Genomic DNA, 57671 nt, shown 5'->3' on the forward strand with positions numbered 1-57671 from the left:
CTGATCAGTAAGTTTGTCACGATTGCTCGCGACTGTATTATTGACGTTTTGCTGTTCAGTTTTCAAGGTTCAAGTTGTGTGCCTCTCTTGGCGACTTGACTAATATAGCACGCCAGAAAAATCGCGTCAAGCTTTTCTCGAGAAACTTTTACACCCCTTTATTATAACGTAATATTCTTAATATTCAACCATTAAATTATTACAAATTTGAAAGGAGGTCTTTCCTTTTCATCCAAAGACTTTCCTAAGATGCCAATCCTTATTAACAATGGATGCAAATTGAAATAAAAGAGAGATTAAGTACTCCTCCTCTTCTCTAAAAAATTGCTTTCCTTCTATATAATATAAAGAATTTACAAAACCCACAGAAAAAACCGCCAACATATTGTTGGCGGCCCCCTGCTAAGTTAAGAAAATAAAATATAAAATGAAAATCAAGAACAGCCCGTACATGATCGGGTGAATCTCTTTTCTTCTGCCCGCAACGAGCATGGTGATTGGATAGAAAATGAATCCGATCGCAATCCCGGTTGCGATGCTATAGCCGAGCGGCATCGCAATCATTGTCAGAAATGCCGGAACTGCGATTTCAAACTTGTTCCATTCGATTTGTCCGAGCGCTGAGACCATCAGGACGCCGACGATGATCAATGCCGGTGCCGTCACCGCACTTGTGATGACAGAGAGAAGTGGATAGAACAGGATTGCCACCAGGAAGAGTATGCCAGTGACCACGGAAGCAAAGCCGGAACGCGCTCCGGCAGCAACTCCAGATGTTGATTCAATGTAGGAAGTCGTTGTCGATGTTCCGAAGATCGCCCCGCCTACTGTTGCAATCGAATCAGAGAGCAATGCTTTTCCTGCTCGCGGCAATTTATTGTCTTTCATTAGGCCAGCTTGGTTCGCAACGGCAACCAATGTGCCCGCAGTGTCAAAGAAATCAACGAACAAGAATGTTAAGACGATGACCAGGAACTGGATCGTCATTAATGAACCTGGGTCATTGAAGATAGGTTCAAGAGCGACACCGAATGTCGGCGCAAGACTCGGAACACTCAAGTCAATGATGGCAGTCGGCAAGCTGACGACTTGGAAAATCATTCCGACGACTGCAGCGATCAAAATACCGAAGAAAATGCCGCCTTTAATTCCCCGGACCATCATGATGACTGTGATGAACAATCCAAAGATCGCGAGCAATGCGGAACCGGTCGTCAAATCTCCGAGCCCGACAAGTGTATCGGGATTTCCTACAACAATTCCAGCGTTTTGCAAACCGATAAAAGTAATATACAAGCCGATGCCAGCACCCACTGCATATTTCAGTTGCGCAGGAATGGCATTGATGATCGTTTCACGGATACCCGTCAAGGTCAACACGATGAAAATGAGCCCCGAAACTAGAACACCTGTCAAAGCCGTTTGCCACGGCACGCCATACGTAAGAATAACGGTATAAGAGAAAAATGCATTGAGCCCCATACCTGGTGCCAAAGCGATCGGATACCTGGCGACGATACCCATCATTAAACTGCCGAGCGCTGCAGCAAGTGCAGTTGCCATAAAGACTGCCCCGTAATCCATGCGCAGTGCCGGATCCAAATCTGGAATCGAATCCATCGTCAGCGTCAGCGGATTGACGACCAAAATATAAGCCATCGCAAGAAAGGTCGTTAAGCCGCCGATAAATTCCTGGCGGTAATTTGTACCCAGCTCTTCAAATTGAAAATACTTCTTCATACATGATTCCTCCGTATGCTCTTGTATAAGTCTACATAAAAAACGCATACAGCGATTGCCGTATGCGTCCGATTATCCCCGTCCAAAAACAGAGAGTCCGCCTATTTGTTTGGGCGGACAAAAAATCGTAGTCGGATCATTTACGGTGAACCGGTAGAGACTCTCAGGCCATATTCCTGAATTTATACGACAAGCTTATTTAATTTCATCAATAGAATACCACGTGAGGTATGAAAAAACAAGACTAAACACGAACAATGTCACTTGATTTTAACAGAAAGTTCGTAAATTAAAAAAACGGCTGCTAACTGCAGCCGTTTGATGTTATTCCCACTCGATTGTTGCTGGTGGCTTGCTCGTAATATCGTACAAGACGCGGTTAATGTGATCGACTTCGTTGACGATGCGAACACTGATTTTTTCAAGTACATCCCATGGGATGCGCGCCCAATCCGATGTCATGCCGTCTATTGACGTGACGGCACGGATACCGATTGCGTAATCATACGTACGGGCATCGCCCATGACACCTACGCTGCGAATATCCGGAAGAACGGTGAAATATTGCCAAACATCTCGGTCGAGACCGGCTTTTTTAATTTCATCGCGCAAAATCCAATCCGACTCGCGGACGATTTCAAGTTTTTCTTCCGTAACAGCTCCCATGATGCGAATTCCGAGACCTGGGCCTGGGAACGGCTGGCGCCAAACAATTTCATCCGGCATGCCAAGTTCTGAGCCTAGTACCCGCACTTCGTCTTTAAACAAAGTGTTGAGGGGTTCGATCAATTCAAATTGCATATCGTCAGGTAGTCCGCCCACATTGTGGTGGGATTTGATCGTTTGGGCTGTTGTCGTGCCACTTTCGATAATGTCGGTATAAAGCGTTCCTTGTGCGAGGAAGTCCATGCCTTCCAGTTTTACAGCTTCATCATCGAAGACATAGATAAACTCATTGCCGATGATTTTGCGCTTCTGCTCTGGATCACTGACGCCTTCGAGTTTTGCCATAAAGCGTTCTTGGGCATCTATTTTAATGACATTCATATGGAAACCGTCGGCGAAAGTCTTCATGACGCTTTCGGCTTCCCCTTTGCGCAGCAGGCCGTGGTCGACGAACATGCACGTCAATTGATCGCCGATCGCTCTGTGGATCAGCACCGCTACGACCGAAGAATCGACGCCGCCGCTAAGTGCGCAAAGGACTTTTTTGTCGCCCACTTGCTCGCGGATTTTTTCGATTTCCAGTTCGATGAAGTTTTCCATCGACCATTCGTCTTTCATGCCACATACGTCATATACAAACTGGCGTAGCATTTCGTTGCCATAGACGGAATGGCGGACTTCCGGATGAAATTGGACGCCATAGAATTTACGTTCTTCGTTTGCCATCGCCGCAATCGGGCAACCCGGGCTAGTGCCGATAACATCAAATCCCGGAGGTGCTGCAGTGACCAGGTCACCGTGGCTCATCCAAACGATTTGCTCTTCCGGAACATCTTTGAAAATGGAGCTTTCTTTCGTCAGCGTCAATTCCGCCTTGCCATACTCACGACTGGAAGATTTTTCCACTTTGCCATCTAAACGCAAAGCCATCAGCTGCATACCGTAGCAAATTCCAAGGATTGGAAGACCCATTTCGAAAATTTCAGGATCGATAGAGAAAGCGTTCTGGTCATAAACGGAATTCGGGCCGCCTGAGAAGATGATGCCCGTAGCGTTCATTTCCTTGATTTCGTCAGCAGTGATCGTATGTGGGTGGAGTTCGCTATAGACACCGATTTCCCGGATGCGGCGCGTAATCAATTGATTGTACTGGCTGCCGAAATCCAGGACGACGATTTTCTTCTGTTCTTTCAACATTGGACTAACTGGCAAATCCTTCACCTCTTCTATTCGATTCAGACCTCAACATAACAAAAGAACGCGAAAAATCACTCCTCGCGTTCTTGTCCTCTACTGCACAAAGACGAATGCGCATGCAAATGCACATGCGTCATCCGCCTTCATAGTCAAGTCATTTCCGGTAACTTGGTAGAGACATCCGAACCGTATCATCGGACATATATGAGAGCACTGTATTCTATAATTTTCTCAATTGTACAGTCTAGACTTTTCAAAATCAACCGCTTGTCCTATTGATTAAATTTTCCCAACTTTCCTGCATTTCAGCCCAATCAACCGACTGTGAATCGCCGCCGTAAACGGATTTTTCATAAACAGCAGTCAATTTGGTCATTTCCTCTGTGCCATAGAACGAATCGACGTATTCGGCGTAAGAGCGTAGCGTTTGCCCCGGTGCTCGCCGGATGCCGTACAACTCTAACTGCTTCAGGAGCCGCAGATAGGCTTTTTCAAACGTTTCCGATCCCCCACCTTTTCGCCGGTAATATGGAATGAGCACTTTCGGCATCCACCTTTTGCGCACTTTGAACACCATCAGCGCGAGCAACAGCAGGCCGAGCGTGGCGACAATCAGTTTTCCGATATTGTCGGAGACAAATTGGATAAACCGTTCACCGATGGTCGGGCCAACTGCCGCATCCGCAGCATCTTCCGACTCGTCAACCGGCGATTCTGGTTCAGGCTCCGGCCGTTCCGGCATTTCATCGGATTCCGGTTCTGAAGTTTCGATTTCAAGATCAAAATCAATGTCCGAGGCTCCGGTAAAACCGATCGTCGGCTCGAACATCATCCAACCAACACCTGGCATATAGGCTTCTACCCAAGAATGTGCATTGTTGTTGGTTACTTCGTAAACATCGTAGCCATCGACAGTATCGATGACTTCACCTTCGTTAAAGCCTTTGACCCAGCGCGCCGGAATATCGAGTGACCTCAGCATGACGACCATCGACGTGGAAAAGTTATCACAATAGCCGCGCATCGTTTCAAACAAAAACTGATCGACATAATCCTCGTCTTCTGCTGGAACCGGGATATCACTTTGGCTGTATTCAAAACCACCTGTACCGAAATAGCTTTCGATTGCACGCGCTTGGTCGTAGACGGTCGTCGATCCCGCGGCAATTTCTTCAGCGAGCTCTTCCACCCGCTCCGGCAGCGCATCCGGCAGTTGCAGATAGCGGTCAAATTCGGCCGGAAGTTCTGCAAGGGCTTCTAGTTCCGTTTCCTGTAGTGCGGCCAAACTATAGGTAGGCTCATTGTAAAACACTTCATAAACATCCGGCTCGAACGTTTCACCTTCCTGTAAGGTATCAAAACGCTGCTGCACCGGATCATAACGGTATTCCAATGTGTCTTCCATTAGAAAAGAAGCCGTCCCGTATGGATACAGGACAAATGGGAATGGCTGCTGTATATCCACCAATGCCGAAGTTTGTTCTCCATCTTCCGCAGGCGGAAAATCGGTCGAGACGACTTCTCCATTGCGATAAAACTGCTCGTCTGCTTTTTCGTCGGATAGCTCCCAGCCTTTCGTCGTGTAAACATCTTTCACTTCAACTTTCCAATATTGCCCGTCTTCGATTTCCGTTCTAAAGACCGTCGTATCATCGGAAACGAATGAACCGCCGAGCTGTGTATCATCGACGCCATAACCGATGCGCCCGACGCTCCCTTGCCCGCTGCCGCCTTGGCCGGAATATGACGTAATATACGGAACCGGATCAGGCCATATCGGATCAGCTTTCGGCAAATAAAAAGCGACCGTGGTTGATGCGATCAATAACAGCAACAAAGGAACCGAATAAACAAGAAGTTTTTCTGTCTTGTCGACCGCACGATGCCGCTCCATCCACCTGGCGAGATGCAATAAGCCTGCCAGAAGCAGCCCAATGACCATGATGCGGACAATCGCTGCATCCCCTGAATAGGGGCTGAATGTATCGAGTACCGCGACAAAAATGACCGTCAGCAAATAAAACAAGAAAATGCTGAGGCGGAAGCTGACCCAGTAATGGATCAGGTAAATGGCCATCCATAATAATGCAAAAAACAGAACGGTGCGGAATAGATCAGTCGTCGCTTGCCAGTTTTGGCTCAGCAATGCCGACAAGCTGGTGCTTGCCTGTTGTGCAATAAAGCCCAAGCTTTCCAGTGTAAAAAACAAATTGCCTGTGTAGACATAAACGATAAACCAAAGAATATACACCAGCTTCAACGGCCCCGTAATCCACCATGGAATTTCGAAAAACGCCATGATTAACCCGAGCGCGACAAAAGCCAGAAATAATTGGTGATGCCCAGTCTCAGTCAAATCGATGACAGGGCGCAGCCACTCAGATAGAAGGAAAAACACCAAAACGTAAAGTAGCCCCATAAATACTTTGTTTTTTTGGATAGAAGTCATGAGCGGCTCCCTTCCATAAACGCCGAAGCGAAATTCTCGGGACCGATCGATTTCACGTGGAAGCCTTTCGACCTTGCATACTGATGAACTTTTTCATCATCCGGGGTGATCGTTTGCCCTTTTTCTGTAACGACCAAACAAAGGCAATGGCTTAAGCCCGTGATGTTTCGGCGGATCTCGTCGACCATTTTGCGCGACAGCGATCCTGTCACATAAACAAGGCTCGACACACGGACCTGCTTCAGATCCTGACCAACGACTGTTTCGATCGGCCGGTCCAGGTCATCCTGAACTTTCGCCAAATGATATAGCGCACGCTGTAATTGCTCATCATTTTGGATCAGCGGGAAAAAAGCTCGCGGTGTGCCTGCGGATAAATACGCGACACTGGCATGTGCCGAGACGACCGAGGTGAGAATGGAGGCGACGAGCTCGACTTGAATTTCGAATACGTCCGATGGAGACCGGTCATCCAACAAGAACAGATCTTGGGATTGACGGTCTTCGAATTCTTTCGTCCGCATTGTCTGAGTGCGCGCAAACGATTTCCAATGAATCCACGATACCCGGTCGCCTGGCTGGTAATCGCGGATTCCGCTTACCATCGTCGTGTCTTTCACTAAAGTGAAAGGCGCGGCAATTGAGCCTTGGTTAAAGCTAGAGCCGATCGGGCGATACATCAGTTCGACCGTATTCGGAAAGACGAGGATAGATTGGCGGACCGGCAGCAGCTGCTGTTTTTTCACCCAGCCGAAAAAGTCAGCCGTTTCGATCGTGACACCTTCTAGCACATGTTCACCTCTTGGCATTTGCTCAATTTCATAAGTCCACGAAAAATCGCGCCGGAAACCCGGCAGCAACATCTGCTGGGCCGATTCCGCCAATCGGGCTTTCAGCCTGGGAGATTGGGCTTGTTCGTAAAGAACGGTATAAAGGAGCGGAAACGGCAAAGTTCGATGGATGGTGACAGTAGCGGAAAACCGATGGCCACTTTTAACGCGGGCAGTATGGACCTTCCGCTCTGCGCGCAAATTCCCGAGTGGATAAAACGACAACAGCACTGAATAGGCGATGAACGGCAAAGATACGTAAAATATGAACCAGCTGACAAAGCCGCCTTGGAACATGGCGAATGAAAAAGTTAAAAAAAACAGGATGAGCACAAAAATCATCCTGCCCGATGAATCCATTATTTGTTTGATTCTCTTCATTGATTCACAAGCCTTTGGACAGGTACGTGCGTCTTCGCAATGATGCGCTCCGTCAATTCTTCAGCTGTGATGCCGTCATAACGGGCTTCTGAACGAAGCATGATCCGGTGGCCGAAAACAAATTTCGCCAAATATTGGACATCATCCGGCGTGACAAAATCGCGCCCTTTCAACATGGCATAGGCTTGCCCTGCTTTCATCAGCGCGATCGAACCGCGCGGGCTGACCCCCAAATACACATATGGGTCACGGCGCGTCTGGCTGGCCAGATCAACGATATACTTGCGGATCGTATCGTCTACGCGGATGGTCCGCACTTCCTCTTGCAGCTTGAGCAATTCTTCCAGCGTCAGAACCGCTTCGAGCTCTTGAATCGGCGGAATGGACTGGGCACGTGTCAACACTTCGATTTCTTCTGCGTGTGTCGGATAGCCCATTTTCACTCTCAGCAAAAATCGGTCGAGTTGAGCTTCCGGTAAAGGGTATGTCCCTTCATATTCAATCGGGTTTTGGGTCGCCATAACGAAAAATGGTTTTGGAATGCGCATGGTTACGCCATCCGTCGTGACTGTGGCTTCCTCCATCGCCTCTAGCAGCGCGGACTGGGTTTTCGGGGATGTCCGGTTGATCTCATCCGCCAGGACAATATTGCCCATGATCGGGCCCGGGCGGAAATGGAATTGCATGTCTTTCGGGTTGTAAATCGACACCCCGACGACATCGGACGGCAGAAGATCCGGCGTAAACTGGATGCGCTTAAAATCCGCTCCGACCGATTTTGCCAGCGCCCGCACGAGCATCGTTTTGCCGACACCCGGGACATCTTCAAGCAAAACATGGCCGTGGGACAATAAAGCGACCAAGCTAAGTTCAACGATTTCCCGCTTCCCGATGATCACTTTTTCAATATTATCTATAACTTTTCCTAGACGCTCTGTCGCTTTCATATTAGTTCCTCCCATACAAATCGAAAAGGTTTTGAATTATCACAATCTTACTGTCATCATATCGGATTACTGCGGATAACTCAACTGAGCCATAAGACAGACCAGGCGAGAAGTACGTTTATACTTCACATTGCACATCAAGGGAAACTTCAATCAGTTGGGGTTCATCCTCCACTGATTGCCAGTCAACCCACTGGCCGTATAAGCGGGATAAAAAAGACGGAGAAAAATGAGGATTTTTCTCCGTCTCGGCTCTTCATTTAGGTTCATGATTTCCAGAAATCATCGAAAATCGTAATCGGCAAATGGCGTTTGTGTTGTGTTTTCAAGTAATAGCCTTCCAGCTTTTCCCGCGCTTCCTGAGGAATTTCCTTGCCCTCCAAATAATCATCGATTTGATCATAGGTCAAACCGAGCGCCACTTCGTCGGGAATGGCCGGTTTGTCATCTTCTAAATCGGCAGTCGGAATTTTGGTATACAAATGCTCAGGCGAGCCGAGCGCCTTGAGCATTTCACGGCCTTGGCGTTTATTCAAACGGAATAATGGCACCAAATCAGCCGCACCGTCGCCGTGCTTCGTGTAAAAGCCTGTGATCGCTTCCGCTGCATGGTCTGTACCGAGGACGATCGCATCATGCGCCGCGGCGACCGAGTATTGTACTTTCATGCGTTCGCGTGCTTTTTCGTTGCCTTTTGCAAAATCCGTCAGCTCGATACCTTGCGCTTCTAACGCACGGTCGCTCGCATCGACCGCTTCTTTAATATTGATCCTATAAACTTTCGTCGGATTGATAAAATTCAACGCATCTTGCGCATCATGTTCATCAGCTTGCTCGCTATAAGGCAGACGCACTGCATAGAAACCATATGTCGCTTCGCCGCTTTCCTCATTCAATTCATCAATGGCCATCTGTGTCAATTTTCCACCAAGCGTCGAATCCTGGCCTCCGGAAATTCCAAGAACAAAACCTTTTAAGAATGAATGATGCTTCAAATAGTCTTTTAAGAATTGGACGGTGCGCTTGATTTCCTGTTGCGGATCAATCGTAGGCTGCACTTTCAGTTCATCGATGATTTGCTGCTGTAAAGTCGACATGTGGATCCTCCTTATTTATTGGTGAATTGCTGCACGGATTCCCGCACTTCCTGGATATTGCGCATCTTGTTATTCCAGCACTTCTCACTCAAGTCCACCGGATATTCTTCGGGGTTGAGCGAACGCTTGTATTCATCCCATAATAGATCAAGCGCTCTGTTCGCATACTTTTGTATTTCTTCAAGCGGCGGGTTTTCGTAAATGACTTGACCCGCTTTGACGACTTGTTGATGGATATTGACAGCTTCAAAATTGGTGACGAATTTCGAAACGTAAGTATGGACCGGATGGAACATTTTCAAACGCTCTTCAGAAGCTGGATCTTCATCGTGCATCACAATATAATCACCTTCTGATTTCCCATTTTCCCTATCTATAATCCGGTAAACTTTTTTTAAGCCCGGCGTCGTCACTTTTTCAGCGTTTCCTGAAATCTTGATCGTGTCGACCATATCACCGCCGCTGTTTTCGATCGATACGAGCTTGTACACTGCGCCGAGTGCCGGCTGGTCGTATGCCGTAATCAGTTTCGTTCCAATTCCCCACGAGTCGACGCGCGCCCCTTGCGCTTTCAAGTTCAAGATGGTGTATTCATCCAAATCATTGGAAACGACCACTTCAGCTTCCGAAAACCCTGCTTCATCGAGCATCTTGCGCGCTTCCTTCGATAAAAAGGCGATATCGCCGCTATCGAGGCGAATGCCGCGGAAGTTGATTTTGTCGCCCAGCTCTTGTGCTACTTGGATAGCGATCGGTACACCCGACTTTAACGTATCGTACGTATCGACGAGAAAGACGCAATCACGGTGGCGCTGAGCATAAGCGTGAAAAGCTTCGTACTCGTCTTTATATGCCTGGATCATTGAATGGGCGTGCGTACCGGCTGTAGGTATGCCGAACAATTTGCCGGCGCGCGTGTTGCTCGTCGCCTCCAAACCGCCGATATAAGCTGCGCGCGCGCCCCAAATGGCTGCATCCATTTCCTGTGCGCGCCGCGTACCGAACTCCATGACCCGCTCCATGCCGACGACTTGCTTGATACGGCTCGCTTTTGTCGCGATCAAGGTTTGGTAATTAATGATATTGAGCATTGCAGTTTCGATCAATTGCGCTTCAATCAAAGGCGCCTCAACACGGATCAAGGGTTCGTTTTGGAACACAAGCTCTCCTTCAACGACCGAATAAACATCTCCTGTGAAACGCACCGTTTTCAAATAATCAAGAAAGTCATCTTTATATCCAAGTTCTTCCCGCAAATAGGCAATATCGCTTTCTGTAAAACGAAAGTTCTTCAGATAGTCGAGCACCCGTTCGAGTCCAGCAAATGTGGCATATCCATTGCCGAATGGCAATTTCCGAAAAAACAATTCGAAAACCGCTTGCCTTTCGTGCATTCCGTCCGCCCAATAGGTTTCCGCCATATTAATTTGGTACAGATCGGTATGTAATGCCAAGCTATCATCTGCATAACGCGTTTCCACAAAAATCCCCTTCTTCCACAGTAATGACTCTCATTATACATCAATTTCTTTTTTTCAAAAACAACATGGGATACTATAAAGCCCTATCATTGACTTATACCCGACATTATGAGATAGTATTCTGAGTTAACTATAAGGTAACCTATAAATTTGATGAAATGGCATTCTACACAATGTTTTTGAAGATACTTATTCACACTGGCGCGATTACAGGATTGCAAGGACGTAAAAGAAGGTAGGGTTTACGTTGCTTAAGTTAGAGAGCACCCAGTGGAACTATTACCGCGGCACTGAAAGCAAACACTTTCAATGGAAATGATTCCCCGTTCGTTACGGGTTAATATTTAAATCAAAATGCATGAAGTTACCTTGCAAAACAAAGGGCTGTCCTCACTTGAGGACAGCCCTTTTCCAATGGATCAATATTTCAACGCGACATTTTTCAACACAGTATAATTGCGCAAAGCTTCAAGCCCTTTTTCCCGGCCAAAGCCGCTTTTTTTATAACCGCCGAACGGCATCTGCACACCGCCGCCCGCGCCGTAATTATTAATGAACACTTGGCCCGCACGGATTTTCGCGGCAACCCTGTGAGCCCGTGCGCCGTCTTTTGTCCAAACGCCGGCAACTAATCCGTATTCAGTTCCGTTTGCCAGGCGTATGGCTTCCTCTTCCGTTTCAAACGCGAAAGCGGCGACGACGGGTGCGAAAATTTCTTCCTGTGCAACATAGCTATCCGGCGATAAGCCATCGATGATGGTTGGCTGGAAAAAATAGCCACCCGCCAGATCCGCCCGCTCCTCGCGCTTGCCACCAGCAAGAAACTTGGCGCCTTCTTTGCGCGCCGTTTCCATAAAGGTCTCGATCCGTTCGTATTGCTTATCGTTTAAAATCGGGCCAAGCTCGGCATCGTCTTCGCCTTTTCCGATTTTGATGGCTGTCATTTTCTCCGCCAGTTTTCTCAAGAAGTCCTCTTTGATCGACTGATGGATCAACAAACGCGAGCCCGCTGAACAAGTCTGCCCAGCGTTTTGGATGATCGAGCGCGTCACCCAATCAAGTGCTTCTTCTTGGTCGCAATCCTCAAACAGGATATTCGGTGATTTGCCGCCGAGTTCGAGCGTGACCGGCTTGACGTTTTTCGCAGCCGCCGCCATGACGCCGGAACCGGTTTGTACCGAACCGGTGAACGTAATGTGGTCGATATCGGGATGTTCACACAGCGCGGCTCCTGCTTCAAAACCAAAGCCTGTCACTACATTAAAGACGCCTTTCGGCAGCGCGGTTTGGCCGATGATTTCCGCAAGCTTCAATGCTGTCAGCGGCGTATCTTCCGCCGGTTTTGCAACGACCGTATTACCAGTGGCAATCGCCGCTGCAGCTGAGCGCGCAATGATCTGCAGCGGGTAATTCCACGGCACGATATGAGCAGTCACACCAATCGGCTCGCGCAATGTGTAATCGAGAATGCCGGGCTGTACAGGAATCGTTTCGCCGAAAATCTTATCGGCCATTCCTGCGTAGTACTCGAAATACTGCGCCGCCGCTTCGACGTCTTTTCTCCCTTGGGTCAAAGGCTTGCCGGTGTCCTGTGTTTCGAGTAGCGCGATCTCCTCCAGATCCTCCCGGAGTGCTGCTGCAATTTTATGCAGTATACGCCCCCGCTCTGCCGGGATGAACTGCTGCCACGCTTGTGATTCGAAACACGTTCTTGCAGCTTTTACCGCCCGGTCAATATCTTCCGCTTTTCCTCGCGGCACTTGTGCAAGAGTTTCGCCGGTTGACGGATTTTTCGTCTCAAGCCACGTCGCGTCCTCACTTTCCTGCCAGTTTCCTGCGATATACATCGGTTTTTTCTTCATTCAATCGCCTCTCCCCTTTAAATTCCACGCCCGCCGTCGACATTGACGACGCTGCCGGTCATCATTTTCGCCAAATCCGAACTCATATATAGAAGTGTGTTGGCAATATCCTGCGGCTGGATTAGTTCGCCAAGCGGCACGCTTTTTCGGAATGTGTTTTCTTTCATATCTTCCACATCGGCTCCAGCTGCTGTGAATTCACCGAGCATCTCGGTGTCAGAAGGCCCTGGATTGATGCAATTGACCCTGATCTTATAAGGAGCGAGTTCGATCGCCAATGCTTTTGTCAGAGAAACCGTCGCGCCTTTAGAGGCGATGTATGCGTTTAGCCCCGGGCGTGGCCGTTCAACCGAAATCGACGCCACATTGATGATGGACCCTGCTTGTTGCTGTTTCATATAAGGAACAGCTGCACGTGAAGTGAGGAAGACCGCGGTCGTATTGATGGCGAATATGCGCTGCCACATGTCTAAAGAAACGTCTTCAATATCGGTAGCCGATTGTGCAATTCCAGCGACATTCGCCAGTACGTCAATGCGTCCATACGTATCGTGGATTTTTTGAAAAGCCGCTTCGACGCTTGCCTGTTCGGTTAAATTGCTGTCGATGACGAGCAATTGGTCGTTAAACTGCTGTTTCAGTTTCTGTAAGGAATCCGTACGGATATCAAGCGCGGCGACATTCGCCCCGCTTTGGAGGAATGTTTCAACCGCTGCTTTTCCCATACCTCCTCCAGCACCTGTGATGACTGCTGTTTTTCCGTTCAATTGGATATCCATTTAACGTTCTCCTTTCACAGCAAGCTGTTCTTTCACGGCTTGTGCGATGGCTGTGCCGAGCTGTTCGGTCGTGGAATTGCCTCCGAGGTCCGGCGTCCGCACACGCCCTTCTCTTAATACTGTTTCAATTGCCGAAACGATCGCTTGGGATAGGTCCGGCCTGCCGAGGTGGTCGATCATCAGCGCAGCCGACCAAATTTGTGCAATCGGATTCGCGATGCCTTTGCCCGCGATGTCCGGGGCTGATCCGTGGATCGCTTCGAACATCGACGGGAATTCCCGCTCCGGGTTGATATTGCCGGACGGCGAAACGCCGAGTCCTCCGACAATCGCGGCGCCTAAGTCAGTCAGAATATCACCGAACAAGTTGGACGCAACCACAACATCAAACGATTCCGGACGCTGGACAAAATACGCGGCAAGCGCATCGATGAAATAGCTTTCGAGTTCGATGCCTTCATAGTCGTTTGCGACTCTTGCTACCGCTTCGTCCCATAATTTCATCGAATGGATGATGGCGTTCGATTTTGTCGCACTCGTCACTTTTTTCCTACCGGCCGTTTGTGCATAGTCAAATGCATAGCGGGCGATGCGTTCGACGCCGGTTTTGGTGATGACCGTATTCTGGATCGCCATTTCCTGCGGTTGGCCTTGGTACAGGCGTCCGCCGATATTGGAATACTCGCCTTCCGCATTCTCACGGAACACGACAAAATCGACAGGTGATTCATTTTTCAATGGCGAGTCGATGCCTGATAAACGTTTGATCGGACGCATATTGACGTACTGGCGGAAGTTTTTTCGGATCGGCATGATCAATTGCCAGATGCTGATTTCATCCGCAACGCGCGTATCCCCGATCGCTCCGAATAAAATGGCGTCAAATGCTGTTAATTGCTCGAGCCCGTCATCAGGCATCATCGAACCATGCTCCAAATAGTATTCACTATTCCAGTTGAATTCCGTAAAGTGGATATCAAAATCAGGATCCAATTCCCGGATCACTTCGAGCACCCGAATCGCTTGTTTCGTTACGTCCGGACCAATGCCGTCACCCGGCAAGACCGCTATAGTGTAGATTGTCATGAACTTCCTCCTATTCTTAATCACCTAATAAGAACAAACTGATTTCTGGGATGAACGACAATATGATGACGTCGATAACCATGACGATGATAAACGGAATGATTGCGCGCAATAAACTTTCGAATTTGGTGCCGGCAATGTTCGCGGCGACAAATAAGTTGATTCCGACCGGCGGCGTGATAAAGCCGATACCCAAGTTGACGATCATGATGATGCCGAAATGCACGAGGTCAATTCCGAGTGCACTCGCAATCGGCGCCAAGATAGGCGTCAAAATAATGATGGCAGCGGAAGTCTCCAAGAAAATCCCACACAGCAATAACACCAGGTTGATGATTAACAATGCGATGATCCAATTATCCGTCAGGCTCAACATCAATTGCGTCAACTCAGCCGGTATGCGCTGGCGCGTCAAATAATAACCGAATACGGACGCGCCTGCGATGATGAACATGATGACCGCGGTCGTCACGACAGCAGAAGAGAAAATCGCCGCAAGATCGGTGAACTTGATTTCGCGGTAAACGAATAGACCGATCACCAGGCCATAGACGACAGCCACGACTGCTGCTTCAGTCGGCGTGAAGATGCCGCCGTAAATGCCGCCGAGAATTATGACTGGCATCAATAATGCTAAAAATGCATCCAGGAATGCCTTGAAGAAATCTTTCGGCCCGAATTTTTCGCCTCCGCCATAGCCTTTTTTCAGGGAGATGAAATAGACAAGCAAAACCAAAGACAACATGACCATCAGCCCCGGCACGATGCCGGCGATGAACAAATCGCCGACTGACACACCAGCCGCGACACCGTACAAAACCAGTGGAACACTCGGCGGGATCATGACCCCGATGGTGCCGCCCGCTGCTTGAATTGCGGTGGAAAAGCTTTTGTCGTAGCCTTTATTGACCATCGCCGGAATCATAAGCGCACCGACAGCAGCGGTCGTCGCAGCTGCAGAGCCGGAAATCGCCGCAAAAAACGCACAAGCGACGATGGAAACGATACCTAGCCCACCTCTGACACGCCCAAAAATTACGCTCGCCAAATGAATCAAACGGTTTGAAATCCCACCGCTTTCCATTAATTTTCCAGCTAATATAAAGAACGGAATGGCCATTAACGGAAAAGAATCGACCGAGTTGAACATGCGCTGGATAATGACGATGATCGACACATTTCCTTCTATGTAGAAAATGAGCGCTGAAGCGAGACCTAGTGCAATCGCAATCGGTACGTTGATCATAAACAGCGCAATCAGCAAAACGAATAATAAGATCGCCATGCTCAGACACCCCCGCTCTTAAAGTCTTGGGCAAAACGCGCGGCCAAATTGATGATCAAAACAGCACCGCTGATCGGGATGACCATATAAATCGCCCCCATCGGTATGCGCAAAACCGGTGAACTTTGGGACATCCCCTGCATCGCCAAGCTATAACCTTCGATCACCATCAACAAAAAGAACATCAAACTTGCAAGTGATGCAACAATATAGAGCGCTTTCTTTCCTGATGTCCGGAATAAATTGACAAAAACCTCCATGCCGATATGCGCTCTTAAAGACATTGCATAGGCTGCTCCTAAGAATGTCAGCCAAATCAGGCTATAGCGCGCCAGTTCTTCCGTCCAAGCGAGCGGCGAACCGAGCACGAACCGGAAAATAACTTGCAGAAAAACAACCGTTACCAATACCCCCATTATTCCATTCAATAGATGCTTGATACCCCAATTCAAATATCCGATCCATTTCATCATCGATTTCCCCCGATAGAAAAAAAAGAGAGAAGAACTCTCTCTTTTTTAAAATTTCTGCAATTTTAACTTATCCCGCTTTAACGGTTTGTAAAAGTCAGATTGTATCAACTAATAACCAGTTGGGGGATGCCCCCCACTGAGATTGAAGTTTCTCTTTACTGAGCGTCCAAAATCCGGTTCAGCAGTTCCTGATGCTCGATTTGATCGTAGACTGGGCGCACCGCTTCCTGGAACGGCGCTGTATCGATGTCTTCGATGATTTCAACGCCTTCATCTTTCAAGGTTTGCAAAGATTCTTGCTCCATTTCGACAATCAAGTCGCGTTCCATCGGACCGACTTTCTGTCCTTCTTCCATGACGATGTCGCGCAAGTCTTCCGGCAATTGGTCATAGGTTTGCTGGCTCATCATGTAAATCGCGACAGAATACACATGGCCCGTCAAGCTCATGTATTTCTGGTTGGCGTCATACAAACTGAATTGGTCCGCAACGATTGCCGGATTTTCCTGTGCATCGACGACGCCTTGCTGAAGCGCAGTAATCGCTTCTGTCCAAGCCATCGGCGTCGGCTGTGCACCTAATGCTTCAAATGCAGCCAAATGGATTTCATTTTCCTGTGTACGGATTTTTAAGCCTTCGAGATCCGCTGGAGTATTGATTGGATGCTTGGAGTTCGTTATGTGGCGATAGCCGTTTTCTCCCCATGACAATCCGATGATGCCATTTTCTTCAAGTTTCGCAAATAATTCATCGCCGATTTCGCCCTCCAAAATCTCCACCGCCGATTCACGGTCGTTAAAAAGGAATGGCACGTCCAAAACTTCCAGTTCCGGGACAAAATTCGTAACCGGCGCGGTAGACGATACGACTAAATCAACGGTGCCAAGCCCCATTCCTTCCGTCAGTTCACGTTCCGCACCGATTTCACTATTGGCGAACACTTCGATCGTCACGCGGCCATCCGTCCGCTCTTCAACATTCTCCGCCATTTCCAAAAACCCTAAGTGATACGGATGATCTTCCGGCAACGAGTGCCCCGCCTGCAAGTTGAATGTTTCTCCGGAATCACCGCCTGCTGTGTCGCCGTCTTCTGAACTACCACACGCTGTTAAAGCCAGTGCTCCCCCAACCAACACGGATGCAAATCCTATCTTATTCATCGCCATTTTGTTTCCCCCTTTTAATTTTTCCTTATCGCATTGCTGCGGAATCACTTGTTTCCTGAAACAGTTTCCCTGGATTCAGTAAGTTCTGTGGATCCATTTTTTCAGTGTCTGCATCACGAATTGTCGGCATTTCACTTTGCCGACACTGTGCCGTGCTGATCGAGAACGACTTCATTCGTCGTCACCCGGTCGGCCGCGAACGCCTATGCAGCTCTTACAGATAACTCATATTCCTGTCCTTTAAAAACTTATCTATTTAAATAATCCGTTACCGCTCCTTTAGACGAGCAAGAAACATTATGTGCGTATTTGCCGAGCACGCCTTTTCGGTGAAGCGGCGGTGCGGTCCATTCACTTCTGCGTTTTTCGAGTTCAGCGTCCGGTACGTCCATGGAAATTTCCTGTAAGTCCGAATCGATCGTGACCATATCGCCTTCTTTCAGTAAGGCGATCGGTCCGCCGGATTGCGCTTCCGGTGAAATATGGCCGACGACCAGTCCGTGCGTCCCGCCGGAGAAGCGTCCGTCTGTCAGCAGTGCGACCGTTTCCCCCATGCCTTTACCGACCAGAATTGCTGAAATCGACAGCATCTCTGGCATACCTGGACCACCTTTCGGACCGACATAACGGATGACCAAAACGTCGCCGTCGTTGATTTCGTTCGCCATGACAGCAGCTGTCGCTTCTTTTTCGTTTTCAAATACGCGTGCTGGCCCTGTATGGCGGTTCACTTTGACGCCGGAAACTTTTGCGACCGCGCCAGTCGGCGACAGGTTGCCTTTCAAAACAATGAGCGGGCCGTCTTTCCGTTTCGGGTTATCGAACGGCATGATGACGTCCTGGCCTTCTATCAGGCTCGGTGCTTCCTGCAAGTTTTCTGCGACCGTTTTGCCGGTGACAGTCATGCAATCGCCGTGCAAATAGCCCGCTTCGAACAACATTTTCATTACAGCCTGGACGCCGCCTACGCGGTGAAGGTCTTGCATAACATATTTGCCACTCGGCTTGAGATCGGCCAAATGCGGAACCGTTTTTTGGAGATGATTGAAATCGTCGATTGTCAAGTCTACTTCCGCTGCATGGGCGATCGCCAATAAATGAAGAATCGCATTCGTCGAGCCGCCGAGCGCCATGACAACCGTGATCGCGTTTTCGAATGCTTCTTTTGTCATGATATCTTTCGGGTAGACGCCAAGTTCGAGCAAATTATAAACCGCTGCACCTGCTGCCGCGCTGTCCGCTTCCTTATATTCGGAGACAGCTGGGTTTGATGAGCTGCCCGGCAAACTCATGCCCATCGCTTCAGCCGCGGATGCCATCGTGTTCGCTGTATACATGCCGCCGCATGAACCGGCACCTGGACACGCGTTGCATTCGATTTCCCGCAGTGCTGCATCATCGATCTTTCCACTATTATGCTGGCCGACGCCTTCAAAAACGGAGACGATGTCGATATCGTGTCCGTTATAGCGGCCGGCCGCAATTGTTCCGCCGTAGACAAACACTGCCGGAACTGCGGAATTGGCGATAGCGATTAAACAGCCCGGAATATTTTTATCGCAGCCGCCGATCGCGACGAGACCGTCAAGGCTTTCCGCACCGACAACCGTTTCAATCGAATCGGCGATGACATCTCGGCTGGACAATGAGTATTTCATGCCTTCTGTTCCCATGGAAATACCGTCAGAAACGGTGATTGTATTGAAAATGAATGGGACAGCTCCGGCTTTCTGAGCGCCTTTTTTCGCGGCTCTTGCCAGCCCATCGATATGTATATTACATGGGGTGACTTCACTCCATGTGCTCGCTACGCCGACCATCGGCTGCTTGAACCCCTCATCTGTCACTCCAACTGCCCGCAGCATTGCCCGGTTTGGAGCTTTCATCGGCCCTTCGCTGAAGACCTTACTCTTGATGCGCAAATCTTTTTTCATAATTATCCTATCCTTTCTGTTCTATTAATTATAGAGGATATTTTTCAGAATTCAATGAATAAAACGATAATTAATAATAATATTTCACAATTTGTCACAGAAGCTTTTCTTGAATGCGTTTTCATATGATATAGAGGTATTTCCACATCGCTCCAAACACTTCTATGTATAAATTTACATAGCATAATATAGCAATAAAAAGCGTGTAGCTAATATGCTACACGCTTTTTCATTTGCATCAGCCTAGTTTAAAGCAGACGACTTTAGTGTCGGTCATTTCCTGGATGGCGAATTTGACGCCTTCCCTGCCGAGCCCTGATTGTTTGACGCCGCCGAACGGCATGGCATCGATCCGGAAATCGCTGCTGTCGTTAATCATCACGCCGCCGACTTCCAATTCTTCGATTGCGCGATGTGCATGATCGAGATTTTTAGTGAAAATTCCGGCCTGTAGTCCGTAGTCTACGCCGTTCGCTTGCTGAATGGCTTCTTCTAGATCGGCTACCTTGTAGAGCAAGACGACAGGCCCAAAGATTTCTTCTTTGGCAATCGCACAGTCTTCCGGCACACCAGAAAGGACTGCCGGCGAATAAAAAGCGCCGTCCCGTTCTCCGCCCGACTCGAGCGTTGCGCCTTTAGCCACCGCTTGTTGTACGAGTTGTTCGACGCGCTTTGCTTCTTTTTCCGTAATCAACGGCCCCATATCGGTCATTTCGGATTGCTTGTCGCCGACGATATAGCGTTCTGTCTGTTCGATAAATTGTTCCCGAAACGATTCATATATGCCGTCTTCAATATAAACCCGCTGGACGCCGAGGCAGTTTTGCCCCGCTGCCCAAAACGCGCCGGATACTGAAGAGGCGACCGCTTCTTCCACGTCCGCATCACGAAGGACGATGACGGGTGAGTTCGAACCGAGTTCCATGCTCACTTTCTTCAGCCCAGCTTTTTTCACAATAGATAATCCGGTTTCGACCCCTCCGGTAAAGCTGATCATCCGCACTGCTGGATGTTCCACTAAAACGTCACCGATTTCACTGCCTCTACCGGTAATGACGGAGAGTATCTTTTCCGGCAATCCTGCATGGGAAAATGCTTGCGCCAATAACAGCGCACTGAGCGGTGTCACCGTCGCGGGTTTGACGATGATGGCATTTCCAGAAGCAATCGCCGGTCCCACTTTATGGGCGACGAGATTTAGCGGGTCGTTAAACGGAGTGATTGCCCCGATAATGCCGAGCGGAAACCGCCGGTAATAACCAATGCGCCCCGTGCCTCCGGGTGATTGATCAAACGGAATCGTCTCTCCGGTGATGCGCCGCGCTTCTTCCGCGCTCAGCCGCAAAGTCTCGACAGCACGCCCGACTTCTTTTCTCGCTTCGCGGATGGTCTTACTGCTTTCTTGAGCGATCGTCCGCGCATACTGTTCTGCGTTTGATTCGATATAATCAGCCGCTTTCCCGATAATCTTCATCCGTTCGAACACGGGCATTCGGGCAGCTGTTTCGGCTCCTGTTTTCGCTGCTTCAATGCACGCTTCCATATCTTCTTTGGATGCAGCAGGCACCCGGTCGACTAGCGTGCCGTCTTGTGGATCGATTACATCAATCCACTGTTTGCCATCTACCCATTCACCTGCCAGAAACATTTTTTTGCCTTCGACATGTGTCGCCATCGCTTCCCCCTCCTTTCATGACTGCACCGTTTCTCTCGCCCTTGCAATCGTCAATAAATCAATGAGCAAAGAAAAGCCGGTTTCTGTTTTCCCGGCTCCTGCGCCGCTCAAAGTCACCGGGCCAAGCAAATCGGTTTCGTAAGTGATGGCATTAAGTGCACCGGAAATTGAAGCGAGCGGATCGTCCAATGACACTTGTTCCGCGGCGACTTTTGCTGTGACGAGGCCATTTTCTTTTTTGGCTGAGGCGATTAGCTTCCAGCGCTTGCCTTCCGTTCGGGCTTGTTCGATATGTTCCGCTGTCAATTGTGAGATGCCTTCACAGTCGACGTCTTCGACAGACAGCGGCATCCCCATGACATGCTGCGCGAGAATGACGATTTTATAGCGCGCATCCAGGCCTTCGACGTCACTCGTCGGATCCGCTTCTGCATAGCCGAGCGACTGTGCTTCCTCAAGCGCAGCTTCATATGACTCGCCTTCGTCCATCCGCATCAGTATGAAATTTGTCGTGCCGTTCAAAATACCGCGGATTTCGGTGATGTCATTTCCGGCAAGCGTGAGCTGCGGCATCCGCAGCGCCGGCGTGCCGCTCATGACCGTGCCTTCAAAACCCCAGGAGACGCCATGCTTTTTCGCTAAGGCCGACAATTCCTGATAAGCAAGCGCGACCGGTCCTTTATTGGTCATGACGACATTTTTCCCACTTTCAAATGCGGCGCGGCAATGATCGATGGCCGGCTGTCCAGTTTTTACGTCGGTATAGGAAACTTCCACAATGGTGTCGGCGTTCGATTGACGGATCGTCTGAAGACTGTCCCAACCGGTAACCAGACCGTCCGTTTTCGGGTAGCTGTCCAATGTGCCGGTTTCTTGCACTGAATCCAGCACAGCCTCAAGATCGAGTCCTTCGGGGTGATACAGCGATCCTTTCTTGAAATCGGATATCGCAACGACTTTTGCTTCAAAACCTTCTGTTTCCTGCAAGCTTTGCCGTTTGTTGCGCAAGATTTCAGCCAGTCCTTGGCCGACTACGCCAAATCCGATAAATGCCAGTTTATGTGTCATACTTCTCCTCCTCTTATCCGTCCTGTTCCGTCCCTTTTGCCAAAAAATCGATCGCCGTATTCGCCAAAATTGCAGCGCCTAGCGGCAAACTTTTCTCATCGATATTGAAATGCGCCGTATGCAAATCCCGCTCGACTCCGTCATCTAAGGCACAGCCGAGAAAAAACATTGCACCGGAAATCTGCTGCGTCACATAGCCGAAGTCTTCGCCACCCATACCGAACGCTTGATCGACCAACCGGACAGACGGATCCGTTTTTTTGATCGCTCTTGCGATTCTTGCGTTTACTCGTTTGTCGTTGACGAGTGCCGGCTCTCCGCGCTGATAGCGGAACGAATAATCACCGCCAAGCTGTTCTGCGAGCGAAAATGCATTTTCGATTTCTTTCTCGAGCAAATCCCGTGTGCTGCCCGAATAACTCCTGACCGTGCCTTCAACTGCGACTTCATGCGGAATGATATTGCTCGCAGTTCCTGCATGGATCTGTCCGACACTGACGACAGCTGGTTCGAGCGCCGGCACTTTTCTCGGAACGATGCCATGGAGTGCTTGCAAGATTATGCCGAGCATCCACGTCGGATCGCTGACAAGTTCCGGATAAGCACCGTGGCCGCCTGTTCCAAGGATTTTGGCATGGAAGACATCGACATTCGCCATGCTGATGCCGTCAGACAACTGGACCGCCCCAACGGATAGCCACGGACACATATGAAGTGCGATCGCGAGTTCCACTCCTTCATACGCGCCTGCCCGGAGCATATAAGGGGATCCTGATAAGGAATCTTCATCGATCGCTTCTTCCGCTGGCTGGAATATGAACTTCACCGTTCCACGCAAGTGCTTATTCCTGAAATGCTCCGCTATCAGGCTCGCAGCCCCAAGTAAAATGGCGGCATGCGCATCATGTCCACAAGCATGCATGACCCCTTGATTCTTTGATCGATAATCGCATTCGTTCGCTTCCTCAATCGGCAAGGCGTCGATATCCGCGCGCAGCGCAATAATCGGTGCTTCCCCTGTTCCGAGTGTCGCGATGACGCTCGTCTGGAGCCCTCTGCCCCGTTCAACTGTGACCCCTTCAATCGCCTCCAACACAGAAGCGATAAAACGTGCCGTTTCGAATTCCAGAAAGCTGAGTTCCGGGAACTGATGCAATGTCCGCCGCCAGTCACTCAGTTTTCCGGCCATTTTTTCCGCTTGTTCAAGCAGTTCGCCTTTCTCCTGCATTTTGTTCACCTGGCTTTCCGCTTAGACGTTCATCACCGTCTTGACGTGCTGGAACGCTTGCTCGAAATCAGCGAGAATATCCTCAATTTCTTCAATGCCGCAAGACACGCGGATCAAGCCTTCTGGAATGCCCATCGCCGCGCGCTCTTCCGGTGTACATTCGACATGACTCGTCGTGCGCGCCGGTCCGACTGTCGTTTCGACAGAACCCAAGTTTGCTGCGCGGTTCGCGTATTCGAGTTTCGGCAACAGGTCGCGTACCGTGTCGACGCCGCCTTTGACCGAAAAGCTCAACATGCCCCCGAAGCCTTTCATTTGGCGTTTCGCGATATCGTGGTTCGGATGGGTTTCAAGCCCTGGATAAAAGACGTCTTCAACGATGTCTTTCGTCTGCAAGTATTGTGCGAGTGCCATGGCGTTTTTGCTTTGCTCGCGTACGCGCAGATGCAAAGTTTTCATGCCGCGCAACAGCAGATATGCCGCCATCGGATCCATCGTCGCGCCGTTGATTTCACGGTAATGATACACTTGCTCGACCAATTCCTTGGAGCCGACCAAGACACCGCCAAGCGCGTCCGCATGTCCTCCGAGGAATTTCGTCGCACTGTGCAAGACGAGGTCGACGCCGTCTTCGAGCGGGTTCTGGTTGATCGGCGTGCCGAACGTGTTGTCGATGATGACGAGTGCACCGGCTTTGTGCCCAGCTTTCGCCATGCGCGCGATATCGGTGATTTTCACCGTGGGGTTAGTCGGCGTCTCCAAGTAAAGGATTTTGCAGCCTTTTTCGAGTTCCGCTTCGATCGCTTCGTGGTCGCCTGTATCGACCAGCGCCACATCAATCTGCTGGCGCGGCAGGAATTCGGTGAAAATTTTATTCGTGCCGCCATACGTATCTTTGATCGACACGATTCGGTCACCCGGAACGAGGAAGGTTGCGAGCGTATTGCTGATTGCCGCCATGCCAGTCGAGAAGCTGGTCGCTGCTTCAGCGCCTTCGAGTAATTTCACTTTGTCTTCAAATGCCTGGACGGTCGGGTTCGTGTTGCGCCCGTAAATATGCCCCTTCTTTTTGCCGATCGCGACATCGTACCATTCGTCCATATCGTCATACGTATACGCGACGCTCAGCACAACTGGCACTTGCGAAGCCCCGTGTACAAGATATTCTTTTTCGCCGCCCCATACGGCTTGTGTTGCTTGATGGATTTTTTTGTTTGTCATAAACTCACTCCTCAGTTTTTTTAATGCTCTTATGGCATTGTTTGAATGCTTATTGCTCTTTTAACTATTGATTATGCGCCGCCTTGATAGCCGATCAAATGCCCTTTCGTAAACAAGCCCCTTGGCATGTTCGCCAGCGTTTCGCACCCGCTTTCTGTCACGCGGAAAGTTTCGCTCACTTCAAAGCCCGAGTGTTCGAACCACATCGCTGGAATCATATGAAACGCCATATTCGGCTCGAGCACAGTGCGGTCGCCTTTACGGATGCTCGCCGTATGTTCACCCCAATCCGGCGGGTAATTCAAGCCGACCGAGTATCCGATGCGCGCTTCTTTTTCGAAGCCATAGCGGGCGATCGTTTTGGTCCACGTGTCGCACACTTCTTCCAAGTATATGCCCGGTTTGATCATCGCCAGGCATTCATTGATTCCTTCTGTCGTCACTTCAGCGAGGTGCTGCAGGTCTGCGTCCGGAGTTCCGATAAAAACAGTGCGGGCAAGCGGGGAATGATAACGCTTATAGCAGCCGGATATCTCCAACGTCACTGACTCCCCTTGTTTGTAACGCTTATCGGTCCATGTCAGATGGGGAGCTGCCGTCCGTTCGCCCGTAGGCAACAGCGGCATGATCGCCGGATAATCGCCGCCGTGTTCTTTTGTGCCCCTCACCTGCACCTCCAGGATCCGTGCCGCGACATCGCATTCCCGCACGCCTTCCCCAATCATTTCCATGCCCGCCGCCATCGCTTTTTCCGAAAAGCGCGCTGCACGTTTCATGTAAATGATTTCGGTGTCGGATTTCACGAGCCTCACCCAGTTCACCAACGAAGTGGCATCGTGGAAACAGGCGTTCGGCAATCCTTTTTGCAGACTTGCAAAGCATTTGGCGGTAAAGTAATAATTTTCCATTTCAACGCCGATTGAGCGCCGATCCTGCCCAATTTGCGTCAAAATCTCTGCCACGAAATCCATCGGGTGGCGCAATTCTGTTTGGACATAGATTTCGGGGTACGCAATGATATTGTCGTGGTAAAGCCAGGTGGTGATTTTCGCTCCGTTCGCATCCATAATACGGCCAACCCATAATGGTTGATCTTCATCCTCAATGACGATGAGCATCTGATGGACATAAAACGACCAAGCATCGTAGCCCGACAGATAATTCATATTTGCAGGGTCAGTGATGAGCAAAACTTCAATGCCTTTTTCCGCCATCCGCTGCTTCGTTTTCCGGATACGCCCCTGATATTCTGCAGTTCCAAACGACATGGGGAATCCCCTCCTTCTTGTACACGAATAAAGTCGAAATAATCAATTTATTCACTGTGTATCCACTATAATTGCTTATTGCCTTTTTAAGCATCCGTCACATTGTATGAAAATGCGCTTAACTCTTCAGTCAATTTTTTCAACACGAAAAAAAGCCTCCCCGGTGGAAGACTTTGGCTTATAATTCGTTTTCTTCTGTAGCATGGATGCGATATGTTCTGACGCATAATTCCAGCAGGAACAAATCATCCGGATCGACGAGCGACAATCCCGTCAAGGCCTCGATTTTGCGAAGGCGGTAAAGCAAAGATTGACGGTGGAGATTCAATGCACGGGCCGTTTGGCTGACATTGCCCTGGTAATGATTATAAGCCGAGAAAGTGCCGATCAAATCCATTTGCCGTTGCCGGTCATAGTCGACAAGCGGTTGGATGGTGGACAAGATGACATCCTTCATCCCTTCTGTTTTCGCCAATTGTAAAAGCAAACGGTCTGCACTGGTATCCCGGTAATCCGTGCGGTGGCCCGCCCCTTTTTTCATTCGGCCGATCTCCAGCGCTGTCAGGGCATGTTGGAAGCTTTCGTTGAATCCTTCAAAGCCTTCAGAAAAATCGCCGATGCCCCAGGAAATGACCACTTCCGGCAATAGATTTCCTAAGCGTCTTTCGATCAAGTCAAGAAAATTGATTTGGTTTTCCTGCTCGCTTTCTGGTGGTTTCTCCAAAAAGATGATCAAGCGCCCATTCGCAAAACTCATCATGATCGTGCGCTTCATGGCATGCGCAGCGTAATATATCTCTTCTTCTATATAAGCGATCATGCTTTTCGACCAATCCGTGTAGGAGTTGTCGCCCGGCGCCCGCTTTTCAAATAATTCACGGAAATTTTCGGGATAGCCCGCTAAGCTGACATATGCAAGGTCCAGGTCGTAGCCGAGTGCACGAGCACGCGAGGCCGCCTGCTCTTTCGAAGAGAATTCGCCATGCGCCAGTTCGCGCACAAAATCCATGCGCAGCGCCGCTTTCGTTTCTTCCACTGCATTCTGCCGGGACAGCCATAAAGAAATCGTTGTTGAAGCGTGCTCGAGCACATGGACCATAAAGACATCGAGCCGCTCTTTTGCCGAAGCTTCCGGCAATTCGACAAACAAATAGCCTTGGGGTTCTTCCGACACTCGCAATACCGGCACTTGGACGAGCTTTCGGCCAGCCATTTCCCCAGTCCGGAATTTTTGGACCATCGGGTCGCGGTTCGACTTGGAACTCGCTTCCCGGATTGGAAATGTTCCCGCTTCGACAAGCTCTTCCCACGCTCCGATTTTTGCATGGGAAAATCCAGCCCCTGCTTGAATCACACCATGGGAGTCTGTGATAAGCAACGCACTTCCCAGCTCGCGCCGGATATAGGCAGCGATTTTCCCCAGCTCTGCATCCGCCAAAATAAGCTTCAACAAGTCTTGCTGCACTTGTTCCGAGCGCTGCCGCTCCTGCTGGTGCAAATCGTTCAAATTGATCATCACTTCTTCAATGATCGTCGAAAAGCGCAGCTCCCACGGCAATTCGACGATCAAAAAATCATGTTCTTTAGCAAGTGCCATAATTTCTTTAGGAATTTCGTAGACGTGCCGCCCCATCGCGATCATTAGTGCTGCTGCACCTGAATCGATGATATCCTTTACGAATCCACGAAAGGTCTCCAAATCATTTTTGCACCCCATTGCAGTCGTCAATACAAGTTCATTGCGGCGCACAAAATTTTCCACCGGCATCTCCATTACCGATACCCAGTGTACCGGGCGGGATTTTGCATAGTCCTTTGCGGTGCAAACTATCGCCCCGTCAAGCAATTCATAATCCAAGACATCTTGCACGGTCAGTTGCATATGATCTCCTCCGCGCCTAGTTCGTTTCTGCAAGTATAGCAAAATCATGCGGTCCAAAAAAGAAAATGGCCGAATAATCAGAACTTATTTTTTATGAAACGGATTTTGCCATTCCATCAATAAAGCATAATTATGTGATTCCCCGTCATCCAAGTAATCCGGCACGACCGACACCGGCATGCGGCCGCAGCTCAGCAAGAAGCCGATGACCGGATCACGCAAGTCACCGCCCAGCACTTTCTCGCTGTATTCTTCCGCAGTCAGTTCCTTTGCATACAAGTGATAGCCCGGCATCCGCCCGCCGCCGATTAGCCGCTCCAGACCGTCCACAACCACCCGTTCATACATCGCTTCCATCAGCAGCCGTCCGAGTTTGAGTTTGCGGAACTTCGGCTTGATGCCAATGTCGACCACGTACAGCGAATCCCCATCCGGGTCATGTGTGCGGATAGATCCTTCACCGGTCACTTCTTCCCATGTATGCTCGGGATGAGCAGGATCGAAATTCGTCAACATCCCAGTCATCGAACCGACAATTTCACTATCGATTTCCACGCAAATCGCTCCTTGCGGATAAAGCGTGATGTGATTTCGGAGCTGCTGTTCGTTCCATAACAAGTCCGGTGGAAACGGCGGCGGAAAGCTCTCGCGCTGCACTTCGATCAAGCCAGCGAAGTCTTCTTCCGTGTACGTCCGTATCGTCACCAATACCGGACATCCGTCCCTGAATACATATTGCTGCTTTTTATACATCGCCACCCCTCCTTCTTTCTACTTACTAGTCTACCCAACTGAGGGGTCAGTATACAAAAGAAGCGACAGCAGATTCTTTTCATTTATTAACTGATGAGTTACAAACTACAGAGCCACATGAAATCATTCGTTAGAAATGGGAAAAGAGATCTGTTTTCACAAAGAAAAACCTGCCAAGGAGGCAGGTTTTTCCATTATCACCTTATTATTAAAGCGGAGGCAACACTTGTGGACCGTTGATTGTAACGGTACCTTGTGTGGTTTCTGTAGCCGCTATTACTTGCGGCAATCCAACCGTGACTGCAAGGAGCATAGCCAATAGAGCCCCCATTACCGCTTTCTTTTTATCCATGTCTATTCACCACCATTTTCTATGAATTGGGTTTGGTAATAATAGGCCTTCTCCCAATCTTCCTCCTCTTTATAATGGAAGGCAAGATCTTCAGATAGCTGTCTCGTATCTTTAATATAACCATATTTTTTGAAAAATGGGAACATTTTATCTTCTTTATAGTTCAAAAGTTCCTGTTGGGAAAATTTCCGTTTCTCATAATAATCACTATAAATCTTAAAGTATTCCTCATCTTTCGGTGTTCCTGCCATGCGTAATTTTCCGGTCAACAGCTTTGTTTCCTCTTCACCCATCGGTTTGACCTCTAATAAATTCACGACTACCGCCTTGTACAAATAACTGCCTGGCTCTAGAGCCTCTTTCAGCTCTTCAAACCATTCTATTGCCTGGCTGTCCTGCTTTTGGCTTTTCAGCAGTTCGGCATAATTGTATAGAACCGTCTGATAAAGCTCATCCTGATGCGTCACCATTGCATTTCGCTTGATGACTTCGTATAGGCTTGCAGCTTGGGTAATTAAATTGCGCCTTGTGTAATTAATCGCCAGCAATAATTGCGCATGCAAAAGGCGGATATAATTGTGCTGCATCTGATATGCACGCACTGCAAGCTCCGCATAATATGCAGATAACTCTAAGCGGTCGAATAATAATAAAATACGTGCTTTTTGATAATAGAACTCACCTTCTAATTTTTGTGGAATGCTGTGAAACCCTTGATCTAATTCGTCCATTAAGGTCATAGCATCTTTATACTGGCCTAGAGAACTGAATTGGATTGCTTGAAAAAACTGGCTCATCCAAAGTTCAGGTGCTGTAAATGACGCCTTCAGCTTGTCGAGCATTTTTTGCTGCTCTTTTGCTTTATCATATTGCTTAGCGTGCAAATAATAGCGGAATTTATACAACTCATATTGAGTGACAAGGTCCGTAGATTGTAAATAACTATCCACTTTCGCGAGTTCTTGATACATTGATTGCAAATTGTCCAGATCATAATGAAGCGAACAGTCGATAAAGCGGCCCAATTGCTGTTCGAGCCTTTTTTGGTGCTCGAGTTCTTTTTTTAATTGCACACCCATTTTGGAAAGCAATGCTTCGTAAGTATCTTCATGGGGCGTGTACGTGTTGGATTCGATTTTACTGAGATGCGATACAGAACAGATGCCATCAGCGAGCTGTGACTGTGTTAAGTTGTGCTTGAGTCGATAGTATTTAATCACAGAACCGATGTTCATAAACTCACCTTTCTTTGGCAGAATATATAAATAATAACATATAAAAACAAGCCCAGCAGTAACTGCTGGGCTTGTTTTTTCGACTGAATTTTATTGTAGGCGGGAGAATCCAAAACCGGAAGCGGCATCGTCTCCATAACCTGCATAAAAGCCTGATAAGATGTCGTTATTATAAGCACGGTTTTGCAAGTCTCCGCGAATTTGCGTATGCGTCGCAGACGGGTTTGCTGCCCAAACTTTTGCTGCAAGGCCTGCTACGTGAGGGGATGCCATGGACGTTCCGCTGATTGTCGCGTAGCCTCCATCATACCAAGCCGAGTACACTGCCGCGCCTGGCGCTGAAACTTCGACATCAAATTTGCCGATGGAATAATCGCCAGCGTATTGTGTATACCCGCGGGATGAGAAATCCGCTACGCGGTGTGTGCCGTTTTGGATAACGTTTTCAAGCGCTGCAACCGCTACTGCATTTTGCAAAGCGCCAGGGAAACCGATTGTTCCAAGGTTGGGGCCAGAGTTACCGGCAGCTGCAATGATCAAGACGCCTTTTCCGTATGCATAGTTCACTGCATTGGTGATCAAGCTGCTTTCAGCTGAAGAGCCGAGAGACATATTGATGACAACTTTTGTGCGCAGTGCAGAAGCTTGGTCCGCTGCGTGGCGGATCGCTTGAGCGATGTCATCGGCAGAACCAGAACCGTTATCGCCCAATACTTTATATGCCCAAAGATCCGATTGCGGTGCTACGCCGTATAATCCGCCGTTGCCGTTAGCCAGTGCAGAACCTGCTACGTGCGTTCCGTGTCCTTGGCGGTCTGTGCATGTACCGTTGCGGACGTTAGTTCCGACTGTAAAATCTTTGCACTGCTCTACATTTGCCGCAAGATCCGGATGGCTTGTGTTGACGCCTGTGTCCAAAACGGCGATGTTAATACCAGCTCCGCCAGTCGTTTTGGTGATGGAGTTATTATTATAAATTGCTTTGATGCCCCAAGGAGTGGACTGGGACGCGGCCATTGTCTTATAGCGCGCCTGTGGTTCGATCGTCGTCGTTTCTACCGTGAACTCCGGAACTTTTTCGATGGAGACATTCTTATTTTTCTTCAGTGCTTCGTATTGCTTTTCCGTCATATTCGTTGTAAAGCCTTCACTATTGAAATCCCAGTGGACGCCGTAGCGGTCTTTCGCTTGATCTTGCTCTTTTTTGCCAGGCATGTCGACGAGCACGCGGATCTTCTCATTATTTTGTGTGCTTGGAGCTTCATTTGCGGAAACTCCCATTGCCGGTACGAGCATGGTTGCTGCGAGTAATGCTGTCGTAATGAACTTAGCCGATTTTTTCATCTTTCGAATCCCCTTTTCCGAATAGATTTTTTATGGCATCCGGTTCATAAGCGGCGTCCCGCTCATTGCCTTGCGTCTTTTGCCATAGTTTAAATCTAGCAGAGAAGGTTAGATTACGTAATTGGGAAAATACGCTTCACCAAAGGGTTCACAAACCATTAATAGGTCTATTTACGTAGGTCTATATGCTTTTTTACGCTTTTTGAGAACAGCCATCTTGTTTCTTACATGACAAAAAGCCGCTCAATAAGCGGCTTTCACTCCAAACGATATACCCTCGCTTCATATGGTTGTAATTTCCCGTCTACATGACTGTCGTAATTGGATAACAGCAATTCGCCTTCAACAGGGCTCCACCACGAACAGGTGTTATCATCCAGATGCGAAACGACCAGGAACCGTTCCTCGCCAAGCTCCCTCGTATAAGCATAGACGAATGGACATTCCAAAAATGTCAGATGTGTACTGCCATAGACGAGCGTTTTGTGCTGCTTGCGCAAGCGAATCATCTTCTTATAAAAAGACAAGACCGATTGTGTGTCTTTTTGCTGTGCTTCGACATTCAACCAGTTAAAATTCGGGTTGACTGGAATCCACGGCGTGCCAGTTGAAAAACCGGCATTTTTTTCGCCATTCCATTGCACTGGAGTTCTAGCATGGTCACGGCTGATTTTTTGGATGGTCGCCATCAAGTCCTTGTGGGGGACGCCTTTTTGGCGGTTATAGCGATACATGTTTTTCGTTTCGATATCCCGGTACATACTAATGTCATCGAATGGGGCGTTGGTCATACCGATTTCCTGGCCCTGGTAGATAAACGGCGTCCCTTGCATAAAGAAGTACATGCAGCCGAGCGCTGTGGCACTTTCCCACCAATGCTCCTGGTCATTTCCCCACGTGGACACGGTACGTGGCCGGTCATGATTTTCGAGATACAAGGAATTCCAGGCAATGCCGTGTGCACTTCGCTGCCAGCGATCGAGGATGATTCTTAAATCGTCGACATCGACCCCTCCCACGCTGTCTTCATCCCACGCTTCATCGTGCGCTTCCAAGTGGAAAATCATATTGAACTTGCCATCCGCTTCGCTGATCCATTCGCCGATTTCATGTGCCCTGATGCTATTTGCTTCGCCGACTGTGACTACATCATATTTCGAAAAAGTTTCTCGCCGCAATTCTGCAAGCAAGTCCTGGATGCCTTCCACATTCGTCATTTTCTCCAACGCCGGCACATAGTCCAACCCATCCGGATTCGGCATGTCGGTAAAATCTTTTTTCAAATGATTGATGGCGTCTACACGGAATCCATCAATGCCTTTATCCAGCCACCATAAAATCATATCGTACACCGCGCGCCGAAGTTCCGGGTTTTCCCAGTTTAAATCGACTTGGTTTTTCGTAAACAAATGAAAATAATATTGCTGCGTCTTCGGGTCGTACGTCCATGCCGGCCCGCCGAAAATGGCTTCCCAATTTGTCGGTTGATCGCGCCAAACATACCAATCGCGTTTCGGGTTGTCACGGGAAGACCTTGACTCACGAAACCACGGATGCTGGTCGCTTGTATGGTTCAACACCAAATCCATCATGATCTTCATGCCGCGTGCATGGATTTCTTCGAGCAGGCGGTCAAAATCTTCCATCGTGCCCATCTCATCCATTATGTCCTGATAATCACTGACGTCGTAGCCATTATCAACATTCGGCGATTTATACACCGGACATAGCCAAATCATATCAACACCAAGTTCCTGCAAATAATCGAGCTTTGCCCTTACACCGTTCAAATCTCCGACGCCATCGCCATTCGTATCAAAGAAACTGCGCGGGTAGATCTGATAGACAACCGCTTCTTTCCACCATGTGTTCTTCAAGCTCATCGCCCTCTTCCTGCTAATTCGGAATTGAAGTGCTCACAAAGGCCCCAAACAACTTTTCTTTCTTTACATTATACGCCCTTTTCCGCGAAATTCCTCTTCTCGAAAACAACAAAAACCGTCCGCTGTTAAAGCGGACGGTTTTCATCAATTATTCCGATAATACTGCTCCATGGCGCTGGCAGAAAACCCTGCGACATAATCACTGCCGCCATTTTCTTCGATCGATTCAATCATCATAGCCAAAATGAAATCCTGCTGCTCGGCGTGATAGGAAACGAAAAAGCCGTTTTCCTGCCCTTCTTCACCGAGCGCACCCTTAAGTTCTGCAGTTCCAGTTTTCCCGGCGATCGGCACCGCATCGATATCCGCCGACTGGGCATAGCCATCGGTGATCACATTGCGCATACTGTCGCGCAGCACTGTTGCATTAGCGTCGCTGATCAAGCCTTCTTTCCACACTGCGCCTTTTTCTTCATCGGCATAGAGGGTCGGCTCATAAATCGTGCCGCCGTTCAGAAAAGGTTCGTATGTCGAGGCGAGATGCAAAATATTGGCGAGCATTTGCCCTTGGCCAAATGAAGTATCAGCCAATTGCCCTTCCGATCCAAGGCTGCCGTCATTAGAGATTTGTGAGCTCTCCAGCGCAATCGCAAACGGCAATTCTTCCCCGAAACCATAGCTCGTCAAGCCATCGATCAAAGTGTCTGTCCCCATATCCAAAGCTTGCCTCGCAAAATAAATATTGTCCGAGTAAACGAGTGCACGGTTCAAATCAATCGGGTTCGGTGCTTCCGGGTGGAGGCGTGATACACGGTATGAACCCCAGGAACTGTCTTTTTGCCACGTCTGCCCGTTAATTTCCAACCCTTGTGCGGGGTCGAGCGTGCCTGCTTCCATGCCGATCGCCGCTGTGACCGGCTTGATCGTTGAGCCCGGTGCATAGCGCGCAGCGAAACGCGTAAACAATGGATTCAGTTGATCTTCCGACAGTTCCGTATAGCGCTCCCCGCTCATCCCAGCGATAAATTCGTTCGGGTCAAAACCTGGCGAACTGATGAGTGCCAATGTTTCCCCATTTTCCGGAGATACGGCGGCTGCCGTCCCCGGTTCGCCTTGCATCGAGTCGTAAACCGCAGTCTGCAGTTCCGCATCGATGGTCAGTTCAACATCTTCTCCCGCTGTCGGTTCCTGTTCTGCGAGCAGGACATTCCCTACTCCTTCCGCTTGCTTTTGAATCATCAGGCGCACGCCGTTGTCACCGTGCAAACGCTCTTCAAGCCGGCGCTCGATCCCTTGGCGACCAATCAAATCATTCGCCCCGTAGCCTTCGCTTTGCAGCTCTTCCAATTGTTCAGCTGTGATGGAACCGATATAGCCGGTCAAATGGCCGAATGCTTCGCCGTATGGATACTCGCGCATCGCCGTTTCACGGTAAGTGACTGCGTCACTTGCATCGACTTCAGCAATCAATTGTTCATCCGATTTTGCCGCTTTGGACAAAGGCACGAACTGATCCGGCTGAACCCAGCTTTGGCTCAAGCTTTCTTCAATCGACTCGACCGTCAATCCCAAAAGCTCAGCCGCTTCCTGAAGATTCCCTTCATCTTCCAGCCGCTCCGGGACAACGCCCAGTTCATAGCCGGTACCGTTGATTGCAAGACCACGGCCTTCACGGTCCAAGATTTCACCGCGCTCGGCCGCTTCTGTCCGCACCACAACTTCATCACCTTCTTCAAGTTCTTTGAAAATTAATGATGGATCCCAGTCGACAAACCAAGTTTCCCCACCTTCTTGCTCTTCATGAAGGAGTGAAATAGAATGGTCGAATTCGACAGGTCCCGCAAGCGTCTCCATTTTTACGTGAATCGGAAAGTCAGCCGGCTCCTCTTCGTCCCACTCGGGATCTTCTCCTGCTGCTGTAAAGCTGACTTCGAGATTCTCAATGTTTAAATCTTCCACCAACTGCTGCTGGCGTTCAACAAAAATTTCTGCCGGAAATGCCTCCCGGGAGCCTTGTGCCAAGAACTCTCCGTACATGACAGTGAAATCTTGCTCATTCCAATGCCCGATATATTCATTCAACCGATCTTCTGGCGACGGCTGCGGCTGGCATCCTGCCATAAATAGCACGCCTGCACCGATAGCCATTCCTATGTATAGTTTCATCCAATAACCTCCAGTTATTTTCTTTATTCCGATTTTATAGCCAGTAACATTGGTTTTAACTAATATTCAGCGAAGGATGATCCCACTAATTGAAGTTCCCCTCTATTTTACCAATAAGTGGCAGCGAAGCAAAACCAAATTCCTCCGTTTTAAAAATAGAGCACTTTTTCCCTTCTCGCCCCTCTTCCTTCATCGCTTTATGGTAAAATCAGTAACAAAAGAATAGGAGGGTGCTTATGGTTAAGTTAACGTATTCTGAAGCCATCGAATCTGCGATGGATCTCAACATGAAAACACGCTTGCAGCAAATCCAGGACGATTTGTATGCCAAAAAAGGAGCCGGCTCGGACTTTCTCGGATGGCTCGACTGGCCGTCTTCGGTGTCGGATGAATTCATCACACAAATCGAAGACACGGCGAAGCGCATCCGAAAACAAGCGGATGTGCTCGTCGTCATCGGAATCGGCGGTTCCTACCTCGGAGCGAAAGCGGTGTTGTCCTCGCTTGAGCCGTATTTCCCGCAAGAAGACAAGCTGGAAGTGCTGTTTGCGGGCCATCAAGTGAGCGGCGAATATCTGAAGCAATTGCTTGCTTACCTCGACGGCAAAGACGTTGTCGTCAACATCATTTCGAAATCGGGCAAAACGACAGAACCAGCGATCGCTTTCCGCTTTCTGAGCGATTACATGGAACAGCGCTACGGTGTCGGTGCTGCCGAACGCATTATTGTGACGACAGACGCAGAACAGGGAGCACTCCGTCAATTGGCCGAAACGAAAGGCTATGAGCGCTTTGTCGTGCCGGATGATGTCGGAGGACGCTATTCGGTATTCACTGCAGTCGGGCTTTTGCCGATTGCCGCTGCCGGACATTCGATCCGACAACTACTAGAAGGCGCGAAGGACGCGGAAACCGTTTACCAAGAAACGGCCATCGAGTCGAATACCGCAATCCAATATGCCGCAATCCGCCACCATCTGTATGTACAGGGCTATACGACAGAAGTGAGCGCCATTTTTGAGCCGAAGCTTTCCTTCGTTCAGGAATGGTGGAAGCAATTATTCGGCGAAAGCGAAGGAAAAGACGGCAAAGGCACTTTCCCGGCATCCGTCGTCTTTACGACGGACCTTCATTCGCTCGGCCAATTCATCCAAGACGGCCAGCGCAATTTGTTTGAAACCTTCCTGCTCGTAAAAGAAGCAAAAGAAGACTTGAAGATTTTCGAGACGCCAGAAGACGGCGATGAATTGAACTATATTGCCGGCTTGTCGTTACAGGAATTCAACCATATCGCCCATAAAGGCACAGCGAATGCCCATTTATCGGGCGGTGTGCCGCAGCTGAGCCTCACGATCGATCGCATCGATGAGCAACAGATCGGCCATTTGCTGTACTTCTACATGCTGAGCTGCGCCTATAGCGCTTATCTCCTCGGCATCAACCCGTTCGATCAGCCGGGCGTTGAAGAATATAAGAACAATATTTTCAAGCTTTTGAAAAAGCCTGGATTTGAATGAAAAAAGCTTTTCCCGACGAGCCTCTTGGCAGGTCGGGAAAAGCTTTTTTTGATTTTGATGAAAGTAACAGAGGAATAGCTGCCCCTGGTGTTTAATTCATTTAGTTGCGCAACTTGTAAACGCGTGCTTCATACGGTTTGAGCTGATGCATATCGCGGTCTTCGTAGTTGGCGAGCAATAGTTCGGCGCCTTCTGGTTCGAGCCATGCACAATCTATTTTTATAATTTTCAACTATTTTTTTCCGATCTTTTTTAACTGTCCAAAACGATCAACGCAGCCCCTAGCATACCGGCATCATTTTCGAATTGAGCCACTTCTACCGAGAGCGGATTTAACAGCACTTTCTCCAACTGGCGCTGCAATTCATCGAACCACGCCCCAGCTGACTCGGATACCCCGCCGCCGATGATGAGCATTTCCATATCGAAAATAGCTTGCAAGGTGCTGATGTAAATCGCCAAATCCTCTGCGAATTGTTCTACAAGCTCTCGCGCTTGTGCGTCTGATGCTGCTCGTTCGAACAGTTCCAGCGGCGCAAGTGACAGTCCGGCTTCTTTAATGCGCCGCTTGATCGCCGTTCCGGAAACATACTGCTCTGCACAGCCAAGCCGCCCGCACCCGCAGCGCGCTCCGTTCGGATATAATACCATATGGCCAAGCTCTGCCGCCCCGCCGTGTGGCCCCCCGCTGATCAGTTTGTTGTCCCAAATGATCCCGCCGCCGAGCCCGGTTCCGAGCGTGATGCAGACAACGCGTGAAAGGCCTTTTGCTGCACCGAACTTCACTTCCGCAAGAGCTGCGCAATTGGCGTCGTTCTCGACTTCCACGCGTTTCCCGGTCGCTTTCTCCAGCAGAGCTCTCACTTCTGTTCCCGTCCAGCCCGGAAGCATATCCCCCGCAAAGACGATGCGCCCGGCTTTGGAATCGACAAATCCGTGCGTGCCAATGCCGATTGCCGAAATGTCCCTGTGCTCTGCCAGAAACAACAGCACTTGCTTTTCCAAATGCGGATACAGCGGAAACTCTGTAGGAACTTGCCGCTCCGCCAGTATCTGTCCGTCTGCATCGATTACGCCCATGCGGATTTTCGTGCCGCCAATATCTACTCCGATTACTGTGTTCATCTATTCCATCCTCTCCTTTCCTTCACCCGTCCAGTCGTTCTATTTCTCGTATGCCGTCGTAAAAACACAAGGCTTCATATGGTCTAAGCAAGACGACATCCTGAATTTCCCCCGGCGGATAATTCCCGATCAACACGCGGCCTGTCGGCACAGGCAACTCGCGTGATGTTTCAGAGAAATTGCAGTAGACCGTCACCGTTTCATCCATCTTTTTGCGCATGTAAGCAAAGATTTCTTCATCTTCCCGATGCAATAGTTCAAAATCGCCTTCCGTCATGACCGCGAGTTCTTTTCGAAGCGCGATCAATCGCCGGTAATAGGAAAACACCGAATCCGGCTCGTGCCGTTTCTCCGCATGGATTTCCCGGTAATTCGGATTGACCGAAATCCACGGCTCCCCTATTGTGAAGCCGGCATTTTCCGATGTATCCCATTGCATTGGTGTTCTCGCATTGTCGCGGCTTTTCATGCGGATGGCATGCATCAATTGTTCATGGGGTACACCTTGGGCACGCTTTTCATTGTACATATTCAAAGTCTCGATGTCGCGGTAGTCATCGATCGACGAAAACGCCACATTGGTCATGCCGAGTTCTTCGCCCTGGTAAATATAAGGCGTCCCTTGCAGGAAATGCAGGCACGTGGCGAGCATCTTCGCCGATTCTTTCCGGTACTGTCCATCATTCCCGAAACGTGAGACAATCCTCGGTTGGTCGTGGTTGTTCCAATACAAGCTGTTCCAGCCGTCTTCAAACAGCGCCACTTGCCACTTTTCCAGATTTTCTTTCAAGTCGGTGAGACGCAGCGGCTGTAAATCCCATTTCCCGGACGGCCCCTGATCCAAATTCATATGTTCGAATGTGAAGATCATGTTCAGTTCTTTGCGGCCTTCCCCAGTGTAAAGTTTGGCGTCATCAGTCGTCGCCCCCGGCATTTCGCCCACCGTGACAATATCGTAATCGACGAGTACTTGACGGTTCATTTCCTGCAAAAACTCATGGACGCGCGGTCCGTTCAAAAAATGTGGCGTGCCATCGCCAGCGACACCGTCCGGGAATGCTTGATTTTTTGAAATCATATTGATGACGTCCATGCGGAAACCGTCGACACCTTTATCGAGCCACCAACGCATCATCCCATAAACTTCTTTTCGCAGCGCTTCATTTTCCCAGTTCAAGTCGGGCTGCTTTTTGGAGAACAAGTGAAGATAGTATTGCTGTCTCACTTCATCATACTCCCAGGCGGAGCCGCTGAAGAACGAGCGCCAATTGTTCGGCTCGTCTTTCCAAATATAATAGTCCGGATGTTCCGTGAACCACGCGTGCTCATCAGATGTATGATTGACGACGAGATCCATGACGAGCCGCATTCCGCGCTGATGTATTTCCGTAAGCAGCTGGTCGAAATCTTCCATCGTCCCGAACTCCTGCATGATTTTCTGGTAGTCGCGGATGTCATAGCCATTATCGTCGTTCGGTGAATCATACACCGGAGAAAGCCATAATACGTCGACACCGAGTTCTGCTAAATAATCGAGCTTGCTGATGATTCCCCGTAAATCGCCGATGCCGTCTCCGTTTGCATCCATGAAACTTCTCGGATAGATTTGGTACACGACCGCCTGCTTCCACCATTCCGTCATGGACTCGCCTTCTTTCTACTGTTATGCGTTTTTCTTTTCATCATACGGAATATTGGAAAAGAATCACAGGGTTTTTTGTGTTAACCTTTTTTAAAATAAGGTTGACTTAAAATAACCGATTTACTATACTCGATTTAGTACATAGTAAGTGGAGGGTAAATAATGACAACTTCAGTAACTAGATCCAGCAATCATTCCCGCACATTAACGCTCGTGCACATCGCCATGTTCTCAGCACTAATGGCCATCGGCGCCAATATTTCCGCATTTTTAGTCGTCGGCGGCGTACCGATTACGCTGCAAACATTCTTCGCAATACTCGCAGGCATCCTGCTCGGCAAACGGCTTGGTGCGGCTGCCATGATCGTCTATGCATTAGTCGGACTTGCCGGTGTTCCCGTGTTCGCACAATTCTCCGGCGGCATGGACACCTTGATTTCGCCGACATTCGGCTTTATCGTTTCATACATCTTTACCGCCTATGCAGCTGGTTGGATCGCCTCAAAAGTTCCTTCCAAAAAAGGCTTTATACTGGCTGCGCTTGTGGCCACCGCAATCAATTATTTATTCGGAACGAACTGGATGTATGCGGCTTATAAATTCTGGTTCGCTGCTCCAGACGGCTTTACTTACGGCATGGCATGGGCTTGGATGGCCGTGCCCCTGCCCAAAGACATCCTGCTTGCAGTCTTTGCGGGTTTGTTCGGGTATCGAATGCAGCCGATTATCCGGAAATACTTGCCTTAAAGGATAAAACCACTTGCCGAAAATCGGCAAGTGGTTTTATTTTTGCATGCTTTGCTCTTCGATGCGTACTTTATAATTTTGTTCGATGACCCGGATCAGATGGGTCATCGCCGAATTGACAGGCGTTTCTATACCGTGTTTTTTTCCGAGTTTGACGATGCCGCCATTGATTACATCGATTTCCGTTTTGCGTTTTTTCAACACATCCATGAGCATCGACGATTTATTGCCGCCGATATCTTGATGGCCCATCCGCAGACATTCTTCGACTACCGCCTCCGCGTCCACGTGGACTGATTCCGCCCGAGCGACGAGCACCGCTTCTTCGATGACAGAACGAAGCAACTCTTCCCCGTCCGGCGTATTGATAATGTCTCCGTTTTTCAGTCGCGCCAAAGCCGTAATTGAATTGTATCCAGCATTGACAAATAGTTTATTCCAAATGACCGCTTGCACATCTGAAGATAGTTCCGTTTTCAACCCGGCATCGCTGAGCTTACGAGAAAAACCTTTAAGAACTTCCGCGGCAGGCCCTTCCGCCACTTTTCCTAAATAATTTTTGCCCCAGCCTCTATGCAAAATCGTGCCATATTCTTCGACGCTCGCCCCGTGCCCCATCGTTCCAGACACGACCATGTTTTCAGGGAACAGCTGTTGGATGGTCTCGGCATTGCCAATGCCATTTTGCATCGTGACGATGACCGTCTCATCCTTGAGTGTGCCGCGCAATTTGCCGAGCACCGCTTCGTTCGCCTGGGCTTTGAGAAGTACGAGGAGCACATCCACACGGTCTTGTGGCGGGAGCTCCTGGATCACTTCCAGTTTAATCTGCGTGACCGAGTTATCTTTTTCGACAATCTGCAGGCCTTGGCGATTGATCGCCTCCACGTGGCCATTGAGCCGGTTATAAAGACGGACCTCTTCTCCTTGTGCCTTTAACTTCCCGCCAACCAAACAAGCCATCGCTCCCGCTCCAACTATTAAAATATTCATCGTGTCCCTCCTCATTATCTTGCCTTTGTTTCCTTCACTATACCAAAAAGGCCTTCTGTCTGAATAGAAGGCCTTTTGATATTCTCATGCGTTGCTTTTTCGGCCTACTTTGCGGATATCTGCCAAGATCAACGCGCCGACTAGAAGCAGACCGAGATAACCGACTGCCGGGTAGAGCCAGTTGACCAATGCCGTAAACCCGAGAAAACTGAGCGCGAATGCTGCGAGCCCTGCAATGATTACGAAAATCCGGAACTTCTTCGTGCCCATTTCCGTAAAACGCGCAGAAAACGACAGCAGCATACTGACAGCGGTATTGTATATCATCGCAAAAATGACGATAGCCATAATGATGCCGAGAAGCGGTGAAATATTGTCCCCAATGGCAAGCATCGGCAAATCAGCTTCGCCGACTACATCCACTTTCGCGAATATTGCCACATAACTGAGCAAAATCAAAAAACCAAATCCAAGTCCACCGATCAATCCTCCACGGGCAGCCACTTTCTCGTCTTTTTCGGCTCCGCCCATGACGAGCGACATCGATGCACCTAGTGCAATCGCCAGCGACACGTAGTTAACCGCCGACAACAGCCAGTTCGGTGTAGCCGACAGCTGTTCTCTCGCGACTGGATCCAATGAAGCGAAACTGCCGTCCATTGTCGCGACGCTGTAAATGGCGATTCCCACGACCATCAAAATCAAAAACGGCGTAATGCTAGAAATGACGGTGATGACTTTTTTGACGTTCATCATGATCGTCACGATGACGAGCGCAATCATGAGCGTGCGGCCGAATGCTGGCGCAAAATCGAATTGCTGGGAAAAAATCGATCCGGCTCCAGCAATCATGACAACTAAAATTCCAAACAAGGTCAAAATCAATGTATAATCGATGACTTTGCCGAGCCATTTCCCGCTGATGCGGTATACTACATCTTCGTGTGAAGTCGTTTGCATCCGGCTGCCGAGACGCGTTAAGATCATTCCGATATAGCCGAACAATGCCGTTGCGACCAGGACGCCTGCCAACCCCCAATAACCGAAACTGGTGTAGTATTGCAAAATTTCCTGTCCTGAAGCGAAGCCAGCACCAACCACAATACCGATAAAGGCGCTGGCGATTTTCAAGCTTCTTTTCATAAAAACCCTCTCCTTTTTCTCTGAAACAAATATTTCTACAATCTATACATATGTTTTTTTAGATGTTTTTTAATACCCTTAAAACAATCACCATCAAACAAAACCTTGCTTTTTTCCTTGCTTTTCCTTGCTTTTTCGCTTATTCTTCCTTATTAGTAAGCAAGATGGAAGGCGGAAAAACCTGTGGATTTAACGGAGTTCGAACAAACGCTCGAAAATTTCATAAACCAGGCAGGACTTTGGGCGCCGCTGCTGTTTATCGTGCTGCACTTGATCAGGCCGTTATTGTTCCTGCCGGTCATTGCAGTATGCATAGTAGGTGGATTTCTTTTCGGGTTTGTTCAAGGAGCCATCCTCTCCTTTATTGGGTTGACGCTCATGAGCTTTGTTTCCTATATGCTGATCAATGAATTTCCACGCTTCCGCACTAAGCTCGCAATTTTAAAAGACAAATTGTTCCCGGACCGCAATCTTACCGTCACTCAAGTGATGATTTTAAGAATCATGCCGTTTATCCACTTTCACATTTTGTCATTTTATCTGATGGAAATGACCCAAACGCGAAGAGAATATATGTATTATTCCGCACTTGGATTGATCGCCCCGGCCATGCTCTACACCGCTTTCGGGAGAGCCATTTCACAATTCCCCTGGTACACGACGTTAAGCATGTTTTTATTGCTTGCTGCTTTGTTCAGTTTTATCGACAAATGGCAAAAACAAAAGGCTAAAACCGAATGAACTCTAACAAGCGCAGACGGAAATCCGTTTGCGCTTGTTATGTGGAGGTATAGTATTCTTATAGATAGAAAAGAGAGGAACAAATTTATGCCCCTATTTAAAGCGAACGATATTGACTTATATTATGAAGACACCGGTCACGGCAGGCCGCTTATTTTGTTTCATGGCCTGACGAGCAGTTCGGCGATGTTTTACCGCGAAATCAATTTTTTCGGAACAAAGCGCCGCGTCATTGCAATGGATTCCAGGGGCCATGGCCATTCGGGCAAACAGGAATCTTATACACTAGAAGACCACATCCAAGATGCCATCGCTTTACTGGATCATCTCCAGCTTGAACAGGCCGATGTACTCGGCATTTCCATGGGAAGTTACATCGCACAAGGACTGGCTGCGAGACGGCCTGAAAGCGTCCGGAAATTATTATTGGTCGCGACCAAATCCTTCGGCGAACAATCTTCCATGACGGAGTTATTTGACCGATATCCAGAAGAATTCGACGGTTTATCGATCCGCGATAAACTAGCAAATGCAGAGAGCTTTATGTACCACCGTTTAACGGCAGTCAAGAAATGGCAGAAAAAGACCGCAGAAAACAGCCTTCAATTGACATTAGAGCAGCAAGGCATCGCATCCCGTGCGTTAGAGAGCTTTGATTTGCGCCACGAACTTCAAAAAATCCAAGCTGAGACTTTGGTCATCAGCGGGCGCTATGATGAGTTGAACCCATCGGACAGCGGACGGGAAACCGCACGACTGACTCCCCATGCCAGCTTTTTGGAATTCAAACGTTCAGGCCATGCCCCGAATGTGGAACAGGTGCGCTTGTTCCTCGGAATCGCCGAAAACTTCTTTGATGAATAAACTTAATCGCCCGCTGTTGACTGCGAGCCAATAAAAGCAAAAAGCACGGCGCATTTAGCGCCGTGCTTTTATTGTGCTGTATAGCCACCGTCAAGAACCGTTGCTTGCCCAGTAATCCCGCGGGCTTTGTCGCTCGCAAGAAACATTGTATAGTCAGAGATTTCCTGGACCGACAGCAAGCGTTTTTGTGGAACCAATGGATAGATGACTTCTTCTAGAACACTCTCGAGTGAAACATTGCGCGTCTTCGCCAAATCGGCCATCTGATTGCGCACGAGCGGCGTGTCGACATAGCCTGGGCACATCGCATTGACGGTGATCCCGTGTTCGGCGCCTTCGAGTGCCGCGACTTTCGTCAAGCCGATTACGCCGTGCTTCGCGCTATTGTAAGCCGCTTTTCCTGCGAATCCTACGAGCCCATTGATCGAGGCCATATTGATGATGCGGCCGGACCCTTGCTTTTTCATGATCGGGAACGCATGCTTTGTCGCGACAAACGGCGCAATGAGCATAATTTTGATGAGCAATTCATATTTTTCTGTCGGGAAATCTTCAATCGGTGAGACATATTGCATCCCTGCATTATTGATTAAGACATCCAGTGAGCCGAATGTTTCGACCGTTTTGTCGATTGCAGCTTTTATATCGTCTTCGCTCGTCACATCACATTTGATGCCGATGCAGTCGAAACCTTGATTTTTCAATTCTTCCGCCGCTTTGTGCACCGCTTCTTCGTTAATATCGGTCAGAACGATTTTTGCGCCTTCTTTTGCGAAGTCGGCGCTGATTTCATAACCGATGCCGCTCGCGGCACCAGTGATCAATACTACTTTCTTATCTACCATAATGAGTCCCTCCAATTAAAATTTTAAAGTCCAAGTCCTAATGTGAACAGGATGATTGCAATCGTCAATCCGATGAGCGGCACGATGACCGTCACGGCACCCATTGCACCATAAGCTGCTCTATGGGTCTCACCACAAATCCCTTGAATCGTCGTTACAACATAACCGTTATGCGGCAAGGAATCGAGCGCACCGGAAGAAATGGCGATTGTCCGGTGAAGTGCTTCTGTGTTGACGCCCATATCGATATAATGCGGCGCGATCAACGGCAAAGCGATAACTTGTCCACCGGATGCAGAACCTGTCAAACCTGCGATGACACTGACCGCCACAGCTCCACCGATCAGCGGGCTTCCTGGGATGTTCGTCATAGCATCAACTGCCACTTGGAACGCCGGCACTGCTTTTGCGACGCCGCCAAACCCAACAACTGCGGCCGTGTTGCCGATAGCAATCAAAGCCCCGATTGTTCCGTCTGTTAATGCTTTTCCAAGATTGATGAAATACTTCATGTTCAATAGATACGTTGTGATAACCCCGCCGAGCAATGCCAAAATCAAAGCAGAAGTTCCAAGAGAATCATGGAAAATGAATGAAACAGCCAATACAACAAGCAATGGAATCAAGCCAGTAATCGGATGCGGCAAATCGCGATCTGTCATTTGAGGATCAGTTGCACGAGATTCAAACTGCTCTCCTTTATTCACTGCTTTATCGATCATGCGCTTCAACCACCAGTAGCCGAAGAATGCCATGAATACAGCTACAATGATACTGACTTCCCAGCCGGCATATGGGCTAGTGCCTAAATATTCAATCGGAATCCAGTTTTGAATTTCCGGTGATCCGGCAGAAGTCATCGTAAATGTTACAGATCCTAAAGCAAGAGCAGCCGGGATAAAGCGGCGTGGCAGGTTCGCTTGTTTGAACAAGCTAAGCGCCATCGGGTAAACCGAGAAAGCAACAACAAACAAGCTAACTCCACCGTAAGTCAATACCGCACAGGCAATGACAATGGCCAATACCGCTCTTGACAAACCGAATTTTCCTACTAGCCATTTGGAAACGCTGTCTGCAGCCCCTGTATCTTCCATAACTTTACCGAAGATGGCACCCAGCAAGAACATCGGGAACCATGAGGTAATAAATCCGGAGAAGCCGCCCATATAGTTTGTGAGCAGATTCACTTCCCCTTCACCTACCATTTGCGGAAACAACGGCAAGCCACTGAGAACCGCGACGAACAAAGCTGATAGTGGACCTGCAATCAGCAAGTTCACGCCTCTCATAGTTAAAACAATAAGTAAAATAAGTCCTCCAACCATTCCAATCATACTTAACATGGTAATTCCCCCTTTTTGAATGTGTTACGGTTTTTTGAACAATTTGGAACCGCTTACTTTTCTCCCTGAAAAGAATTGTTGAATTATCTAAATATTTAGTCCGAAAACCTTTTTTTACTATACAACGTAGTTTACGATAGGTAAAATGAATAATAATAATAGCTTTCATAGATATTCGTTATAGATAAGGAGATTAAATATGGATATTCGACAACTCAGTTATTTTATAGAAGTTGCCAAACATAAAAGTTTCACAAAAGCAGCACAGGCTCTTCATGTCACACAGCCAACACTAAGCAAGATGGTCAAAAACCTGGAACAAGAAATGGACGTATCGCTGTTCGATCGTTCCTCGAGAAAAGTGCGTTTAACCGATGCCGGGGAGGTCGTATTTGTCCAAGCTCAAAAAATCGTCAACAGTTTAGACGATTTGTCTTCTTCTTTGTATGATGTCATGAGCTTGAATAAAGGCAAAATCACAATCGGCCTTCCTCCTGTCATCAGCACCTTGTTTTTCCCGACGATCATTGCCGCATTCCAATCCCGCTATCCCGATGTGACCGTCATTCTTGTCGAAGACGGTGCCAAGAAAGTGGAAAAAAAGTTACTCGAAGGCGAAGTCGACCTCGGCTTTGTCATGTTGCCGGTAGATGCAGAACGCTTTGATGTCCTGCCGTTTGTCGACCAGGAAATCAAACTGCTCGTCCACGAAGACCATCCGCTTGCCGATCAACCCTTGCGCAACTTGATCGATTTCCGCAACGATCCCTTTCTGCTCCTCAGCAAGGAGTTCACGTTAAACAGCCGGACGATTGAATTTTGCCGAAGCGAAGGCTTCGAACCGAAAGTCGCTTATGAAAGCTCGCAATGGGATTTCATCGTCGGCATGGTCGAAAAAAACCTGGGCGTCACCTTGATGCCGAAACTGATTTGCGACCGTGTTCAAGACGGGCCGTTCCGGACAATTTCTTTGACCCAAACATTCCCGTGGCGCCTAGGCATCATCATGGCGAAAAATCGCTACGTGCCCTACGTTTCCCGCGAGTTCATTTCACTCGTCAACCAATTGCCGAAAGTCTGATCCCACTAAAAAAGAGAAGCTGCCCGACTTGGGCAGCTTCTCTTTTTGTTATTTACTTCCGGTCGACGAGCGTTTGGATCATGCTTTTCAGTTCACCAACTTCTTTTCTCAAGTCATCGATTTCAGATGTATCTTCTTTGATTCCTTCCAGCTCGGCTGTTTCTTTATCGATTTCATCCGAAATTTTCTGGGCGTTGTTGACGATTTCCCCGACGATCAAGTTGATCATCAAGAACGTCGAAACGATGATGAATGAAATAAAGTAAAGCCAAGACCAGGGCTCCTCTGCAAATACGGGACGGAAAATACCGCTTGCCCAAGACTCCAACGTGAAAATCTGAAACAAGGTAATAAGTGATAATCCAAGATCCCCAAAGAATTCAGGCTCAATATCCGCATAAAAGAACGTGCCGATTACTGCGTACACGTAAAAAATGATCGACATCAGCAAAATGACACTCGTGATGGTCGGAATCGCCATGAACAGGGCCGTCACGACACGGCGCAGGGACGGAATGGTCGATACGGTCCGGAGCACTCGCAGCACACGGAAAATCCGCAGCACGCTGATGTACGGCGAGTTATACAGAATAAGGCTCCCCATGACAATGATAAAGTCGAAATTATTCCAGCCATTTTTAAAAAATTCCGTCCGGTATGCGAACAACTTGGCAAGAATCTCCAAGACGAAGAAAGCCAGAATGATGATATCCAAAACGAGCAGCCAGGATCCGTAATTTTGTGCAATTTCCGGATAGGTTTCCAGTCCGACGAGAAGCGCGTTAAAAACAATTAAAATGGTGATAAATGTATTGAACCGTGCACTTTCCACGATTCGTTTCAGTGATTCTTTCATAGGCCGACAGACGACTCCTTAATTGATCTTATGTAATATGCTTTTCCGTTCAAAAGTTTCGTTTAATTATAGCACGGCTATTAAAAGGAAACGCACATCAGCTGATCGATTCGCCTCGTTTTGTTTCAAAAATGTGACGGACCATCGGAATCATTTTTATCGTCCTGCAAAAGCTGATTTGTAAATACTGTATATATCGTCGCGCGCAAGCGGCATCGGACTTCTTGCCAAGATGCGCTTTTGTTCGGCTCCGGCGTCCGCTAAACGCTCGAGCGCTGACTCCGGGATGCCGAAGCCTTGCAATGTCGTTTCGATGCCCACATCTTTTACGAGCCGGTGAAGCTCATCGATACAGCGGGTGGACGCACTGCCGGCTGATAAGTCTTCTGTCGAAAAACCGAGTGCTTCGTAGATATCTTTCATCCGTTCTTCGCAGCTCGGCCGGATATAATCCATAACATACGGCAGCAGAACGGCGTTCGATTCCCCGTGGGAGATATGGAACTGCCCGCCAAGCGGGTACGCAAGTGCGTGGACGCCGGCGACCCCCGCATTGAAGAAAGCAATCCCGGCAATAAAACTGCCATAACTCATCGCAGAGCGCGCATCACGATCATTGCCGTCTTGGACCGCTGTCCGGATGGAACCGCTGATCAAACGGATTGCCTGAAGCGCCATTGCGTCCGTTACGGGATTTGCGTTGACGGAAATATAGGCTTCGACTGCATGGGTCAATGCATCGATACCGGTCGCTGCCGTTATTTTCGGTGGCAGGGATAAAGTCAATGCCGGATCCACTATCGCCACGTCCGCCAGCAGCCAATCATGGGCAATGACATCTTTCGTCGTTTCCAAAGACAGCACTGAAATATTGGTCACTTCAGAACCGGTGCCTGAAGTCGTCGGAATCAAAATTTTCGGCAGCCCCTTTTCCTCGATGGCGCGTGTGCCCGATAAATTCAAGTAATCGGCGACAGTTCCAGCGTTTGCGGCCAACACTGCGGCGAGCTTCGCCAAATCCAGCGCACTGCCGCCTCCGAGACCGATGACCAAATCGAACGAGCCGTTCTTGGCGAACGCTACCAGCTTCTCACCCACGGCCAGTGGCGGTTCCGGCACAACCTCCGTATACAGGCTGATTTTGCAGCCTGCCCTTTCAAGCGGGCCTGTTACTTGATCAGCCAAACCCAGCTCTACCAAAAACGGATCGGTCACCAGCAGAATGTGTTTTCCATCAAAACGCGCGACTTCTGCAGTCAATTGTCCCAGCGCCCCCCATCCGGTATAGCTAAGAGGCACAAACGTCACTTTTTCAGCCATTTTCTCCACTCCTTTTTATGAATTGCTTTTATTATCGCAAAGTTAGTTCCAAAAACGAACTGAAAACAGAAAATTCAAACAAAAAAAGACGCCTCCTGCGAAGGAGACGCCAATTCTATTCTTCTGATAGCGTTGCATAAACAAGCAAACGCTCTTCTCTCGTTCCCCGGTCAAAATCATACGTTCCAGAACACGTAATCAATACAAGCTCCGGTGACGACTGATAGCCGAAGACCGATTCTATATCCGCCAAATCAAGCGGGACCGATTCCATGGCACGAACGGTAAAACGCAAATCGCCCTCGTCACCCGCCATCAGAATCTCATCGCCTGGTTCGAGTTCCGTCAAATCCCAAAATACAGCAGGCCCGTCCAAATCATCAACGTGCCCGGCAATGACCGCCCGGCCTCTTTGACCAGGGAGGTAGCCTTCAGAAAACCAGCTAAGCTCATCGCCATTGTCCGGTACTGCCATTTCCCCCGTTTCGGTCATACCGAGATGCAAGACCTCAGCTTCCACACCAATCGATGGAATCGACAGCGTGTGCGGCGAGATGCCCGGGCGCTTCAAGTCATCGAACGGATTCGTGGTCTGCTTGGGCTTGGACTGGACGGAAGGTGTGGTCTGCTCGGACTGGGCAGCGGGTTTTTCCGACCACGCCGGCTGCGCTTTGACCTCGAAGCCAACTTCTGCACTGCGGACGCTCACTTCATCTTCAACTGTATTGGAGCATCCAGCAAGCACGAACACTGCAAGTAACATTACTATTCTATTCTTGAAAACGTTTTCTCCACACTAGCCCGCTTGCTGCAACTAAGAACAATGCGCCACCGATCAACAACCAAATCGATTGTGACTGTTGTGGTGTTCCTAGACCAGTTGTCGGCATGCCATCCGGTGAACCGGCAGCTTCATAGTCAACTAGCGCAATTACTTCAAGCGAATCGACTGTGTTGACTGCAAAGACTGAGTAGACAGTATCTGCAGCAAGTTCTGTGCCTTCAAGCGGCAAGACTTGTGTGCCATCCGGCAAGCGGATTTCCAAATCATAGCTGTCTGGAGCAACTTCTGCATAATCCGTTACTGCTTTAAACTCAGCTCCGCTGAACAAAGCATCTCCACCGATGATGCCAACATCAACTGCTGGAGCATCCGGAGACAAATGACCGACGCGGATTTTCGCTTGGCCTTCTGTTACTTCCATGGAATCTTCAGCGACAACAAACTCAATGGACTCCAATAGGTTCGCAGCTGCTACTGTGTAAGCTTTTCCAGCTTCCACTTCCAAATCAGCCTGCAAGACGCCTTCACCTGCTGCATATTCAGTGCCTGCAGCAAATACTTCTACATCATGTGTACCAGCCGGGACATCCAAATATCCAGAATCCGTTTTGAATGGTACTTCTTCGAGCGTTAAATCGCCATTGACATAAACGTCTACTGCAGGAGCATCAGGTGAAGCGTGTAGAACTCTTACTTTCGCACCGTCACCGTGTTCATCTGCCATGACTTGAGAAGCGAGGAGGGAAAACAGCACCAGCATTGCGACAGAGAGGGATACAGCAATCTTCTTCATGTGGCCAACCTTCTTTCGTATAGTTTTTTGTATAACTTTTGTACACCTTATTTATACACTGATATAAAATAAATATCAATAGATAATAGAATATTCTGATAAATTTGAGCTATATGACATAAAAAGCGATACAAACTTTCATTAAAAGGAAAAAACTGCCAGAAGAATACCTTCTAAGCAGCTTTCATCTCGTTATTCATTTACAGCGTTTATATCGACCAAACTTTCGATAACCGTATAGTTGAGTGCTTGAGTCGCCAAGCGATCCGCTTCGGCATTTTCCTTGCGGGGAACGAATTCGTATTCCGGATGGACGCCGATTTTTTCCAGGCGCTCGTCGATGCGGTCCGCCCACCTGGCAAGCGCTTGTTCCGGTACCGCCCACTCCCCGCTCATTTGATTGACCAGCAGTCGGGAATCTCCGATAAAACGCACCGGCAAATGGTGGACACCGAGCAATTCCAGCTCCTGAACCGCCATCGACAGCGCCGCATACTCCGCTTCGTTATTCGATTCCAATTCATCGATTGCCGAGTTTTTCCGCAACCGGTATTCTTTACCGCTTTGCTTATAGTAAATCACGCAGCCAAGCCCCGCCCTTTTCGTGTGGCGGTCAAAGCCGCCATCATAATAGACGATGACGTCATGCGGCTCGGTTTCGATTTCAGCTACGTAGTTTGTCAGCTCTTTCAAACTCCAATTGCTGTTATGCCGGTCGACAAATTGCAAACGCTTCGTCCTTCCAGTGCTTTCAAGGTCTGCGGCTATTTGAACGGCATCGTTCGCTTCGAGTTCTTCCGAAAGAAACTGCAGCACTTTGTCTTTCGGTGATTTATAAGCCCAATCGATCCGCACTTTCATTTCGTCACCGTCCTTTTAAATCAATCACGCCGGGGCGTGATGTTTCCGGATTCCCCTTTGTGCTTATACAAGGTTTTTTCAGGTCTGATGTTTTCAGCAAGTTTCCGCATTGCTGTCGAAATCATTACAGGCCTTTGGCTTCAAAGCGTTTCAGGTCATCTTTATGTCCCATTGCAATCAAAATATCCCCGGTTTGGATTGAATCTTCAAGTAGCGGCGCGATATTGACATCTTCACCGTTTTTCAAAGCTAGAATCATACAGCCGTATTGCTTGCGGATATTCAGTTCACCTAATGTTTTGCCGATCACCTTTTTGGATGCCTCGAGCTCAATAATGCTGTAATTCGCTGACAAATTAATGTAGTCGACTACTTTTTCCGAATCGACGTGGTGTGCTGTTCGGATACCCATTTCATATTCCGGCTGGATGACCCGGTCTGCGCCGATTTTCTCTAAAATCTTTTGGTGCTGCTGATCGCGTGCTTTGACCCATACTTTCGGGACGCCTAGCTCTTTCAGCATCAGTGTACACAATACGCTCGCCTGCAGATCATCGCCGATCGCCACGATGGCGTATTCAAAATTCCGGACGCCCAGCGACTTCAGGCTGCCTTCATCCGTCGCATCCGCTATTGCTGTATGGCTCGCATAATCGGAAATCGCGTTGATATTTTCCGGATTGGAATCGATCGCCATGATTTCATGCCCGAGTTCATACAGTTCTTTGCAGACGCTGCTGCCGAAGCGCCCAAGGCCGATCACCACTATTTGCTTTTTCATATCGTTTCCTACTTTCTATTGGGTGATTCGAACAAATTCTCGTTACCAAAATAGTACGCTACCGCATCGCATTTTGTCGAAGATTTCATACCGTGTGGCTTATTCAAATGGCCTGGCCTATAAACAGTCTATTATTATAGTAGTTTCACTAATGAGTTTTGTTTGCCGATCTTCCTCCATGCAACTTTTTTCGGCACGGATGTCCCCGCAGTTTAGCACCCGACTCTTTAAAAACAGAGGAAATCTTATTGCTCTAGTTCTACTCCAATCAACTTTTCCAGTAAGCGAACGAACAATCAATTGGCACAGTTTCTTCCTTTATACTACAATGGGAATTAATATCCTTCATACCCGATAGAGAAAGGTTGTTTAATTCAATGAAACCCTATGATTCCATTATCGATTTAATCGGCAATACACCTGTCGTCAAATTGAATCGGCTCGTCCCTGAAGGCGCTGCCGATGTTTACGTGAAACTTGAAATGTTCAACCCGACCAAAAGCGTCAAAGACCGCGCTGCCTATAACATGATACGCGAGGCAGAAGAATCCGGTGAACTGGCGCCCGGTTCGACAATTATTGAGCCAACGAGCGGCAATACCGGCATCGGCCTGGCAATGGTTGCAGCCGCAAAAGGCTACCGCTCGATTCTCGTGTTGCCGGACAATGCGACTCAAGAGCGCATCAACTTGCTCAAAGCATTCGGTTCGGAAGTTGTGCTGACACCAAGTGATGATAAAATGCCCGGCGCGATTCAAAAAGCGCTTGAATTGCGCGAAACGATTCCGAATAGCTATATTCCCCAGCAATTTGAAAATCCGGCGAACCCGGATGCGCACCGCGGAACGACAGCGATGGAAATTCTCGAGCAAATGGACGGACAGCTCGATGCCTTCGTCGCTTCAGCAGGTACTGGCGGAACGATTACCGGAACTGGCGAAACCTTGAAGGAAAAATTACCGAACCTTCACATAACCGTCGTCGAACCGAAAGGATCCCCTGTACTTTCCGGCGGCAAGCCGGGCAAACACAAACTGGTCGGGACAAGCCCCGGCTTTGTGCCGGACACACTCAACACAGCTATCTATGATGAAATCATGGCGATCGAAGATGAAGATGCGATTGATATGTTCCGCCGTGCAGCCCGTGAAGAAGGCGTCTTTGTCGGCCCTTCCGCCGGCGCGACCATTTTTGCGGCGATTGAAATCGCCAAACGGCTCGGATCAGGAAAAAAAGTATTATGCATCGCCCCGGATACCGGGGAACGCTATTTGAGCATGAACCTATTTGAATAAGTTTTGAGTAGTAAAGGAGAGGCCGCGGCCTTTCCTTTTTTTTGTGGAAAAAAGTTTTTCCCAGCATATCTTGACAATCCCTATAAAAATACTATACTTTATTAAAACGATATCCGATTGGAAAGGTAGGTTTTATAGCCGGTGAAAATTTTTGTTTATTGAAATCCAGCAAATCAACAAAATATATACCGATAAGGACAATCGCGCCAACACGGTTTTACAAGATATTAACCTCGAAATCCCGAAAGGCCAGTTCGTCTCGATACTCGGCCCTTCCGGCTGCGGCAAATCCACTTTGCTGGCGATGATCGCCGGATTGACCTCGGCCTCGTCGGGCGACATCATCGTTGACGAGAAAAAAGTAATGAAACCTGGCAAAGACCGCGGCATGGTGTTTCAAGAAGCGGCATTATTTCCATGGATGAACGTGACCGAAAACGTCGTGTTCCCGCTGCGCAAAGAAATGAACAAAAAACAAGCGGCAGAGCGCGCCCGCCATTTCCTGCAAATGGTCCAACTCAGCAATTACGCTGACCATTATCCGCATGAGTTGTCCGGCGGCATGCAGCAACGCGTCTCTATCGCCCGCTCGCTCGCGATGGACCCAGCTGTCCTGCTGATGGATGAACCGTTCGGCGCGCTGGATGAACAGACGCGCAGCCGGCTTCATGGACAATTGGAGAAAATATGGATCGACACGCAAAAGACCATCGTCTTTGTCACCCACAGCATATCCGAATCGATCAAATTATCCGACCGCATCGTTGTTATGGGGACGCGTCCGGGTACGGTGATTGCCGATACCACAGTCGATATCCCGCGTCCGCGGGAAGAGCACAAACAGCAAGTCGCAGCACTTGAAGAACATATTATGGGGCTGTTGAAAACGGAGATCGACAAAGTCATAAACGAGGAGCTTGCGTATGAAGCCCGCCGTTAAGCGCCTCCTCTTTTATAGTGGACTTATTTTATTCTGGGGACTCGGCTCCCATTTCGAATTATGGCACGAGACCATACTTCCTTCGCCATTCAGCGTATGGGACTCACTCGTAGCCGGATTTTCTGATATGACTTTGGTTTACGATTTGGTGGCAAGTTTCCGCCGCCTGTTCATCGGCCTCGTCGTCTCCATTCTCATTGGGACCGCGCTCGGCATCCTGCTCGCCCGCTCCATAACCGCCGATGAAACGATCGGCTCGATGGTTCTGGCATTGCAAAGCGTACCGAGCATCATCTGGCTCCCTCTTGCAATGATGTGGTTCGGCCTCGGCGAAGGCGCCATCATCTTCGTCGTCATTCTCGGCGGTACGTTCGTCATGACATTGAACGTCCGGACTGGCATCAAAAACGTCAATCCGCTCTACATAAAAGCAGCCCGCACGATGGGCTCGAACGGCATCGACTTGTTTTGGAAAGTCATCATTCCCGCTTCTGTCCCGTACCTCGTCACCGGTGCCCGTCTAGCTTGGGCATTCGCATGGCGCGCACTCATGGCAGGTGAATTACTGAGTGCCGGACCAGGCCTTGGCTACACCTTACGCTACGCTTCCGACTTCGGGAATATGGCACTCGTCATCGGCGTCATGATCATCATCGGTGTTGTCGGCGCAGTGGTCGACCAAATGATTTTCCAACGCATCGAGAAAAACGTCCTGAAACGCTGGGGACTAGAAACATAATAATAGAAGAAACCACACATTAAAGGAGGAATTTATTCATGAAACGATACGGACTACTTTTGGCAACACTAGCTGCAACAGGATTTTTGACAGCTTGCGGTGCTTCTAATGCTGCACAAGATGACGCAGAGAAAACTGTCGTTCTTGGCTACTTCCCGAACCTAGACCACGCTACGGCGATGGTCGCAAAAGACCAGGCATTTTATGAAAGCAATTTACCGGAAGGAACCAATGTCGAGTACGTCACATTCGCTGATGGCGCCGACTTCATGACGGCGTTGAAAACCGGCGATATCGACGGCGGGCTCGTCGGACCGGGACCTGCGATGAACAACTACACGAACGGCGCGGATGTCCGCATGATCGCCGGCGGAGCAAGCGGCGGAACTGTCGTTATGGCTCGCGAAGGCAGCGGCATCGAGTCGCTTGAAGACCTAGATGGCAAAACTTTCATCACGCCTCGCGTCGGCTGCACACACGATGTGCAATTCGAAACATTTATGAAGGAAAATGATGTCACCTCGAACCGCATCGGCGGTGAAATGGTTCACCAAACCGGCAACCCGGCTCAATACGAAGCGATGTTTGCAACCGGCAAGATCGATGTCGCCGTAGCACCTGAACCATGGGCATCGGTACTTGCACAAAACACCGGCGCCAAAGTGATCATCGAACCGGATGAAATTTCATTCGGTACATCGCTCCCGGCTTCTGTCCTCGTCACATCCAGTGAATTGATCGACGCCGATCCGGAAAGCGTACAAGGCATTGTGGATGCACACGAAGAAGCAACTGCTTATATCGCAGACAACCCGGAAGAATCAAAGGAAATCGTCATTGCGACAATCGATGACATCACGGGCCAAAAACTTGAGAAATCTGTCATCGATGGTGCCTGGGGCAATATGTTCTTCAGCACAGACATCGACGGCGCTGAAATCCAAGCATTCGGCGACGCTTCGTTTGATCTGAAATTCCTGAAAGAACAACCGGACTTCAGCGAATTGACCGATACACAGTTTTTGAACTAAACGAAGAAACCCCCACCAAAAAACAGGTGGGGGTTTCTTCATGTCCGCTGGGCTTTTTCCAATCGGGCGAAGGCGCGCCAGGCGTGGTATATGAGCCGGTCGAACCATAACAGCGCGTCGACCTTTTTCAAAACGGTCGCAAGTTCTGCTTCGTTTTTGGCGGCGCGCACATAATACTCATTGCGCCGTGCTTTCCGCTCTATAGCCATTTCTTCTGATGCTGCGCTGAATTCCTGCACCAGCTCCGGCAATTGCTTGTCTTCGGTTAATTCTGCCTTTGCTTTGTCCAAGAGAGGCATCCATTTGCCAGAAGTTCTTGGATGCACCAGATGAGCTTCACGGCCAATCGGTTCTTCAATCACCTGCAACAAGCGATCGACATGGTCGAGCGTGTGAAGAATTTGCACGTGGCGCTGGAAGGCTTCCTGCGGCATGGACTGGATTCGGTCGAGAAAAGTGCGGATCTCCATCGCCGCTCCGTGCAAAGTATCAACTTTGTGCAGGTCCACGGTTCCATCGCGCAACACCACTTGCATCAACTGCATCAGTTCCGCTAAGACAAGCTGAATCGTTTGGTGGACGGCTTCAAGCGCAACTTGCGGCAATTTCGCCACTTGCGGGTTTAAATGCCGGACAAACGGATTTCCTTTTGCCGGCACCAGCTTTTCTATCAGCTTGATAAACGGACGGATCAACAATGCAAAGACGAGAACACCGAGCACATTGAACAAAGTATGGAAAATGGCGATACCAAAGGCAGCGTCGAACTCCTCGAACAGGAG

The 57671-nt window shown here is 48.9% G+C and carries 48 protein-coding genes and 2 riboswitches (1 of these 50 running past the window's edge); of the genes, 9 read left to right on the forward strand and 39 right to left on the reverse strand.

Features of this window, described 5'->3' with window-relative positions:
* Window positions 1–402: 402 nt before the first annotated feature.
* The 25 genes from J7E21_RS11380 to J7E21_RS11500 all read right to left on the reverse strand — a co-directional run bounded on the left by J7E21_RS11380 (window position 403) and on the right by J7E21_RS11500 (window position 35448).
* Complete coding sequence (locus J7E21_RS11380) at window positions 403–1740, reverse strand: NCS2 family permease (protein ID WP_215107747.1); 1338 nt, start codon at window positions 1738–1740, stop codon at window positions 403–405.
* Window positions 1741–1848: 108 nt separating this feature from the next.
* Window positions 1849–1950, reverse strand: a riboswitch (purine riboswitch).
* A 114-nt stretch (window positions 1951–2064) separates the two neighbouring features.
* The gene (gene guaA / locus J7E21_RS11385) at window positions 2065–3603 is read right to left on the reverse strand and encodes a glutamine-hydrolyzing GMP synthase (RefSeq protein WP_215108013.1); all 1539 of its coding nucleotides are present in this window, start codon (window positions 3601–3603) and stop codon (window positions 2065–2067) included.
* A 126-nt stretch (window positions 3604–3729) separates the two neighbouring features.
* Window positions 3730–3831: riboswitch (purine riboswitch) on the reverse strand.
* 31 nt (window positions 3832–3862) lie between these two features.
* On the reverse strand, window positions 3863–6052 hold the full coding sequence (locus J7E21_RS11390; RefSeq protein WP_215107749.1) for a transglutaminase TgpA family protein: 2190 nt from the start codon (window positions 6050–6052) through the stop codon (window positions 3863–3865).
* A complete protein-coding gene (locus J7E21_RS11395; RefSeq protein WP_215107751.1) occupies window positions 6049–7263 on the reverse strand; it encodes a DUF58 domain-containing protein in 1215 nt (404 codons plus the stop codon). The genes J7E21_RS11390 and J7E21_RS11395 overlap by 4 nt, the downstream gene beginning before the upstream one ends.
* Complete coding sequence (locus J7E21_RS11400) at window positions 7260–8210, reverse strand: AAA family ATPase (RefSeq protein ID WP_215107753.1); 951 nt, start codon at window positions 8208–8210, stop codon at window positions 7260–7262. Before J7E21_RS11400 ends, J7E21_RS11395 begins: the two co-directional genes overlap by 4 nt.
* Window positions 8211–8476: 266 nt before the next feature.
* Window positions 8477–9307 carry an ammonia-dependent NAD(+) synthetase gene (gene nadE / locus J7E21_RS11405; RefSeq protein WP_215107761.1) on the reverse strand — a complete coding sequence of 277 codons (831 nt, stop codon included), beginning with the start codon at window positions 9305–9307 and terminating at the stop codon, window positions 8477–8479.
* An 11-nt stretch (window positions 9308–9318) separates the two neighbouring features.
* Window positions 9319–10788 carry a nicotinate phosphoribosyltransferase gene (locus J7E21_RS11410; RefSeq protein WP_215107763.1) on the reverse strand — a complete coding sequence of 490 codons (1470 nt, stop codon included), beginning with the start codon at window positions 10786–10788 and terminating at the stop codon, window positions 9319–9321.
* Window positions 10789–11207: 419 nt separating this feature from the next.
* The gene (locus tag J7E21_RS11415) at window positions 11208–12650 is read right to left on the reverse strand and encodes an aldehyde dehydrogenase family protein (protein WP_215107765.1); all 1443 of its coding nucleotides are present in this window, start codon (window positions 12648–12650) and stop codon (window positions 11208–11210) included.
* A gap of 17 nt (window positions 12651–12667) precedes the next feature.
* Entirely contained in the window at window positions 12668–13429 is a 762-nt protein-coding gene (locus J7E21_RS11420; protein ID WP_251047965.1) for a glucose 1-dehydrogenase, read from the reverse strand.
* Entirely contained in the window at window positions 13430–14515 is a 1086-nt protein-coding gene (locus tag J7E21_RS11425; RefSeq protein ID WP_215107767.1) for a tartrate dehydrogenase, read from the reverse strand.
* Between the two features lie 16 nt (window positions 14516–14531).
* A complete protein-coding gene (locus tag J7E21_RS11430) occupies window positions 14532–15800 on the reverse strand; it encodes a TRAP transporter large permease (protein ID WP_215107769.1) in 1269 nt (422 codons plus the stop codon).
* A gap of 2 nt (window positions 15801–15802) precedes the next feature.
* Window positions 15803–16273 (reverse strand): TRAP transporter small permease, encoded by a 471-nt coding sequence (locus J7E21_RS11435; protein ID WP_215107771.1) that lies wholly within the window; start codon window positions 16271–16273, stop codon window positions 15803–15805.
* Between the two features lie 155 nt (window positions 16274–16428).
* The gene (locus J7E21_RS11440) at window positions 16429–17439 is read right to left on the reverse strand and encodes a TRAP transporter substrate-binding protein (protein WP_215107773.1); all 1011 of its coding nucleotides are present in this window, start codon (window positions 17437–17439) and stop codon (window positions 16429–16431) included.
* A 248-nt stretch (window positions 17440–17687) separates the two neighbouring features.
* Window positions 17688–19373, reverse strand: coding sequence for a dihydroxy-acid dehydratase (gene ilvD / locus J7E21_RS11445; RefSeq protein ID WP_215107775.1), 1686 nt, complete (start codon window positions 19371–19373; stop codon window positions 17688–17690).
* Between the two features lie 238 nt (window positions 19374–19611).
* Entirely contained in the window at window positions 19612–21048 is a 1437-nt protein-coding gene (locus J7E21_RS11450; protein ID WP_215107777.1) for an aldehyde dehydrogenase family protein, read from the reverse strand.
* A 15-nt stretch (window positions 21049–21063) separates the two neighbouring features.
* Entirely contained in the window at window positions 21064–22116 is a 1053-nt protein-coding gene (locus J7E21_RS11455; protein ID WP_215107779.1) for a homoserine dehydrogenase, read from the reverse strand.
* 13 nt (window positions 22117–22129) lie between these two features.
* Window positions 22130–23344 carry a M20 metallopeptidase family protein gene (locus J7E21_RS11460; protein ID WP_215108017.1) on the reverse strand — a complete coding sequence of 405 codons (1215 nt, stop codon included), beginning with the start codon at window positions 23342–23344 and terminating at the stop codon, window positions 22130–22132.
* A 21-nt stretch (window positions 23345–23365) separates the two neighbouring features.
* Complete coding sequence (locus tag J7E21_RS11465) at window positions 23366–24565, reverse strand: cystathionine gamma-synthase family protein (RefSeq protein ID WP_215107781.1); 1200 nt, start codon at window positions 24563–24565, stop codon at window positions 23366–23368.
* Between the two features lie 71 nt (window positions 24566–24636).
* Entirely contained in the window at window positions 24637–25833 is a 1197-nt protein-coding gene (locus J7E21_RS11470) for a M24 family metallopeptidase (RefSeq protein WP_215107783.1), read from the reverse strand.
* Window positions 25834–26011: 178 nt separating this feature from the next.
* Window positions 26012–27715: a PucR family transcriptional regulator gene (locus J7E21_RS11475; protein WP_215107786.1), complete on the reverse strand. Its 1704-nt coding sequence runs from the start codon at window positions 27713–27715 to the stop codon at window positions 26012–26014.
* Between the two features lie 84 nt (window positions 27716–27799).
* Window positions 27800–28468, reverse strand: coding sequence for a GNAT family N-acetyltransferase (locus J7E21_RS11480; protein ID WP_215107788.1), 669 nt, complete (start codon window positions 28466–28468; stop codon window positions 27800–27802).
* 354 nt (window positions 28469–28822) lie between these two features.
* Window positions 28823–30055, reverse strand: a complete 1233-nt coding sequence (locus J7E21_RS11485; protein ID WP_215107790.1) for a helix-turn-helix domain-containing protein — start codon at window positions 30053–30055, stop codon at window positions 28823–28825.
* A gap of 90 nt (window positions 30056–30145) precedes the next feature.
* A complete protein-coding gene (locus J7E21_RS11490; RefSeq protein WP_215107792.1) occupies window positions 30146–31399 on the reverse strand; it encodes a S8 family peptidase in 1254 nt (417 codons plus the stop codon).
* A 257-nt stretch (window positions 31400–31656) separates the two neighbouring features.
* Window positions 31657–33282 (reverse strand): glycoside hydrolase family 13 protein, encoded by a 1626-nt coding sequence (locus J7E21_RS11495; RefSeq protein WP_251047966.1) that lies wholly within the window; start codon window positions 33280–33282, stop codon window positions 31657–31659.
* A gap of 144 nt (window positions 33283–33426) precedes the next feature.
* On the reverse strand, window positions 33427–35448 hold the full coding sequence (locus J7E21_RS11500; protein WP_215107793.1) for a penicillin-binding transpeptidase domain-containing protein: 2022 nt from the start codon (window positions 35446–35448) through the stop codon (window positions 33427–33429).
* Window positions 35449–35678: 230 nt separating this feature from the next.
* Between J7E21_RS11500 and J7E21_RS11505 the strand changes: the two genes are divergently transcribed.
* Entirely contained in the window at window positions 35679–36965 is a 1287-nt protein-coding gene (locus J7E21_RS11505; protein WP_483313494.1) for a glucose-6-phosphate isomerase, read from the forward strand.
* Between the two features lie 100 nt (window positions 36966–37065).
* Here J7E21_RS11505 and J7E21_RS16435 read toward each other — a convergent pair whose 3' ends face one another.
* From J7E21_RS16435 to J7E21_RS11515, 3 genes are read right to left on the reverse strand one after another with little or no spacing between them, the layout of a single operon-like run.
* Window positions 37066–37197 (reverse strand): hypothetical protein, encoded by a 132-nt coding sequence (locus J7E21_RS16435; RefSeq protein ID WP_285228748.1) that lies wholly within the window; start codon window positions 37195–37197, stop codon window positions 37066–37068.
* A gap of 20 nt (window positions 37198–37217) precedes the next feature.
* On the reverse strand, window positions 37218–38090 hold the full coding sequence (locus J7E21_RS11510) for an ROK family protein (RefSeq protein WP_215107797.1): 873 nt from the start codon (window positions 38088–38090) through the stop codon (window positions 37218–37220).
* A gap of 22 nt (window positions 38091–38112) precedes the next feature.
* Window positions 38113–39732 carry a glycoside hydrolase family 13 protein gene (locus J7E21_RS11515; protein ID WP_215107799.1) on the reverse strand — a complete coding sequence of 540 codons (1620 nt, stop codon included), beginning with the start codon at window positions 39730–39732 and terminating at the stop codon, window positions 38113–38115.
* Between the two features lie 162 nt (window positions 39733–39894).
* Here J7E21_RS11515 and J7E21_RS11520 point away from each other — a divergent pair, with 162 nt between their 5' ends.
* On the forward strand, window positions 39895–40479 hold the full coding sequence (locus J7E21_RS11520) for a biotin transporter BioY (RefSeq protein ID WP_215107801.1): 585 nt from the start codon (window positions 39895–39897) through the stop codon (window positions 40477–40479).
* 36 nt (window positions 40480–40515) lie between these two features.
* Here the strand turns inward: J7E21_RS11520 and J7E21_RS11525 are convergent, their stop codons facing one another.
* Window positions 40516–41472 carry a ketopantoate reductase family protein gene (locus J7E21_RS11525; protein WP_215107803.1) on the reverse strand — a complete coding sequence of 319 codons (957 nt, stop codon included), beginning with the start codon at window positions 41470–41472 and terminating at the stop codon, window positions 40516–40518.
* Window positions 41473–41556: 84 nt separating this feature from the next.
* Window positions 41557–42615: a YkvI family membrane protein gene (locus tag J7E21_RS11530; protein WP_215107805.1), complete on the reverse strand. Its 1059-nt coding sequence runs from the start codon at window positions 42613–42615 to the stop codon at window positions 41557–41559.
* A gap of 183 nt (window positions 42616–42798) precedes the next feature.
* Between J7E21_RS11530 and J7E21_RS11535 the strand changes: the two genes are divergently transcribed.
* Both J7E21_RS11535 and J7E21_RS11540 read left to right on the forward strand, forming a co-directional pair.
* Window positions 42799–43356, forward strand: coding sequence for a TVP38/TMEM64 family protein (locus J7E21_RS11535; protein WP_215107807.1), 558 nt, complete (start codon window positions 42799–42801; stop codon window positions 43354–43356).
* Between the two features lie 87 nt (window positions 43357–43443).
* Window positions 43444–44220: an alpha/beta fold hydrolase gene (locus J7E21_RS11540; protein WP_215107809.1), complete on the forward strand. Its 777-nt coding sequence runs from the start codon at window positions 43444–43446 to the stop codon at window positions 44218–44220.
* Between the two features lie 68 nt (window positions 44221–44288).
* Here J7E21_RS11540 and J7E21_RS11545 read toward each other — a convergent pair whose 3' ends face one another.
* Window positions 44289–45065: a 3-hydroxybutyrate dehydrogenase gene (locus J7E21_RS11545; protein WP_215107811.1), complete on the reverse strand. Its 777-nt coding sequence runs from the start codon at window positions 45063–45065 to the stop codon at window positions 44289–44291.
* Window positions 45066–45088: 23 nt separating this feature from the next.
* Complete coding sequence (locus tag J7E21_RS11550) at window positions 45089–46408, reverse strand: GntP family permease (RefSeq protein ID WP_215107813.1); 1320 nt, start codon at window positions 46406–46408, stop codon at window positions 45089–45091.
* Window positions 46409–46607: 199 nt separating this feature from the next.
* Here J7E21_RS11550 and J7E21_RS11555 point away from each other — a divergent pair, with 199 nt between their 5' ends.
* Window positions 46608–47489, forward strand: coding sequence for a LysR family transcriptional regulator (locus J7E21_RS11555; protein ID WP_215107815.1), 882 nt, complete (start codon window positions 46608–46610; stop codon window positions 47487–47489).
* 52 nt (window positions 47490–47541) lie between these two features.
* Here the strand turns inward: J7E21_RS11555 and J7E21_RS11560 are convergent, their stop codons facing one another.
* From J7E21_RS11560 to J7E21_RS11585, 6 genes are all read right to left on the reverse strand, one after another.
* Window positions 47542–48345 carry an ion transporter gene (locus J7E21_RS11560; RefSeq protein ID WP_215107817.1) on the reverse strand — a complete coding sequence of 268 codons (804 nt, stop codon included), beginning with the start codon at window positions 48343–48345 and terminating at the stop codon, window positions 47542–47544.
* Between the two features lie 156 nt (window positions 48346–48501).
* Complete coding sequence (locus J7E21_RS11565; RefSeq protein WP_215107819.1) at window positions 48502–49665, reverse strand: iron-containing alcohol dehydrogenase; 1164 nt, start codon at window positions 49663–49665, stop codon at window positions 48502–48504.
* 115 nt (window positions 49666–49780) lie between these two features.
* Window positions 49781–50428: a class F sortase gene (locus J7E21_RS11570; RefSeq protein ID WP_215107822.1), complete on the reverse strand. Its 648-nt coding sequence runs from the start codon at window positions 50426–50428 to the stop codon at window positions 49781–49783.
* A gap of 7 nt (window positions 50429–50435) precedes the next feature.
* A complete protein-coding gene (locus J7E21_RS11575; protein ID WP_215107824.1) occupies window positions 50436–51242 on the reverse strand; it encodes a DUF4397 domain-containing protein in 807 nt (268 codons plus the stop codon).
* Window positions 51243–51434: 192 nt separating this feature from the next.
* Entirely contained in the window at window positions 51435–52103 is a 669-nt protein-coding gene (locus J7E21_RS11580; protein ID WP_215107825.1) for a reverse transcriptase-like protein, read from the reverse strand.
* Between the two features lie 124 nt (window positions 52104–52227).
* Window positions 52228–52884: a potassium channel family protein gene (locus J7E21_RS11585; protein WP_215107827.1), complete on the reverse strand. Its 657-nt coding sequence runs from the start codon at window positions 52882–52884 to the stop codon at window positions 52228–52230.
* 377 nt (window positions 52885–53261) lie between these two features.
* On the opposite strand from J7E21_RS11585, the gene cysK reads away from it, so the two are divergent.
* The 4 genes from cysK to J7E21_RS11605 all read left to right on the forward strand — a co-directional run bounded on the left by cysK (window position 53262) and on the right by J7E21_RS11605 (window position 56889).
* Window positions 53262–54179 (forward strand): cysteine synthase A, encoded by a 918-nt coding sequence (gene cysK, locus J7E21_RS11590; RefSeq protein WP_215107829.1) that lies wholly within the window; start codon window positions 53262–53264, stop codon window positions 54177–54179.
* Window positions 54180–54330: 151 nt separating this feature from the next.
* Window positions 54331–55119 carry an ABC transporter ATP-binding protein gene (locus J7E21_RS11595; RefSeq protein ID WP_215107831.1) on the forward strand — a complete coding sequence of 263 codons (789 nt, stop codon included), beginning with the start codon at window positions 54331–54333 and terminating at the stop codon, window positions 55117–55119.
* Complete coding sequence (locus tag J7E21_RS11600; protein ID WP_215107833.1) at window positions 55103–55858, forward strand: ABC transporter permease; 756 nt, start codon at window positions 55103–55105, stop codon at window positions 55856–55858. Before J7E21_RS11595 ends, J7E21_RS11600 begins: the two co-directional genes overlap by 17 nt.
* Window positions 55859–55896: 38 nt before the next feature.
* Window positions 55897–56889, forward strand: a complete 993-nt coding sequence (locus tag J7E21_RS11605) for an ABC transporter substrate-binding protein (RefSeq protein ID WP_215107835.1) — start codon at window positions 55897–55899, stop codon at window positions 56887–56889.
* A 38-nt stretch (window positions 56890–56927) separates the two neighbouring features.
* Here the strand turns inward: J7E21_RS11605 and J7E21_RS11610 are convergent, their stop codons facing one another.
* Window positions 56928–57671, reverse strand: the 3' end of a protein-coding gene (locus J7E21_RS11610; RefSeq protein WP_215107837.1) for a Na/Pi cotransporter family protein. It continues 804 nt past the right edge of the window; only the last 744 of its 1548 coding nucleotides appear in the window; the start codon falls outside the window, past its right edge; its stop codon occupies window positions 56928–56930.

Source organism: Planococcus sp. ISL-109 (assembly GCF_018613655.1).
Classification (GTDB): domain Bacteria; phylum Bacillota; class Bacilli; order Bacillales_A; family Planococcaceae; genus Planococcus.

What these genes read in the sequence shown, in the direction of transcription:
- J7E21_RS11600 (WP_215107833.1), top strand. Translation starts at nt 55,103, where the DNA reads ATGAAGCCCGCCGTTAAGCGCCTCCTCTTTTATAGTGGACTTATTTTA.
- J7E21_RS11520 (WP_215107801.1), top strand. Translation starts at nt 39,895, where the DNA reads ATGACAACTTCAGTAACTAGATCCAGCAATCATTCCCGCACATTAACG.
- J7E21_RS11565 (WP_215107819.1), bottom strand. Translation starts at nt 49,665, where the DNA reads ATGGCTGAAAAAGTGACGTTTGTGCCTCTTAGCTATACCGGATGGGGG.
- J7E21_RS11480 (WP_215107788.1), bottom strand. Translation starts at nt 28,468, where the DNA reads ATGTATAAAAAGCAGCAATATGTATTCAGGGACGGATGTCCGGTATTG.
- J7E21_RS11455 (WP_215107779.1), bottom strand. Translation starts at nt 22,116, where the DNA reads ATGACACATAAACTGGCATTTATCGGATTTGGCGTAGTCGGCCAAGGA.
- J7E21_RS11500 (WP_215107793.1), bottom strand. Translation starts at nt 35,448, where the DNA reads ATGAAACTATACATAGGAATGGCTATCGGTGCAGGCGTGCTATTTATG.
- J7E21_RS11440 (WP_215107773.1), bottom strand. Translation starts at nt 17,439, where the DNA reads ATGGCGATGAATAAGATAGGATTTGCATCCGTGTTGGTTGGGGGAGCA.
- J7E21_RS11605 (WP_215107835.1), top strand. Translation starts at nt 55,897, where the DNA reads ATGAAACGATACGGACTACTTTTGGCAACACTAGCTGCAACAGGATTT.
- J7E21_RS11465 (WP_215107781.1), bottom strand. Translation starts at nt 24,565, where the DNA reads ATGACAAACAAAAAAATCCATCAAGCAACACAAGCCGTATGGGGCGGC.
- J7E21_RS11495 (WP_251047966.1), bottom strand. Translation starts at nt 33,282, where the DNA reads ATGAGCTTGAAGAACACATGGTGGAAAGAAGCGGTTGTCTATCAGATC.
- J7E21_RS11510 (WP_215107797.1), bottom strand. Translation starts at nt 38,090, where the DNA reads ATGAACACAGTAATCGGAGTAGATATTGGCGGCACGAAAATCCGCATG.
- J7E21_RS11490 (WP_215107792.1), bottom strand. Translation starts at nt 31,399, where the DNA reads ATGAAAAAATCGGCTAAGTTCATTACGACAGCATTACTCGCAGCAACC.
- J7E21_RS11430 (WP_215107769.1), bottom strand. Translation starts at nt 15,800, where the DNA reads ATGGCGATCTTATTATTCGTTTTGCTGATTGCGCTGTTTATGATCAAC.
- J7E21_RS11515 (WP_215107799.1), bottom strand. Translation starts at nt 39,732, where the DNA reads ATGACGGAATGGTGGAAGCAGGCGGTCGTGTACCAAATCTATCCGAGA.
- ilvD (WP_215107775.1), bottom strand. Translation starts at nt 19,373, where the DNA reads ATGAAAAAAGATTTGCGCATCAAGAGTAAGGTCTTCAGCGAAGGGCCG.
- J7E21_RS11570 (WP_215107822.1), bottom strand. Translation starts at nt 50,428, where the DNA reads ATGTTACTTGCAGTGTTCGTGCTTGCTGGATGCTCCAATACAGTTGAA.
- J7E21_RS11530 (WP_215107805.1), bottom strand. Translation starts at nt 42,615, where the DNA reads ATGAAAAGAAGCTTGAAAATCGCCAGCGCCTTTATCGGTATTGTGGTT.
- cysK (WP_215107829.1), top strand. Translation starts at nt 53,262, where the DNA reads ATGAAACCCTATGATTCCATTATCGATTTAATCGGCAATACACCTGTC.
- J7E21_RS11435 (WP_215107771.1), bottom strand. Translation starts at nt 16,273, where the DNA reads ATGATGAAATGGATCGGATATTTGAATTGGGGTATCAAGCATCTATTG.
- J7E21_RS11485 (WP_215107790.1), bottom strand. Translation starts at nt 30,055, where the DNA reads ATGAACATCGGTTCTGTGATTAAATACTATCGACTCAAGCACAACTTA.
- J7E21_RS11580 (WP_215107825.1), bottom strand. Translation starts at nt 52,103, where the DNA reads ATGAAAGTGCGGATCGATTGGGCTTATAAATCACCGAAAGACAAAGTG.
- J7E21_RS11380 (WP_215107747.1), bottom strand. Translation starts at nt 1,740, where the DNA reads ATGAAGAAGTATTTTCAATTTGAAGAGCTGGGTACAAATTACCGCCAG.
- J7E21_RS11425 (WP_215107767.1), bottom strand. Translation starts at nt 14,515, where the DNA reads ATGACAATCTACACTATAGCGGTCTTGCCGGGTGACGGCATTGGTCCG.
- J7E21_RS11395 (WP_215107751.1), bottom strand. Translation starts at nt 7,263, where the DNA reads ATGAAGAGAATCAAACAAATAATGGATTCATCGGGCAGGATGATTTTT.
- J7E21_RS11575 (WP_215107824.1), bottom strand. Translation starts at nt 51,242, where the DNA reads ATGAAGAAGATTGCTGTATCCCTCTCTGTCGCAATGCTGGTGCTGTTT.
- J7E21_RS11420 (WP_251047965.1), bottom strand. Translation starts at nt 13,429, where the DNA reads ATGGATATCCAATTGAACGGAAAAACAGCAGTCATCACAGGTGCTGGA.
- J7E21_RS11460 (WP_215108017.1), bottom strand. Translation starts at nt 23,344, where the DNA reads ATGCAGGAGAAAGGCGAACTGCTTGAACAAGCGGAAAAAATGGCCGGA.
- J7E21_RS11550 (WP_215107813.1), bottom strand. Translation starts at nt 46,408, where the DNA reads ATGTTAAGTATGATTGGAATGGTTGGAGGACTTATTTTACTTATTGTT.
- J7E21_RS11415 (WP_215107765.1), bottom strand. Translation starts at nt 12,650, where the DNA reads ATGAAGAAAAAACCGATGTATATCGCAGGAAACTGGCAGGAAAGTGAG.
- guaA (WP_215108013.1), bottom strand. Translation starts at nt 3,603, where the DNA reads ATGTTGAAAGAACAGAAGAAAATCGTCGTCCTGGATTTCGGCAGCCAG.
- J7E21_RS11585 (WP_215107827.1), bottom strand. Translation starts at nt 52,884, where the DNA reads ATGAAAAAGCAAATAGTGGTGATCGGCCTTGGGCGCTTCGGCAGCAGC.
- J7E21_RS11525 (WP_215107803.1), bottom strand. Translation starts at nt 41,472, where the DNA reads ATGAATATTTTAATAGTTGGAGCGGGAGCGATGGCTTGTTTGGTTGGC.
- J7E21_RS11560 (WP_215107817.1), bottom strand. Translation starts at nt 48,345, where the DNA reads ATGAAAGAATCACTGAAACGAATCGTGGAAAGTGCACGGTTCAATACA.
- J7E21_RS11450 (WP_215107777.1), bottom strand. Translation starts at nt 21,048, where the DNA reads ATGGCGACACATGTCGAAGGCAAAAAAATGTTTCTGGCAGGTGAATGG.
- J7E21_RS11540 (WP_215107809.1), top strand. Translation starts at nt 43,444, where the DNA reads ATGCCCCTATTTAAAGCGAACGATATTGACTTATATTATGAAGACACC.
- J7E21_RS11475 (WP_215107786.1), bottom strand. Translation starts at nt 27,715, where the DNA reads ATGCAACTGACCGTGCAAGATGTCTTGGATTATGAATTGCTTGACGGG.
- J7E21_RS11545 (WP_215107811.1), bottom strand. Translation starts at nt 45,065, where the DNA reads ATGGTAGATAAGAAAGTAGTATTGATCACTGGTGCCGCGAGCGGCATC.
- J7E21_RS11390 (WP_215107749.1), bottom strand. Translation starts at nt 6,052, where the DNA reads ATGACTTCTATCCAAAAAAACAAAGTATTTATGGGGCTACTTTACGTT.
- J7E21_RS11470 (WP_215107783.1), bottom strand. Translation starts at nt 25,833, where the DNA reads ATGTCGTTTGGAACTGCAGAATATCAGGGGCGTATCCGGAAAACGAAG.
- J7E21_RS11555 (WP_215107815.1), top strand. Translation starts at nt 46,608, where the DNA reads ATGGATATTCGACAACTCAGTTATTTTATAGAAGTTGCCAAACATAAA.
- J7E21_RS11400 (WP_215107753.1), bottom strand. Translation starts at nt 8,210, where the DNA reads ATGAAAGCGACAGAGCGTCTAGGAAAAGTTATAGATAATATTGAAAAA.
- nadE (WP_215107761.1), bottom strand. Translation starts at nt 9,307, where the DNA reads ATGTCGACTTTACAGCAGCAAATCATCGATGAACTGAAAGTGCAGCCT.